Genomic DNA, 57,671 nt, shown 5'->3' with positions numbered 1-57,671 from the left:
AGCCACGAACTGCTGCGCCTCGTGGATCCACGACTCGCCGTCGTAGACGGACGCGCGCGAGCCCGTGCACAACCAGCCGTCGCACTCGTCGGGGCGAGCGGGGTGGTCGCCGTTGACCACGTCGAAGGGCACCAACTCGAGGTCGTCGGTGTGCGGCACCAACCACTGGCGGAACAAGTGCGCGTAGTCGCCGCCGGTGGCACGCCGGAACCTGTCATCGACGTGGTCACACTCCAACAGCCCGATCCGCAACCGCCCCGACATCACGCCCACCTCCCACACCCACACCCACACCCACCCACCACCGTTCCCACCACCGTTCTGGGCTGAAAATTACGCGTCCCAGCGCGTAGAAAGCAGCCCAGAAGGGTCATTGGGGCAGCCTCAGGTGGAAGGACTTGGGCCGGGTGAGTGCTTCGTAGCCGAGCGTCGACAGGGTGCAGCCGCGGCCGGAGTCCTTCACGCCCGTCCACGCCAGCGCCGGGTCGAGGTAGTCGCAGCGGTTGAGGTACCAGGTGCCCGTGTCGACCCGGTCGCCGATGGCGATGGCGGCTTCGACGTCGGCCGTCCAGACCGACGCCGTGAGGCCGTATCGGCTGTCGTTCATCAGCGCCACTGCTTCGTCGTCGCCGCCCACCGCCATGATGCCGATCGCCGGGCCGAAGGTCTCCTCGGTCATCAACGCCATGGTGTGGTCGACGTCGACGAGCACTTGGGGCGCCAGGTACGCACCACCGCGGGCGGCCTCGGCGAACGGCGAGGGGTCGAGAAGCGGACGTGCGCCGCGCAACTCGGCGTCGGCGAGCTGCTCGCGCACCGCGTCGGCCGCGCTCGGCCGCACCAACGGACCCAACGTGGTGCTCGGGTCGGTGGGATCGCCCAGGCGAAGGCCTCGTGCCTCGGCCACGAAGGCCTCGACGAACTCGTCGTAGCGATCGCGGTGGACGTAGATCCGCTCGACGGCGCAGCACGACTGGCCCGAGTTGAAGAACGCACCGTCGACGAGGCCCGCGGCAGTTGCGGCGATGGGCGCGTCGGCTCGGACGTAAGCCGGGTCCTTACCGCCGAGCTCGAGGCCGAGCCCGACGAACCGGTTGGCGGCCGCTTCGACGACGGCGTGCCCGCCACCGACCGATCCCGTGAACGCCACGAAGTCGACGCGGGCGTCGCCCACCATCGACGCCACCGCGGCGTGGTCGGCGTGCACGAACTGGAACACACCGTCGGGCAGCCCGGCCGCCACGAACGCATCGGCGTAGTGCTCGGCCACCAAAGGGGTCTGCGCGGCGACTTTCAGCACGACCGAGTTGCCGGCGGCGAGCGCCGGCAGCACCGCGTTGACCGAGCAGAGGTAGGGGTAGTTCCACGGCGCCAGCACCAACACGGTGCCGAGCGGCTCGCGGCGGATGAAGCGGGTGAACCCCGCCTTGTCGCCCACGTCGAGATCGGCGAGCGAAGCCTCGGCCTCATCGAGCATGTACGCCGCTCGCTCGCGGAACCCACCGCTGATCTCCTTGGGCGAGTACGCGATCGGGCGGCCCATCTGCCACGTGAGCGCCTCACCCACCTCGTCGGCACGGGCTTCGAGGTGCGCCGCGGCGGCACGGCACACGGCCACTCGCTCCGCCACCGGGGTTGCCTTCCACCCGGCGTGCGCCGAAGCGGCAGCGCCGAGTACGCCATCGATCTCGGCGCCGCTGGCCAGTGGCCGGGTGACGTACACCGAGCCGTCGACTGGGCTGATCGTCTCTTGCTCCACCGTCACCTCGTGCTCACTCGGGCGTGACGTACGCGGCGGTGATGCCGCCGTCGACGACGAGCTCGGCGCCCGTCATGAACGACGCGTCGTCCGACGCGAGGAACAGCGCGGCCTTGGCGATCTCGGCGGCTTCGCCGAAGCGTCCCATCGGGATGTGCACCAGACGGCGTTGCTGCTTCGCCTCGGTGTCGAGGAACTTCATCAACAGCTCGGTGCGCAGCGGGCCCGGGCACAGCGCGTTGACCCGGATGCCTTGGCGGGCGTGGATGACCGCCAGCTCCCTGGTGAACGCCAAGACCGCGCCCTTGCTGGCCGTGTACGCGACTTGGGAAGTGGCCGCGCCGACGAGCGCCACGAACGACGCAGTGTTGATCACCGACCCTCCGCCGGTGCGCTGCAGCGCGGGGATGCCGTACTTGCAGCCGAGGAACACGCCCTTGGCGTTGATGGCGAGGGTGCGGTCCCAGGTGTCTTCGCCGGTGGAGATGGCGTCGTCGTCGGCCGAGTCCATGATCCCGGCGTTGTTGAACAGCACGTCGAGCCGGCCGAACTCGGCCTCAGCCGCGGCGACCATCGCTTCGCAATCTGCCGCCGAGGCCACGTCGGCGGCGGTCCCGATCGCGCGGCCACCGGCGGCGGTGACCAGCTCGGCGGTCGCGTCGGCGCCGGCCTTGTCGATGTCGACCGCCACCACCGCCGCTCCTTCGCGGCCGAACAGCGTTGCGGCCTCCCGCCCGATGCCCGATGCCGCGCCCGTGATCAGCGCGACCTTGCCATCCAATCTCATTCCCAACCCTCTCTTGTCGATTCTGGGCACCTCACCGTGTGCCCCGGGGACCACCCTGCCGCGCCCAGAACGGTCGTTTCCTGGGGTTCGTCGGGAGTGCGGACCCCTGGTCAGATCCGCTCGAAGTAGCGGGCTCGTTCCCAGTCGGTGACCGACGCGGCGAACGCGGCGGATTCGGTTCGGAAGAAGTGCGTGTAGTGCTCGACCACGTCGGCACCGAACGCCGCGGCCGCGAACGAGCTCGCCGCGAAGGCATCGGTGGCTGCGTCCAGCGACCGGGGCACGCCGGGCAGCTCGGCGGCACCGTAGATGTCGCCGTCGAACGCGGCGGGCGGGTCGACCTGATCCGCGATCCCCGCCAACCCCGTGGCGAGCAGCCCGGCCAGCGCGAGATACGGGTTGCAGTCCGCGCCCGGCACGCGGCACTCGATACGCAAACTGGGCCCTTGGCCCACGACGCGCACCCCGGCCGTGCGGTTGTCGTAGCTCCATGCCACGCGGGTGGGCGCCCACGAGCCGTCGACATAGCGCTTGTAGCTGTTGACGGTCGGCGCGTAGAAGACCATCACCTCAGGCAGGTGGGCGAGCACGCCGCCGAGGAACCAGCGGAACTCGTCGGAGCACGACAAGCGGCCGACCTGCTGGTCGCCGTCGAACGCGTTGACGCCGTCGCGCCACAAGCTGAGGTGCACGTGGCAGCTCGACCCGGCCCAGTCGGTGACCGGCTTGGCCATGAACGTCGCGCTCATCCCGAAACGGTCGGCGGTCTCCTTCACGCACTGCTTCAGCAGCACGTGGCGGTCGGCCATCTCGACGACTTCGGCGTAGCGCACGTTGAGCTCGTGCTGGCCGGTCCCCCACTCGCCTTTGGAGCTCTCCACGGGAACGCCCGAGCGCGACAAGTGCCGTCGGGCGGCGCCGTTGACGTCCTCGGTCCGGCTGCCGGCGAGCAGCTGGTAGTCCTCGATGTAGTGGTTGGCCGGATCGAGCCGCACATGCCCCTGCTCGTGGGCGTCGCGGTAGCTGGTGCGGAACAGGTAGTACTCGAGCTCGGTGGCCGCCATGACCTGGTGACCGGTGGCGCTCGCCGCGTCGACTTGGCGCCGCAGGATCGAGCGGGGCGCGACCGTGACCGGTTGGTGGGTGGCGGGATCGGCCACGTCGCACAGCACGATCGCGGTGCGGTCGAGCCAGTCGGCGACGCGGAGCGTGGCGAGGTCGGGCGCCAGGTGGACGTCGCCGTAGCCGGCGGCCCAGTTGGCGAACTGGTAGCCCGGCACCGGCTCCATCTCCATGTCGGCGGTGAGGAGGTAGTCGCACGCGTGGGTGCCGGCGCCGACGACGTCGTCGAGGAAGAACGATACGTCGCACCGCTTGCCGGCCAAGCGACCGTACGGATCGGTGAACCCGACGATCACCGTGTCGACGTCGCCCCGATCGGCCGCCGCAGCGAGCGTCTCGGTGGTCAACCGTCCGTCGTCGGCACGGCCCACGGCGCTCACCTCCCTGCCCGGTTGAGCCGGGCGAACATGGCCTTTTGCGCCTTGTACAGGCCCGGGAACTCGGCGAACAGCCGGTCGTAGACCGCGCGGTTGGCGGGGTCGGGCTTGAACGTGGCGTCGACCGGGATCAGCGACCGCACTTCGTCGCGCCGCACGGCACCGAGGCCCATGGCCGCGAACACCGCGGCGCCCCGGAGGCCACCGTGGAGCGGTTCGGCCACGCGCTCGATGGTGTGGTCGGTGACGTCGGCCATGATCTGGCACCACAAGTCGGCCTGGGCGCCGCCGCCGATGATGCGGATCGGGTCGAGCCGCCGTTTGGCGAACTTCTCCACGCCGTGCAACAACCAGCGCGAGTTGTACGCGACCCCTTCGAGCACTGCCCGCGCGAGATGGGCCTGGGTGGTCGAGAGTCCGACGTTGTGGAAGCCGCCTCGGGCGTTGCGATCGTCGATCGGTGAGCGCTCGCCGGTGAGCCACGGCGTGAAGATCACGTCGCCCGACCCGGCGGGCACTGCCGCCGCCAGCTCGCAGAGCCGGTCGTAGCCGGGAGCCGCCACGCCCGCGCCATCGCCCGCGCCGGAAGCTGCCACGTTGTCGCGGAACCACTCGAAACACCGGCCGGCGGTGTCCTGGTTGTTGGCGATCAGGTAGCGGTCATTGGTGATGCCGGGCACGGTGGCCATCTGGCGCACCACGTCGGTCTTCTTGGCGTCGAAAGGGCAGCTGATCCACGACGTGGTGCTGATGGTCATGTGCGCTTCCCAGTCGCCCACGCACCCCGAGCCGATCACGGCCGAGTGGAGGTCGGGGGTGCCGGTGACGACTGCGGCGTCGGGTGAGATGCCGAGGTCGGCGGCCACCGCCGCGGTCACGTTCCCGATGATCGAGCCGGTCGGCACCAGCGGGGGCAGCTTGGCGCGGTCGATGCCGGCCATGCGCACCAGCGTGTCGTCGTAGTCGAGCACGTCGAGACGGCGGTTGTCGGTGAGCCACGCGCCGGTCATCGAGGCGTGACTCGCGGCCGGGATGCCGGTGAAGCGCATCGACAAGTAGTCGACCGGTTCGAGATACCAGCGGGCGGCGCGGGCCACGTCGGGCCGGTCGTGTTGCAGGAACAGCATGTGGCCCACCGGGTCGTCGCCGGTGGCGGCCGGCACGCCGCCGGTGTGGCGCACCCACGTGGCGAGCGCACGGGCGCCGTACCCCTGCACCGCGCCGCCCACGACTTTCGCCGAGTACGGCCCGCCCTGGGTGTCCATCCACATCACGCAGTCGCCCACCGGCTCGCCCGACGCGTCGACCGGCACGGTGCTGGCCCACTGGCCCGTGATGCTCACGGCCTGGACCTGCTCGCCGCGCACCGGGCCTTCGGCGAGGCCTCGCTTGGCGGTCTCGCACACGACGCGCCACCACTCCCCGGCGTCTTGGGTGGCCGCGCCGCCGGGACCGTGGCGGGTCTCCACCAGCACGTGGTCCTTCCACGCGACCTCGCCGGTGAACGACACGAAACCGACTTTCGGTCCGCCGGTGCCGAGGTCGACCGCCAGCACGTAGCGGTTCGACCGGTCGGCCGGCGCGCCGACCCCGCCCGCCGCGCCCGATGCCCTGGTCGCCGGTGGGGAGGCGTCGGCCCGCCCTTGTCGCACCGTCTCGTCGCTCACCCGATCTCCCCGTTCAACCGATGTCCCCGCTCAGCCGACCGGTGGGACCGACTGCTGGGTGTCGAGCATGTCGGCCATGATCCCGGTTATGAACTCCTCGGTCTCCGACGTGAGGCCGCCGGCGACGCCGCCGTAGATCGCCGCGGAGAACGCCTGCTCGCCGGCCGCGTCCTTCGCCTTGGCGGTCTCGACCGCCGCGGCGAGGTCGTCTGCGAACGCCTCGGCCACACCTGGCTGCGTCTGCGGGCGGGTCACCGCCATGTGGATCGAGTTGGGGTACTGCTGGCCGTTGAAGCGCCAGCCGTTGGGTCGCATGGCGTCGACCACGTGGTAGATGTCGAACACGTCGGAGGTGAAGCTGAAGCAGAACGTGGGGTCGCCCATGATCCGCAACTCTGGGTGCGACCGCACGGCGGCTTTCATCTTGTCCGCAGTCGAGAAGATCTGCCGGGCGTACTCGAGGTAGCCCTCGCGGCCGAGCTGCACCATCGAGGCCCATGTCGCGGCCAGCAAGCCACCGGACCGTGAGCCTTCGATGCCGGGCGACATGTACTTTCCGCCGCTCCAGTCGAGCAAGAAGAAGTACTGCGCGTTGCGCAATGCCTTGTCGCGGAACAACAAGGTGGACGTGCCCTTGAACGCGTAGCCGTACTTGTGGGTGTCAGCCGAGATGCTGGTGACGCCGGGGACCCGGAAGTCGAACAGGGGGATCGGGCTGTAGCCGAGCTCCTGGCCGAACGGGAGGATGAACCCACCGAGGCAGCCGTCGACGTGGAGGCCGATGCCCCGCTCGAGCGCCAGCGCGCCGAGCTCGGGGATCGGGTCGATCGTGCCGTACCCGTAGTTGCAGGCCGACCCCATCATGGCGATGGTGTTCTCGTCGATGTGGTCGGCCACCCAGTCAACGTCGACTTGGGTCGTCGTGGGGTCGATCGGTGCCTTGCGCAGCTCGATGCCGAACAAGTGGCACGCCTTGTCGAACGCCGGGTGGCCGGTCTCGGGCTTGATGAAGTTCGGTTGGGTGATGCCCCGGCGCTCGCGGCCGTGTTCCCGGTAGGCGAGCACGGCGTGGAGGATGCTGCCGGTGCCGCCGGTGGTCACCATGCCGACTGCCTCGCTGTCGGTGACCGCCTCTGCGTGCAGGAGGTCGAGGGCCATGGCGATGACCTCGCCCTCCATCTTCGTGGCGCTGGGGCACATGTCTCGCTGGAGGATGTTGACGTGTGCGTACAGCCCGAACGCCTCGTCGAGGAACGCGTAATGGTCGTGGTCGCCGCAGTACATGGTTCCCGAGCACTTGCCGGTCTCCCAGAACTGGTCCTCCTCGGTGGCCATCGTGCGGAGCTCGGCGAGCACGTCCTCGCGTGGACGGCCCTTCTCGGGCAAGGTGCGGTTCACGGTGAACCGGTCGGTGTAAGGGAAATCAGGCATCGGTTGGGTCCTCCTCGGACAACAGCGCTCCACCGAGTCGACGCTCGAAGGTTTGCACTTCTTCGTCGGTGAGGAGCTGGAAGATCGACAAGGCGAGCAGCGCACGGCGCAACTGGGCCGCGTCGTCGGGGCGGGGGTCGGCGAGGTGCCGCACCAGGAAGCCGTCCGACAGCGCCACGAAGGCCCGCGCACCTGCGGTGGCCCGCGCCGCGCCGGCGGCCCGGAGCGCGGCGACCGTGGCCCGCTCGAAGGTGGCCATCGCCTCGGCCACCGCCGGTCGCAGCGCAGGGTCGCGCGCCGCGGCCAGGTACGTCTCGATCTCGGCCAGCGCGTCGGACGTGGGTGTGGCGGTGAGCCGGGCTGCGGCGGCGTCGGCCACGTCGGCGGGGCTCGACCCGTCGGGCAGCTCCACTGCGAGGTCGGCGATGCGCTGGCTGGACTCGGCCGCGAAGACCACGAGCGCCTCGGACACGAGATCGTCGATCGAGTCGAAGAAGTAGCTGGTGGTCGACGGCGGGAGTCCGGCACGCTTGGCGACCGCCCGGTGGGTCACCGCGCCAGCGCCCCGCTCGGCCGCCAGCTCGCGGGTGGCCTGCAACAGCGCTTCGCGCCGCCGGGTTGCGGACGGCCCGTGGACGCGGGGGCGGGTGGTCGGCACGTCGGCCACCCTAGGGCCAGTGTGGACATCTGTCCAGAGACTTCTGGACGGTCGTTCAGATCAGATGGCCGCCGGCGGGCCCACGCCGTCAGGCGCCCACCGTTGACAGACCGAGCGAACGGCGCTCGTGACCACATGCGCCGCCGCCGGCCTGCACCTCGACCTGGCCTGAGCCGCCTCCTGCGTTCAGCCGGCGCCGCGCCGTTCGTAGGTGACGAACCGGTACGGCAGCGCGTCGGCTCCCCCATTGCCGGGCTCGCCGGCCTCCGTCGAGGTGGCCTGCCACTCGCGCGCATCGAGGGGCGGGAAGTACGTGTCGCCGTCGACGTCGGCGTCGACCTCGGTGAGCACCAGCCGGTCCGCGACCGGCAACGCCGCGGCGTACAGCTCGGCGCCGCCGATCACGAACACCTCGGGCACATCGCCGCACACCGCCAGGGCCGCGTCGAGCGACGGCACCACTTCCGCCCCGTCGACCGCGAGTTCGGGGTTGCGGCTCACCACCACGTTGCGCCGGCCGGGCAACGGTCGGCCGATCGACTCCCACGTGCGGCGGCCCATCACGATGGGCGCGCCCATGGTCGTGGCCTTGAAATGGGCCAAGTCGGCCGGGATGCGCCACGGCAAGCCGCCGTCGCGGCCGATCACGCCGTTGCGGGCGCGGGCGGCGACGAGGGTGAGGCGGGTCACACCGCCACGGGTGCGCTGATGGCCGGGTGCGACTGGTAACCGACGAGGTCGACGTCCTCGAACCGGTAGTCGAACACGCTGGCGGGGCGGCGGGCGAGCACCAGGCGGGGAAGCTCGAGCGGCTCCCGGACGAGCTGGGTCTCGACCTGGCTGAAGTGGTTGACGTAGATGTGGCAGTCGCCGCCGGTCCAGATCAGCTCACCGACGTCGAGGCCGGTCTGCGCGGCGATGAGGTGCACGAGCAGCGCGTAGCTGGCGATGTTGAACGGCACCCCGAGGAACAGGTCGGCGCTGCGCTGGTAGAGCTGGCACGACAGCCGCCCGTCGGTGACCGAGAACTGGAAGAACGCGTGGCACGGCGGCAGCCGCATCTCGGCCAGCGCGCCCACGTTCCACGCCGACACCACCATCCGGCGCGAGTCGGGGTCGGTGCGGATCAGGTCGATGACCCGCGCGATCTGGTCGATGTGGCCACCGTCGGCCGTCGGCCACGAGCGCCACTGGTAGCCGTAGATCGGGCCGAGCTCGCCGTCGGGGTCGGCCCACTCGTCCCAGATCGTGACGCCGCGCTCTTGGAGCCAGCGCACGTTGGTCGACCCTTGCAGGAACCACAGCAGCTCGTTGACGATCGAGCGGAGGTGCACCTTCTTGGTGGTGACGATCGGGAACCCGGCTTGCAGGTCGAAGCGCATCTGGTGCCCGAACACCGACCGCGTGCCCGTGCCGGTGCGGTCACCTTTGTCGGCGCCGTGCTCATAGACGTGGCGAAGGAGATCGAGGTACGGCCGCAAGGTCACCAGCGTGCCACGCGCCGCCCACCGTCGCGGCCATCCACCCCACCATGCGCCCTACCCCCCATCCTGCTGTGAGCGCTCAGCCACCCACCAGGTGGCCAAGTGCTCACAGCTGCGTTCGGGCTACTTGAAGCGGTAGCGCACGGGGAGGTGCTTCACGCCGCTCACGAAGTGCGACAGTGACCAGCTGGGGTCGCCGGCGGGCTCGATGTGATCGAGCTGTTGCGACAGCTTGGCCAACATGGTGCGCACCTCGCGGCGGGCGAACTGCGAGCCGAGGCAGAAGTGGGCGCCCATGCCGAACGACATGAGCTTGTCGGCGTCGGTGCGTCGCACGTCGAAGGTCATCGAGTTCTCGAACACGTCTTCGTCACGGTTGGCCGAGGGGTACGACAGCAGCACCCGGCCGCCTTCGGGGATCGTCACCCCGCCGACTTCCATGTCCTCGGTGGCGTAGCGCATGAAGTGCCGCACGGGGGCCGTCCAGCGGATCACCTCGTCGGTGGCGCCGACCAGCAGGTCCGGGTCGTCGCGCAGCGCCCAGATCTGGTCGGGGTCGCGCAGCATGGCCTCGAGGCCGCCCGACAGGGCGTACGAGGTGGTGTCGTGGCCGGCGGTGGCCACGATGATGTAGTACCAGAGCCGCTCTTCGTCGCCCATGGGGCAGCCGTCGATCTGGCCGTTCGCGATCACGGTGGCGAGGTCGTCGACCGGGCAGGCCCGGCGGTTCTCGGTGACCTCGTTGAAGTACTGGATGTACCGCATCACGGTGGCCACGAGCTTGACCTGCGGGTCTTCCGCGTCGCCGAGGTACTCGGGGTCGGCGGCGCCGAAGATGCCCTGGGTGAGCTCCATCATCAGCGGCTCGTCCTCTTCGGGCACGCCGTAGATGTCCATGATCACGTGCAGCGTGTACGGCTTGGCGATGTCCTCTGCGAAGTCGCACTCGCCCCCCAAGTCGCGCATCTTTTGCACGAAGTGGTCGGCGATCTCGTCGATGCGAGGCTGGCGTCCCTTCACCGCGGCGGGCTTGAACCAGTCGTTGGTGACCCGCCGGTGGTCGCGGTGCGTGGTGCCGTCGAGGTGCACGAGCGACTTGGGCAGCGGCATGCCCGACGCCATGACTTCGTCCATCTGCGCGTCGGGGCCGAGCACCGACCACGACGTGTTGAGCCAGTGCTGGTTGTCGCGTGACACGGCGAACACGTCTTCGTGGCGCGTGAGCACGTAGAAGCGCGAGAACTCGTCGAACTCCACCTCGAGCACGGGCGCGGTGCGGCGGATCTCGGCGACCCGCTCGTGCCAGGAGTCCATGTCGGCCCACTCGTTGGGGTCGATGAACAACAGGCCTCGGGTGTCGACGGCTTCGGCGATGCTGACCATGACTCCTCCTTCTTCGATGCTGCTTGGTCGGATCGTCGGTGACGCGATGGTCAGCCGACGACCAGCACGGGCTTGATGACCTTGCCGCTGATCGAGGCCTGCTCGGCTTCGTTGATCTGCGACAGCGGGAACGTCTCGATGAGGCGGTCGAACGGGAACTTGCCGTCCTGCCACAACTCGATCATGCGGGGGATGAACTCCTGCGGGACGACGCTGCCCTCGAACACGCCGACCAACGTCTTGCCGAGCAGGACGGCCCCGTCGAGCACGAGGTCGCCTTGTTGCACGGCCACCAGCGCGCACGCGCCGGTCATCCGCAGGCCTTGGAGCGCGGCGGTGATCACGGCGGGCACGCCGGTCGTGTCGAGCGCGTAGTGGGCCCCGCCGCCGGTGATGCCGAGGATCTGACCGACGAGGTCGCTGGCGTTGCCGTCGATGGTGTGGGTGGCGCCGAGCTCCTTGGCGAGCTGGAGCCGGTGCTCGTGGAGGTCGACGACCACGATCGTGGTGGCGCCGGCGACCTTGGCGGCCATCACGGCCGCGAGGCCGACGGCTCCGGCGCCGAACACGGCGACCGACGTGCCGGGCTGCACGTCGAGCGCGCTCAGCATCGTGCCGGCGCCGGTCTGGATGCCGCACGCCAACGGGGCGAGCTGCTCGAGTGGGAGTGACTTGTCGACCACCACCACGTTGCGGCTCGTGGCCACGGCGTGGGTGGCGAACGACGACTGGCCGAACCAGCGGGCCGAGATCTCCGCGCCCGATTCGTCGGTCACAGTGGTGCTGCCGTCGAGCCGCCGGCCGAACAAGTTGCGGATCACGAACGTGTCGCAATAGGCGGGCTGGCCCTTGGTGCAGTTCTCGCACTGGCCGCACGAGTCGAACGACACCACGACGTGGTCCCCGACCTCGATGCCTTCCACGCCCTCGCCGAGCGCCTCGACCACGCCCGACGCCTCGTGCCCGGTGATCAACGGCAGCGGCAGCGGGATGGCCTCGGACCTCGGGATCATGTCGGTGTGGCACATCCCGGCCGACACGACCCGCACGAGCACTTCGCCCGGGCCCGGGTCGGCGAGCTCGACGGTCTCGAGCTGGTACGGCTCCTCGCGGGCACGGAGCACGGCCGCGGTGATCTGCATGTGGATTCCCCCTGAAACCGGCGGACCGCCCGCCGTCAGAACATACCTTGAGGTATGGTCGCTGACTCTAGGGTCGCTCGTACGGTCGTGCAAGCGGCCCGACGCGGCGGTCGACCGGTGAGGGCGAGACAGGATCGAGGCATCGTGGACGCACGAACCCCCAACGACTACTTCGAGACGGCGCTCGACCTGCTGGCGGAAGACGGCCCGAAAGGCATCACGATCGCCAGCCTGTGCCGCCGACTCGAGGTCACGAAGGGCAGCTTCTACCACCACTTCGCCAGCGTCCCGGCGTTCCTGGATCGCCTCTACGAGTACTGGGAGCACCGCGGCGAGGAGGCCACGCTGCGGAGCCTGGCCGAGACCGACCCGGTCGGTCGGCTCGAAGTCGCCAAGCTCGAAGGCACGTGGGGACTGCACCACGAAGCCGAGACCGCCATCCGGGCGCTCGCCCGCGACGACCCGCGGGCGGCAGACGTCCTCGCCCGCGTCGACCAGCTCCGCGAAGACGGCCTCCAGTTGGCGTTCGAGCTGGCCGGCATCGAGCCCGACCGTGCCCGCGTGCTGGCACGCATCGGCATCGCCATCCTCATCGGCACCCAGCAGCGCGAGCATCCCGTCGACCGCCGCCAGCTCCAGACCACCTTCGACGAGTATCAACGCTGGCTCGAAGCCGCCATCACGTTGCCGGCCGCGTCCCCCGCGCCCTGAGGACCCCTGTCCACCCCCTGCACCGAACCCAATCCGTTCCGGGCACCTGACCGTGCCCTGGGGGGCTGGGGTGCCCGGACTGGGGTTGGTCGTAATCTCCGGGCATGAGCGACGGCGACCTGATCGTGCGCGGGTACCGGCCTGAGGACCGGCCCGCCGTGCGGCGCATCTGCCACGTCACCGGCTACATGGGCGACCCCGCCGACTGGTACTGGGCCGACGAGGACAGCTTCGCCGACACGTGGACCGGCTACTACACCGACAAGGAGCCAGAGTCGTGTGGCGTGGTCGAGCTCGACGGCGAGGTCGTCGGCTACTTGATGGGCTGCCGCGACACCCGCCAGGCCGACCCGCCCGAGAACATCATCGGGCGACACCTGATCGGGGGGCGCCACCTCCTGGTCCGCAGAGGCACGGCCGGGTTCATCTGGAGGGCGGTCGGCGACATCGCGGTCGACGCAGCCCGGCGGCGGCTCCCGGCCCGCGACACGTATGACCCACGCTGGCCGGCGCACCTGCACATCGACCTGCTCCCCGTGGCCCGCGGCCGCGGCGCCGGACGCCTGCTGATGCAACGCTGGCTCGACCGGTTGCGCGCCGACGGGATCGCCGGCTGCCACCTCGGCACGTTGGCCGAGAACACCGCGGGGATCGCCTTCTTCGAGGCGATGGGTTTCCGCCGCCACGGCGGCACCCCACCCGTGCCCGGCATGCGCTCCCCCACCGGGGCCCGCCACCACGAGCAGCTGATGGTCCAAGAGCTCACCTGAGCTCTACTCCCCGAGCGCCCGTCCCCACGCCGTCCCCACCCGGACCCCGCCCCCTTCCACCTTCACAACCCGGGTGGGATCTGGTCGTCAGGGCAACCACTTCCCCACCACCACGGGGTTTGGGAGGCCGGATCGGGGGAGGGCAGGCCGGGGCGGGTTCCCGGGGTGGAACGGCTCAGCGGAACTCGAGGCCTTCGAAGTCGCCCTTGTCGCGCCAGGCCTGGAGGTACTCGAAGAACGCCGACGCGCCGAGGGGGTAACCGACGAACAGCTCGCTGCCGGTACGCGACGGTTGGCCCTCGTTGTTGTAGTAGCCGGGCGTGCAATCGGGGCTGCCGATCACGCGGGGCAACGTCGGGCCCGACAGGAGCAAGTCGATCCAGGCGTCCTCGGCCTCTTGCGTGACCTCGACCTCGCGGTGCCCACCGTCGAGCGCGTGGCGCACGATCTTGGCGACCGTCAAACCGGTCTCGGTGAAGTTGTGCGGCACGTTCGAGATCAAGTTGGCGCCCTGGGTGAGCTGCACGATGAACAAGTTGGGGAACCCGTGCACGTGCGTGCCGTGCATCGTCCGCATCCCCCCGGCCCACTTCTCCGACAGCTTCAGCCCGTCGCGGCCGGTGGCGTCGTAGCCGGCCCGCCGTGTGAACGGGGTGCCGACCTCGAAGCCCGACGCGTAGATGATGCAGTCGACCTCGTACGCCTTGCCGCCGGCGACCACCGCCGTCTCGGTGATGCGCTCGACGCCCTTGCCGTCGGTGTGCACCAGGTGGACGTTCGGCCGGTTGTACGACTGGAGGTACTCGTCGTGGAAGCAGGGTCGCTTGCACAGCTGGCGGTACCAGGCCTTGAGCCCCTCGGCCGTCGCGGGGTCGTGCACGACCGAGTCGACGCGGGCCCGGATCTCCGACATCTTCTCGAAGTCGGAGTCCTCGAAGGCGCGGAGCATGCCCTGCGGCGTCAGCTCGTCGGCCGGCAGCTCCATCACCTTCGAGCGGATCCGGCGCGACAGGTCGGTCCAGCCGTCCATCACGAGGTCTTCGTCGGCGCTGCCACCCGCCTGGTTGGCGGTGAAGTTCTCCAGCCACCGTCGCTGCCAGCCGGGCGTGGCGATCGACGCGAACCACTCGGGGTCGATCGGCTGGTTGGCGCGCACGTCGACCGATGACGGGGTGCGCTGGAAGACGAAGAGCTCGCCCGCCGCGGCGGCGAGGTGCGGGATGCACTGCACGGCGGTGGCACCGGTGCCGATGATCGCCACCCGCTTGCCGGCGAGCCCGTCGAGCGGCGCGCCGGACGGGTCACCGCCCGTGTAGTCGTAGTCCCAGCGGCTCGTGTGGAACGAGTGGCCGGCGAACTCGTCGATGCCCGCGATGCCCGGCAGCTTCGGCACGTGCAGGGGGCCGGTGCCCATGGCGAGGAACCGGGCCCGGAACTGGTCGCCGCGGTTGGTCCGCACGATCCAGCTCGACGCGACCGCGTCCCACTCGAGGTCGGTGACCTCGGTGTGGAACAGCGCGTGGTCGTACAGGCCGAACTGCTTGGCGATGCGCTGGCAGTGTTCGAGGATCTCCGGTGCGTGGGCGTACTTCTCGGAGGGCATGTGGCCGGTCTCTTCGAGCAACGGCATGTAGACCATGCTCGCCGTGTCGCACTGGGCGCCCGGGTAGCGGTTCCAGTACCAGGTGCCGCCGAAGTCGCCACCCTTTTCGACGATGCGGACGTCGTCGATGCCGGCCTCTTTGAGCCGTGCGCCGGTGACGAGCCCCGCGAAGCCGCCGCCGATGAAGGCGACCGTCACCGTGTCGGTGACCGGGTCGCGCGGCTCGACTTCGCGGTACGGGTCGACGGCGTACCGCGCGAAGCGGCCGGTGAGTGGCTGGTATTGGTCATTGCCGTCGGGACGCAACCGCTTGTCTCGCTCCTCGCGGTACTTGCGCTTCAGCGCTTCCTTGTCGATCGTGCTCGTGGCGGCGCGGTCGGCAGGTCGAGCGGTCGGCTGGTCAGCGGTCGTGCGGTCCCCCGTCGTCCCCATGCGGACCAGTCAAGGCAAATCTTGACCCGCGGGTCAAGCCCTTCGACGTGTGACCGTCGACGCCCCGCGCCCCCACCCGCGACGCACTAAGAAGGGTTGGGATGTTCGACGACCTGTCGCACTGGGCCCGGGGAGACGGTCTCCAGATCGTGCTGATCGCGGTGGGTGCCGTGCTCCTCGCCCGCCTCGGCCAGTGGGTCGCCGGCAAGGTCATGACCGACCTCCATGCCCGCACCGACTCGCAACAAGCGGCCGGCGAGCTGCCCGACGACCGGGTCAAGCACATGTACGCGGTCACCCAAGTGCTGTCGTGGGTGTTCGTCGGGCTGACGTACTTCGTGGCGTTCATGTTGATCATCGCCCGGTTCGGCCTGCCGCTCACCAGCCTCGTCGCCCCTGCCGCCGTGGCCGGTGTGGCCATCGGCTTCGGTGCCCAACGAGTGGTGCAGGACCTGCTGTCGGGGTTCTTCGTGCTGGTCGAACGCCAATACGGGTTCGGCGACGTCATCCGCATCTCGCCGCCCGGCACGACCACCGGGATCACCGGAACCGTCGAGGAAGTGACGCTGCGGGCCACGAAGCTGCGGACGTACACCGGTGAGCTGGTCATCATCCCCAACGGAGAGATCCGACAGGTCACCAACACCTCGCGGGACTGGGCGCGCACAGTGATCGACGTGCCCGTGGCCGTCGGCACCGACATCGCCGTGCTCACCGACGTGCTGCGCCGGGTGTGCGAGGAGGCCTTCGCCGACGCGACCCTGCGGCCGCTGCTGCTCGACCGCCCGTCGGTGATGGGCGTGGAACACCTCGACGTCGAATCGCTGCAGCTGCGGGTGGTGGCGCGGACCCAGCCCGGCAAGCAGAACATGGTGGGACGCGACCTGCGGTCGCGGATCGCGTCGGCCATGCGCCAAGCGGGGATCGTGGCCGCGATCCCGACGCTGAGCACCGACGACGCCACGAGCGACACGCTCGACCACACCGGCGCCGACGCGGGGTCGTCGAGGGACGGCGGATCCCCCACGGGCGGGAGCGGCGGTACGCCGGACGCCGGCAGGGGCGAGGGCGGCGCATGAGGATCGCTCGCACGATCGGGCCGCGGGGGCTGCGGACTTCGACAGTGGTGCTCGCCGTCGTGTTCCTGGGCACGCTCACGCTGTGGCTGTTCGTCCGCCCGGACTCACCGTCCAAGGCGACGTACGTCCCGTTCGTCCCGGCCACCACCACCAAGCCAGCCACGCCGACCACCCGACCGTCGTCGCGCACGACCACCACGCGCCCGGGCACCGCCACGAGCACCACGCGGGCACCGGCGTCGACCACGACATCGAAGGCAACCGCGACGACCGCAAGCGGTCCGGCGTCCACGTCCACCACTGCGAACGCCACCTCGACGTCGACCACCACCGCGGCGACCCAGGCCACGTCGAGCACCTCGACGTCCGTTCCCTGACCGATCGGTCAGCTCGCGACACCGCCGGCTCGGCGATCAGCGGCCGGCAGCGGTGGGCGCGCCGGCCAGCTGGTGCAGCCGTGCGCGGCCGTCGGCCGTCGCGGGTGACGCGGCGGGCGACCCGGTCAGCTGGTGCAGCCGTGCGCGGCGGTCGGCCGTCGCGGGTGACGCGGTGGGCGACCCGGTCAGCTGCTGTCGCCGCGGTAGATGCTGCGCTTGGGCGCGGCCATCAGCTCGCGCACGAGCGGCTCGAAGTGCTCGAGCGGGTAGCTGTCGTACGACGGGTCGAAGGCCACTTGGTCGTACTCGGCGCAGAACTCGGCGGTGTAGTCGAACCACTCATGGCCGCGGTGCTGCTCTCGCAGGTCGCGGTCGAGGCCGAGGTGGTGGAAGAAGTAGTAGCCCTGGAAGATCCCGTGCTTTTCGAGCATCCAGTGGTTCTGCTCGCTGACGAACGGCTTGAGGATCGCCGCGCCGATGTCGGCGTGGTTGAAGCTGCCGAGCGTGTCGCCGATGTCGTGGATCAGCGCGCACAGCACGTACTCGTCGTCGCGGTTGTCGCGGGCTGCCCGGCTGGCGGTCTGCAACGAGTGCTCGAGCCGGTCGACGGCGAAGCCGCCCTGGTCACCGTCGAGCACCCGCAAGTGAGCGAGCACCCGGTCGGGCAGTCCGACCGCGAGGTTGATGGTCTCGACCGCGATGATGTCCCAGTCGGCCTTGGTGCCCTCGGTCATGGCGTGGAACTGGGCGCGTGGCTTGGCCTCGGGATGAGCTTGCGTGTCCGTCATCTCGCGGTCTCCCTTCTGGCGGTTCGGATCCACGCTACCCGTCGCACCCCCGGGCCGCCCCACCCGCCCCTCCCGTCGCACCCCCGGCCCGCCCCACCCGTCCCACCCCTCGCACCCCCGGCCCGCGCCACCCGTCCCTCCCGTCGCACCCCCGGGCCGCGCCGGCACGGCGGCTTCGGGCCCGCCAACCATTGCGCGGTGAGCACGTGGAGCGGGCGGAGCGCTCTGGGCGCGTGCCGCTGCGCTTCGGACCAGGCAGGAGGGCGACGCCCGTGTCGAGGGCTACCCAGGCGTCCGCCGAGCACGGCGAGCGGTACCGGCAGATCGCGCTCGAGGTCGCGCTCGAACGGGTGGCGGCCGTCGACCCGCAGCCCTGAGACCTTGCGGGTGCGAGGATGCCGGGATGCGATTCGATCTGATGACCGGCGCCAACACATGGGACCGCACGGCTGAGCTCGCACGCTCGATCGAAGGGGCCGGGTTCTCCGGGATGTTGTTCACCGAGCAGACGCAGACGCCGTGGATGTCGATCGCCGCAGCGGCGACCGCGGCGCCCACCCTCGAGTTCTCGACCGGCATCGCCGTGGCGTTCCCGCGCAGCCCGATGGTGGCGGCGGGGCTGGCGTGGGAGCTGGCCGAGAACACCGGTGGGCGGTTCCGGCTCGGGCTCGGCAGCCAGGTGCGGGCCCACATCGAGCGCCGCTACAGCGCCGAGTTCGACCCGCCCGGCCCCCGGATGCGTGACTACCTCGAAGCCGTCAAAGCGTGCTTCCGTGCCTTCCGCGGCGAGGAGCCGCTGCACCACGCAGGGCCGTATTACAACCTGTCGCTGCTGCCGGCGATGTGGGCGCCGCGCCGCCACGGGCACGGCGACGTGAAGGTCGACGTGTCGGCCGTCGGGCCGTGGATGTGCCGCATGGCGGGCGAAGTGGCCGACGGGATCCACGTCCACCCCTTCCACTCCGTCCCCTACCTCCATGACCGGCTGCTGCCCGGCGTGGCTGAAGGCGCGGCCGAGGCCGGGCGCGACCCGTCCGAAGTCGACCTGACCATCCCGGTGTTCGCGATTCCCGGCGACAGCCCCGAGGAGCGGGCGCCGTTGCTGGAGCGGGCGCGGGCGCAGATCGCGTTCTACGGGTCGACCAAGAACTACGGCTTCCAGTTCGACGACCTCGGCTTCGAGGGCACGTCGGCCAAACTGAACGAGCGGCTCAAGGCAGGCGACATCGCCGGCATGGCGGCCCTGATCACCGACGAGATGCTCGAGCACTTCGCCGTCGTGGCCACCTGGGACGACCTTGCCGGCGCGCTGGTCGACCGTTACCGGGGAGTCGCCACCCGGTTGGTGATGTACCTCGGTGAACCGTCGATCGCCGCCGACCCGTCCAACCTCGGCCGGTGGGGCGAAGTCGCCCGAGCCGTGACCGCCGCCTGACGTATCGGAGGACCGCCATGCCCACCTGGGACGACGTCGTGCGCATCGGCACCGCACTGCCCGAAGTGGAGGAGTCGACGTGGTTCCGGACGCCCTCGCTCAAGGTGGCCGGCAAGGGCTTCGCCCGGTTGCGCAGCGAGCAGGAGGGCGGGCTGGTGCTGATGTGCGAGCTCGACGAGAAGGAGGCGCTGCTCGCTTCGGGCGACCCGGCCTTCTACACGACCCCGCACTACGACGGCTACGGGGCGATCCTCGTCGACCTCGACAGGGTCGACCCTGGCGAGCTGGCCGAGTTGGTCGACGCGGCATGGTGGATCAAAGCGCCGCCGAAGGTCCGCAAGGCCCGCCAGACCCGCGACGCCGGCGACGTCGGCGACGACAGACAAGGCTGACGGCGCCCGCGCGCCGGCGACGCCGGCGACGCCGGCGACGGCTGACGGTGCCCGCGCGCACGCCTCTGGCGCGCGAGGCACGCCACGTCACCGCGCCACCACGGAGGGCCGACCGCCCGAGCCGGGCAGGGCCGGTACGCAAACCGGCCGACCCGAGGGCCGGCCGGGGCACGCGCTGGCGCGGTGGATTTGGCGGAGAGGGTGGGATTCGAACCCACGGACAGGGTTGCCCCCGCCACCTCCTTAGCAGGGAGGCCCGATCGACCAGACTCCGGCACCTCTCCGAATGGGCCACGAGACTATCTCGCCGACTGAGGCGCCCCGACCTTCGTGCACAAGTGGCGACAGAGCAGCCATTTCCGCACGAAGAACGAGCCGGGCGCGGGCCTCGCCGAACTCGTTGCATCGACCGGTTGAGCCAGCCAACCACTTCTGCACGAATCGCAAGATTCTGGCGATTTCGGTGCCGGTCGGCGGGGGTGGGGGGTGGGCGCGGGCGCGAGGGTCGGCGGGCGTCAGGTGGGGCGGACGTGGCGACGGAGTTCGGTGAGCCAGTCGTCGGCGCGGCGGTAGGCCTCGGCCACGCCGGCACGGACCGCGGGGCCGTGGTCGCCGGCGGCGGGATAGGAGCCGAGGAACTTCACGTCAGCCTGCTCGGCCTTCAGGCTGCGGAGGCAGTCGGCCACGACCTCGTCCGCGATGTGGCCTTCGAAGTCGCACAAGAAGCAGTAGTCGCCGAGCCCCCGCTTGGTGGGCCGGGACTCCAGCCACGTCAGGTTGATCGACCGGGCCGCGAACTCCTGGAGGATGGCGAGCAGCGAACCGGGCCGGTCGGCATGCTGGAAGATGACCAACGTGGTCTTGTCGTGACCTGTGGGCGCCGGCACCACCTGGCGTTGCACGGCGACGAACCGGGTGGCGTTGTCGGGATGGTCCTCGACGCCCTCCGCAAGCACGTCGAGCCCGAAGTTCTCGGCGGCCAAGCCGTTGGCGAGGGCGGCGATGGAGGGATCGCCGCCCTCGGCCACTCGGCGGGCGGCCTCTGCGGTGGAGTCAACCGGCACGAGCGGCACGTCGCCACCCAGCTTCTCGTGCAGGAAGCGCCGGCACTGGGCGGCAGCCACCGGGATCGAACGGACTTCGCGCACCTGGTCGAGCGTCGCGCCGGGCACGCCGAGCAGGTGCATGTGGACCGGGAGCACGACTTCCCGCTGGATCAGGAGGTCGACGTCGAACGCCAGCGTGTCGACCGCGATGCTGACCGACCCCTCGATCGCGTTCTCGATGGCGACGAACCCCGCTTCGACCTTGCCGTCGTCGACCGCGTGGAGCACGTCGAGCATCGACGGGAGCACGACCAGCTCGGCAGCGGCCAAGTCGGGCTGCGTGCGCAGCGCCTGCTCGGTGAACGTGCCCGGCGGGCCGAGGAACGCCACTTGGCGGGGCGGCGGCGAGGCCGCCGCGGGCGGGTTTCCGGACGGGGATGCGGCGGCGGGTGGCACGGGCCGACAGGATAGTGACGTGGACGAACGGGCCATCCGGCAGTTGCTCGACGACGTGCGGACCGGCCGTTGCACCGCCGACGACGCCGTCGCTGAGCTGCGGCGCCTGCCGTTCGCCGACTTGGGCTTCGCCCGCGTCGACCACCACCGGACGCTCCGCCACGGCACGGCTGAAACCGTGTACGGCCCGGGCAAGACGCCGGCCCAATGCGTGGCGATCGTCGACGAGCTGCTGCGCGGCGGCACCGGACCGGTGGTGGTCAGCCGCGCCGACGCGACGCAGGCCGCCGCGCTCGCCGCCGCACACCCTGGTGCCGCGGCGACCGCAGGACCGTCGGGCACGGCGACCCTGGTCTGGCGTGCGCGGGAGACCTGGACCGCTCGAACCGGTTCGGACGCCGCAAGGGGCGACCACGGTGGCGAGGCGGCACCCGTCGAGATTGCGGGATCGCCCGGCGCCAAGCACACCCACGGCGACAGCCCGGGCCCGGCGGTCGACGCCAGCCCGATCGACGCCCATGCCGGGCCGCAGGTCGTCATCGTCGCCGCCGGCACGGCCGACCTCCCGGTGGCCGACGAGTGCGCCGCCGTGCTGTCCGCACACGGCGTCGCGCCAAGGCGACTCACCGACGTCGGCGTAGCGGGGCTGCACCGACTGATCGACTCGGTCGAGGCCCTCCAATCGGCCGACATCGTGATCGTGGTGGCCGGGATGGAAGGTGCGCTGGCGAGCGTGGTCGGCGGCCTCACCGGTGCACCGGTGGTGGCGGTCCCGACCAGCGTCGGCTACGGCGCGGGGCTCGAGGGGGTCACGGCGTTGTTGGCCATGTTGTCGTCGTGCGCGGCGGGCATCACCGTCGTCGGCATCGACAACGGCTACGGCGCGGCCAGCGCCACGCTGCGCTTGTTGCACACCGCCGGCGCCACCACCCCCCTTCCCGAACTGGGGGGAGAAACGGTCGACCCGACAACCACCTCCCCGCCCACGACCGAATGCGCACCCGGACTGGGGGGAGAACCGATCGACCCGGCGACCGCTTCCCCGCCCACGTCGGTGGCGGGGCCGGCGGCGGGCGCGGGGAAGCGGGCGGCGTCGTGACCACGGCCTGGTTCCACTGCTTTTCGGGGATCGCCGGCGACATGGCCCTCGGCGCCCTCGTCGACGCCGGCGCCGACCTCGACGAAGTGCGTGCGCTGTGCGAGCGGCTGCCGGTGCCCGGCTGGGAGCTGACCGCGGAGCCCGTGCTGCGGTGCGGCATCGCCGGCACGAAGGTCCACGTGCAGGCCGAGGAGACGTCGGTCGTGCGCACGGCCGGCCACATCACCGCGCTGGTCGAAGAAGCACGCCTGCCCGACCGGGTCCGCACGCGGGCGCTGGCGGTGTTCCACCGGCTGGCCGAAGCCGAAGGCCGGCTCCACCGCAAGCCCGCCAGCCAAGTCCACTTCCACGAAGTCGGCGGGATCGACGCGATCGTCGACGTGGTCGGCACTTGCGCAGCGCTGGAGCTGCTCGACATCGACGAGGTGTGGTCGAGCCCGGTGACCCACGGCATCGGGATGGTCCGGGCGGCGCACGGCCTCCTTCCGAACCCGGCCCCGGCCGTCGTCGAGCTGCTGCGCGACGCACCGGTCCGCGGCATCGAAGTCCCCTTCGAGCTCACGACGCCGACCGGAGCCGCGCTGGTCGCCACGCTCGCCACCGGATGGGGCCCGCTGCCGCCGCTGACGATCCGAGCCACGGGGTTCGGCGCCGGTAGCCGCGAGATCGACGGACGACCCAACCTCTTGCAGGTCGTGATCGGCGATCCGGCGGGCGACGGGGCGCTGGTCGACGGCCAGCCGGTGGTCCTGCTCGAGGCCAACGTCGACGACGCCACGGGCGAAGTCCTCGCCCACGCCGTCGCTGCGCTCCTCGAAGCCGGCGCGCACGACGCGTGGATCACCCCGATCCTCATGAAGAAGGGCCGGCCCGCCCACACCGTCAGCGCGTTGGCCGACGTTGCGCTGGCCCGCCAGATCTCGTCCGTGCTGACCGCCGAGACCGGGAGCCTGGGCGTGCGGGGCCAGCGACTCGAGCGCTGGCCCGAGACGCGTGCCATCGACGAAGTCGACGTCGACGGCGCGCCGATCCGGGTGAAGGTGTCGCCGGGTCGGGTGAAAGCCGAGTTCGACGACGCGGCGCGGGCTGCGACCCGGTCCGGGCGCCCCGTGCGCGAGGTGCTGTCCGACGCCGAGTCCGCCTGGCGGGCCCGCACCCACACCCACGGCCACGACCACTCTCACGACGAAGGGCCCGCCGACCCCGCGTCCTGACCAACCCCAACAACCCCGAGCTGTGAGCACTTGGCCACCTGGGAGGTGGCCAAGTGCTCACAGCAGGGATTGACGACGGGGGACACTCGTCAGTGGGTTGCGACGACGGCGGCGGCTTCGACCACCAGGGCTGCCAGGGTCAGCAGGCCCAGCAGACCACGCAGACCATCGGCTGCACGGGCGCCGCGGGCAACGGCCTCGGCGCCTTCGCCGGACTCGGCGAGCCGTCGACGGAGGCCCGTCATGCGATGAGCCTGGCGCATGGCGACGACGGCCACCACGATCGTGGCGGCGCCGAGGGCGCCCGCCGCCCACACCGTCGGGCGCCACTCGGAGGGCACGCCGGCCATGATCAGGCCCGTCGCGAGCGACACCGCCAGCGCCACCGGACCGACCACCGCGAAGGTTCGCCCGACCGAGGCGAACAGCGCCACCCGTGACCGGTCGTCGAGCAGCTTGCGGCTGGCCCGGGCGAACACGGCGATCGTGACCATGCTCCCGACCCACGTGCTCACCGCGAGCAGGTGGACCGCCACCACGACCGTGCCCACGCCCGCCTCCAACCGCCCTCTACAGCAGGCCGAGCTCGAGGCGGACCTCTTCGGTCATGCGGTCGAGGCCCCAGGGCGGATCGAAGACGAGGTTGATGACCACGTCGTCGACGCCGGGGACGGCCCGCACCACCCGCGCCGCGTCGTCGCACAAGATGTCGCCCATGCCGCAGCCGGGCGAGGTCATGGTCATGTCGATCTCGATGCGGCGCTTGCCGTCGCCGTCGACGATCTCGTCGCACCGGTAGATCAGACCGAGGTCCACGATGCTCACGGGGATCTCGGGGTCGTACACGGTGTGCAGCGCGGCGGTGACGGCGTCCATCTCGAACGGCCCGGACGACGCGCCGGAGATCATCACCGCCCGCTCGGAGGCTTCGAGCCCGATCGCATCGAAGTCCGCTCCGCCCACGCGCAGCAGGTGGCCGTACTCGTTGCGGACCGTGCAGCTGTCGCCCATACGTTGGAGCACCTCGACTTTGGTGCCGGGCACCAACACGATGCGGTCGCCGTCGGGGACCGTGACCGCGACGCAGTGGCGGATGACCTCGGTCCAGCCGTCGTCGGACGGGCCGGGCAGGTCGTGGCCGGCGGGGCTCACTCGCCGACCTCGCGGTCGACCTCGCCGTGGACCTCGAGCGGGATGTGACCTGCGGCGGCGATCTCGTGCGCGAGCTGGTTCCGCAGCGACTCGACGGCGATGGTGTCGAGCACCTCGCCGGCGAAGGCGCCGACCAGGACGGCGCGGGCGGTGGCCTCGGGGATGCCGCGAGCGCGCAGGTAGAACAACGACTCTTCGTCGAGCCGGCCGACGGTCGCCCCGTGGGAGCAGCGAACGTCGTCGGCGAGGATCTCGAGCCAGGGGCGCGTGTCGGTCTGGGCGGTGCGGCTGAGCAGCAAGCTGCGGTTGGTCTGCGCGGCGTCGACTGCGGCGGTGCCGGCCTGCACGATCACGTGGCCCGTGAAGCAGCCGTGGCCGGCGTCGTCGATCACGCCCTTGTACAGCTGGCGGCTGGTGGTGCGCGACGCGGCGTGGTCGACCGTGACCACGTTGTCGAGGTGCTGCACGCCGTCGGGCAGGTACAGCCCGGAGAGATCGGCGTGGGCACCCTCGCCGGCGAGCACCACGTCGAGCGCGGCGCGGGCGAGGTCGCCACCGAGCTGCAGGGAGCTCGTGCGCAAGTTGGCGTCGCGTGCGAGCACGGCGCCGGTGTGCCCGACGTGGACGGTGTCGGCAGCCTCCGACTGCACCCGCTCGTACGTGACGTTCGCACCCGACGACACCGCGAGCGACGTGCGGGCGTTGACCAGCCCGAAGCCCGGCAGGCCGGCGTACGTCTCGACGACCTGCAGGGTGCTCCGCGGTGCCGCGCACACGAACGTGAGGGGGTGCGAGGCGCTCGGCGCCGAGCCCGGGAGCGACAAGTGGACGATGTGGACGGGACCCTCGAGCGTGGCGCCTTCGGCCAGCCACACGACCGCCGCGTCGGGGCTGTACAGGGTGTTGAGGGCCTGGTAGCCGTCGAAGCGGGACGACCGGCGGGCCGCCACCTGCTGTTCGACCGAGCGCGCGGCCGGTGACCCGTCGGCAGCCAGCGTGGACAAGGCGCCGACCACCACACCCGACGATGGTTCGGCTGCGACGTCGGAGGCGGCGGCGGAAAAGCGCCCGTTGACGAACACCAGCCGGACGCTGCCGTGCGAGCCGGCCAGCTCGTCGATCACGCCGCGGTCGGGCGCTGCGACCGGGTCGGCCTGCTGCTCGGCGTCGTGCTCCTCGAGCCGCTTCAACGGCGTGTACTTCCACGCTTCGTCGTGGCGGGTGGGCATCGAGTTGACGCCCAACCAGGCGCGCACTTCTGCACGGGCCTGTTGGCGCCAACCAGCGGCGGCCAACGTGCCGGCGGGCGCGTCGGGTGCCGGGTCGGCCGAACCCGTGGTCGCAGCCGGCGCCGGCTTGGTCATGGACCGACCGGGACGCGGTCGCCGTACCCGTGCGCCTCCAACTCGTGAGCGAGCTCCGGACCGCCGCTGCGCACGATGCGGCCCTGATCGAGGACGTGCACGTGGTCGGGCACGACGTACTCGAGCAGGCGCGGGTAGTGGGTGATGACGAGCATGGACCGTTCGGGCGTCCGCAGCCGTTGGATCCCTTCGGCCACCACGCGCAGCGAGTCGATGTCGAGGCCGGAGTCGGTCTCGTCGCAGATGGCGAACTTCGGCTCCATGAGCGCCATCTGGAGGACCTCGTTGCGCTTCTTCTCCCCGCCGGAGAAGCCGGCGTTGACCGACCGCCGCAGGAACTCGTCGCCGATGCCGAGCGCAGCCATCTGCTCGCGCACGGCCTTCAGGAACCCGCGGGCGTCATACGTCTCCTGGCCGCGGGCTTCGCGCACCGCGTTCACGGCGGTGCGCAAGAAGTACGTGTTGCCCACGCCGGGGATCTCGACCGGGTACTGGAACGCGAGGAAGACGCCGGCGGCGGCCCGCTCCTCGGGGAGCTGCGCCAGCAGGTCGGCCCCCTCGAACGTGACGGTGCCGCTGACGTCGTAACCGTCGCGCCCGGCCAGCACCGCCGCGAGCGTGCTCTTGCCGGCACCATTGGGGCCCATCACTGCGTGGACTTCGCCCGCGGCGATGTCGAGGTCGAGGCCTTGCAGGATCTTGCGGCCGGCGATCGACGCGGTGAGACCTTCGATGTGCAGCATCAGCCGACGCTCCCTTCGAGCGTCACGCGCATCAACGCCTGCGCCTCGACGGCGAACTCCATCGGCAACTCGTCGAAGACCTCACGGCAGAACCCGTTGACGATCATCGACGTGGCGTCCTCCTCGGTGAGACCCCGCTGGCGGCAGTAGAAGAGCTGGTCGTCGCCGATCTTCGACGTGGTGGCCTCGTGCTCCACCTGCGCAGAGTCGTTCTTGACCTCGATGTACGGGAACGTGTGCGCGCCGCAGTCGGACCCGATCAGCAGCGAGTCGCACTGGGTGTGGTTGCGGGCGCCTTCGGCGGACCGCAGCACCTTGACCAACCCGCGGTAGGAGTTCTGGGCCTTGCCGGCGGAGATCCCCTTGGAGATGATCGTGCTCGACGTGTTGCGCCCGATGTGGGTCATCTTGGTGCCGGTGTCGGCCTGCTGGCGGCCGGTGGTGACGGCCACCGAGTAGAACTCGCCGATCGAGTCGTCGCCCTGGAGCACCACGCTCGGGTACTTCCACGTGATGGCCGAGCCGGTCTCGACCTGCGTCCACGAGATCTTCGAGCGGGCGCCGGCGCACTTCCCCCGCTTGGTCACGAAGTTGTAGATGCCACCAACGCCGTTCTCGTCGCCGGGGTACCAGTTCTGCACGGTGGAGTACTTGATCGACGCGTCGTCGAGCGCGACCAGCTCGACCACCGCGGCGTGCAGCTGGTTCTCGTCGCGCTGGGGCGCGGTGCAGCCCTCGAGGTAGCTGACCGACGCGCCTTCCTCGGCGACGATCAGCGTGCGCTCGAACTGGCCGGTCTCGGCCGCGTTCATGCGGAAGTACGTGGACAGCTCCATCGGGCACTTCACGCCGGCCGGCACGAAGCAGAACGAACCGTCGGAGAACACAGCCGAGTTCAAGGTCGCGAAGAAGTTGTCGCGGTACGGCACCACCGACCCGAGGTACTTGCGCACGAGGTCGGGGTGCTCACGGACGGCTTCGGAGAACGAGCAGAAGATGACGCCGACCTCGGCCAGGCGGTCCTTGAACGTGGTGGCCACCGAGACGGAGTCGACGATCGCGTCGACCGCCACGCCCGACAGCCGCTCCTGCTCGGCCAACGAGATGCCGAGCTTGTCGAACATCTCGCGGATCTCGGGGTCGACCTCGTCGAGGCTCTTGGGCGCCGGTCCCTTCGGCTTCGGGGCGGCCCAGTAGTACATGTCCTGGTAGTCGATCGGGTCGTAGTGGACGTGCGGCCAGTGCGGCTCGGTCTGCGTGAGGAAGTGTTCCAGCGCCTTCAGGCGCCACTCGAGCAGCCACTCCGGCTCGTCCTTCTTGGCCGAGATGAACCGGATCACGTCCTCGTTCAGCCCCTTGGGGGCGAGCTCGGTCTCGAAGTCGCTGACGAAGCCGTGCTGGTACTCGCGCTGGACGAGCTCCTGGATCCCGGAGTTCACGGCGCCATTTCTAACAGCACGCGACAGAGATTTACAACGCCGGGACGTTGCTTATTTCTCCGCTGTTCGCTACAAATATGGCGGTGCACGCACAGCCTCCCGTTCCTTGCCGAGACCTCGACGACCCCGGCCAGATCGCGGAGATGGTCACTCGATTCTACGGGGACGTCGATCTCGACCCGATTCTGGGCCCGTTGTTCAACGACGTGGCCCAAGTCGACTGGCCCGAGCACCTCGAGAAGTTGACCGCGTTCTGGTGCCGAGCCCTGCTCGGGATCCAAGGCTACGCGGGCAACCCGTTCCGCGCCCACAAGGAAGTCCACCAGCAGCGCTCGTTCACCGACGCGCACTTCTTGCGGTGGCTCACGCTGTTCGAACAGACCGTGCGCGGCGGGTGGTCCGGACCCAACGCCGAGCGCGCTGTCGCGCTGGCGTGCAATGTTGCGAGGGTGCACAGCAACCAGTTCCTCGACGCGCCGGTCGCGATCCCGGAGTCGATCGAGTACGGCGCCTCGGCCGGCGGCGGACCAGCGAACGGCATGCCGGTGTCGGCACCGACCAGGGCGGTAGGGCGGTGACCGCACCGGCGGCCGGCGCGGCCGCGCTGCAACGCCAGGCCAAGGCGCTCGGCGACCCCACGCGCTACGCGATCTTCTGCTACCTCCGTGACACCGATCGGCCGGTCGACATCGCGGAGCTCACCGAGCATCTCGAGGTCCACCACAACGCGATCCGCCAGCACTTGGCCAAGCTGGTCGAAGCCGACCTGGTCGTCGAAGGCAAAGCGCCATCGACCGGGCGGGGGCGCCCCCGGCTGCGCTACTCGGTGGGCCCCGCCGCCGACGCCCGATGGGGCGCGGGTGGACCCTATGAACGCCTGTCGCTGTTGCTCACCGAGATCATCCGCAGCGGCGACTCCCCCATCGAGGTCGGCCGACGGGCAGTCCGACCGCGCCGGCTCGGCGCGCCGCCGTCGACGGCGGCCACCGCGGTCGACGACCTCGTTGAAGAGATGGCCCGGCAGGGCTTCGAACCGCAGATCCGCCATCGAGGCGAACGGTTCGAGGTCGAGCTGCAGGCCTGTCCCTTCGCGTCGAGCGCGGCCGCCGATCCCGACACGGTGTGCAACCTCCACCTCGGGATGGCCTACGGGGTGGCCGACGAAGTCGGCGGTCTCCAAGTCGACGAGTTGGTACCCCACGACCCGATGCGGGGCCACTGCCAGCTGCACGGCCACATGGCACCGCCGAAACCGGTCGAGTTGGAAGCGTCGCCCGAACCGGCCACGTCCTGAAGCCACGTCCGGAGCCGGGCGCGTCCGGAGCCGGCCACGTCCGGAGCCGCCCACGTCCGGAACCGGCCCGGCGGCGCCGCCCACGTCCTGAACCGCCACGTCCGGCGCCGGGCGCGTCCTGAACCGGCCACGTCCGGGGCGGGGCGCGTTCCGACCCGGCGGCGCCGTCGTGTCAGAAGCTGTTGGGCACCACGGCTTCCAACAAGGTGGGTCCCGGTTCGGCCAGCGCGCGCTCGAGCGCGGAGGTGAACTCCTCCGCGGTGGTGGCCCGGGTCGCGCGCACCCCCATGCCGGCGGCCAGTTCCACGAAGTCGAGCTCGGGCTTGGTCAAGTCGAGCATCGCGGTGGCGGCTGGTCCGCCCGCTTCGGCACCGACCCGCGACAGCTCGAGGTTCAGCACGGCGTAGGAACGGTTCGAGAACACGATGGTCGTGACGTCGAGACCTTCGCGGGCCTGTGTCCACAACGCTTGGAGCGTGTACATCGCGCTGCCGTCGGCTTCGAAGCACACCACTTTGCGATCGGGACAGGCGACCGCCGCCCCCGTCGCCAACGGCAGGCCCATGCCGATGGCACCGCCGGTGAGCGTCAGCCAGTCGTGGCGCGGCGCGCCCGCGGTGGCCATGGGTGCCCACAATCCCGAGGTGTTGGCTTCGTCAGCCACGATCGCGCCTTCCGGCAACAGCGCACCCACCGCAGCGGCAACCGTCTCGCCGTTGAGCGCGCCGGTGGGTCGGTCGGGGCGCGACGAAGGCTGCACCCGCGGTTCGACGCCTGGCGCCACGACATCGGCGAGGCGTTCCAGCGCGTCGGCCCGGTCGGTGCCGGGTCCGCCCAGCGCGAGCACCTCGCAACCGGGCGGCACCAGACGGCTGGGCTTGCCGGGGTACGCGAAGAACGAGACGGGTTCGGGCGCGTCGACGAGGATCACGTGCCGGGCGTCGCCGATCTGCGCGGTCGCGAACTCGGCCAGGTATCCGAGCCGGTCGATCGCCGGCAGCCCGGCGCCGCGCTCGAGCCGGGTGGGGAAGACCTCGGCGAACAACGCGGCGCCGGTGGCCTGCACGATGCGGTCGACCGCCCGCAACGACCGCTCGCGCAACGCCGTGCCACCGAGCAGCACCACGCAGCGCTCGCCGCCGGTGAGCGCCTTCGCCGCCGCTTCGAGCGTGTCAGCGGGGACCAGCGGCGGCGCAGGGAGCACCGGTGGCGGCGCCACGACGCCGCCGTCGAGCCAGCACACGTCGGCGGGCAACACGAGCGTGGCGACTTGCCCGGGCGGGCCGACCGCCGCGGCCACCGCGGCCGCCCCGTCGGCACCCACGTCGTCGGGACGGGTGGCGTGGCGAACCCACCCCGACACGTTGCGCGCCAACCCGTCGATGTCGGACTCGAGCGGCGCGTCATAGCGGTGGTGGTACGTGGCGTGGTCGCCCACGAGGTTCACGACCGGCACGTGCGCGCGGCGGGCGTTGTGCAAGTTGGCCAGGCCATTGCCCAGGCCGGGCCCGAGGTGCAACAAGGTGGCCGCGGGCTTGTCGGCCATGCGGGCGTAGCCGTCGGCGGCACCGGTGGCCACGCCCTCGAACAGCGCCAGCACGCCGCGCATCTCGGGCACGTCGTCGAGCGCCGCCACGAAGTGCATCTCCGACGTGCCGGGATTGGCGAAGCACGTGTCGACGCCGGCGCCGACCAGGGTGCGGATGAGCGCCTGCGCGCCGTTCATGATCGGGGTCGAATCGGTCACGGGGCGGTCACTCCATCAGTGGGGTCGAACAAATTGCCGGGGTTGAGGATGCCGTGCGGGTCGAACGCGGCTTTGATGCGGCGTTGCAACTCGACCTTCACCGGGTCTTCCAAGGCCAGGTAGTACGCCTTCTTGGCCAGACCGATGCCGTGCTCGCCGGAGATCACACCGCCGGCACCGACGCCGATCTCGAACAAGGCGCGGAGCAGGCGACTGCGCCGCTCGGAATCGGCTTGGAAGACGGCGAGGTGCACGTTGCCGTCGCCGGCGTGGCCACACCCGGCGATCCACGCCCCTTCGGCCGCGGCCAAGTCGGCCACTTTCCCCATGAAGTCCGCGATCGAGGCCCGCGGCACGACGACGTCGACGATGTCGTCGGCGCCGTTGGCCTTGGCCACGAAGAAGGCCTTCTCGCGCGCCTCGATCAGCCCGACGGCCGCGTGGTCGGGCAGCACGTACACGTCGAGCGCGCCGAGCCCGTCGAGCAAGGCGCCGAGGGCCTCGACGTCGTCGTCGAGCCAGGCCTGCTGACGGCCTTCGAGGCTGACGACCAGATAGGCGAGGGCTTGTTGGCGGATGTCGTCGGGGATCCCGAGGTCGAGACCGACGTGGTCGAGCGTGGCGCTCAACGTGAGCAGGTCGATGTACTCGAGGATGGTGGGGTCGAGCCCGCTGGCCACCACTCTCGGCACTGCGGCGGTGACCTGGTCGAGCGTCGCGAACGGCGCCATCACGGTGGCGCGGCACGGCAGGCGCGGCTGCAACCGCAAGGTGACCTCGGTCGTCAGCCCGAGCGTGCCCTCTGACCCCGTGAACAGCTGCGTCAAGTCGTAGCCGGTCGACGACTTCATCACCTTGCCGCCGGTGCGGATCACTTCGCCGCCGGCGAGGACCACTTCGAGACCGAGCACGTGCTGGCGGGTCACGCCGTACTTCACCGCCCGCATGCCGCCCGCGTTGGTGGCGACGTTGCCGCCCAGGCTCGCGCTGTACTCGCCGGGATACACCGGATACAGCAGTCCTGCGGCGGCGGTGTGCTCGTCGAGCTCGGCCAGCGTGATGCCGGGTTGCACCACGGCCACCTGGTTGTCGACGTCGAGCTCGAGCAGCTGGTTCATCCGCTCGAAGCTCACGACCACCCCGCCCGTTCGGGGGACGGCGGATCCCGACAGCCCGGTGCCCGAGCCTCGGGCCGTGACCGGGATGCGGTGCTGGTCGGCCACGCGCAGGATCGCCGACACCTCTTCGGTGCAGGTCGGGAACAACACCGCAGCGGGAGCGACCGCGTCGACGGTGAGGCACTCGTCGTGGGCGTAGTCGTCCGACACCGCGTCGCCCGCGACCACGCAATCAGCGGGCAGCACCTCGGCGAACAGGCTCATGGTGGCAGGCATCGCTGGTCCCCCTCACGCCCGCCTGTCAGCCGGCGCGCATCGCGTCGCGCCGAGTCTCGCGGACCGTGCGGGGTGGCTGCTCGACGCCCCCGCATGAGATGCCGGTCGTGTGCTCCAAGTCGTCCCCGAGCAGCCTTCACCCACACCGTTCGGGCGCAGCCCCACGCGACGCCCTGCCCGCCGTGTGCTCCAAGTCGGCCCCGAGCAGCCTTCACGCACACCGTTCGGGCGCAAGCCACCCACGTGGACGGGCGACCCGCAGCCCAGATGCTGGCGAGGTCTGTCAGAGCCCGGCGAGCACGCCTTCTTCCTCGGCAGCAGCGGCCGCGTCGGGGGCGGTGTCGCGCCCGGCGCCCATGCGTCCCTCGGCGGTGCCCGACCCGAGCGCCTTCCACAGCTGCGGGTAGCTGCGGTACTCGAGCTGCGGCGTGACATAGCCCGCCGAGACCAGCTCACGGTGGTACTTCGGGAGGTTGCGCCACGGGATGCCCATGTCGACGTGGTGCGAGAGGTGCCAGCCGATGTTGTACGGCACCATGAAGAAGCGGGCGAGGAAGTGCTGGCGCACCGAGTGGGTGGCGTCGCGCCGGTCGTCGGAGCGAACCATGCCGCCGTGCTCGGCGATGGCCCGCAGCCGGTTGATCACCCGCCACTGGGTCATCCACGGCAGGAACCACATCGCCCAGTAGACCCACCAGTGGCCCGACGCGATCGACGCGGCGATGAACACGATCTGGAAGGCGATGATGCGCAGCGCGTGCTTGCGGGCGAAGTCGTTGCGCAAGCCGCGGAACAGGCCCTTGAGGTTCTTCCACCCGGAGATGCCCACGGCGTCGCGCACGAGCTTGCGGCGCAGCGACGCACGGCTCACCGGGTAGCCGACGTAGAGGTTCATGTCGGGCTCGTTGGGGCCGAACTCGTCCTTGTGGTGCGCCATGTGGCCGCGCCGGTACAGGTCGGTGACGGTGAACGCCGGGTAGCCGACCACCCACTTGCCCACGAAGTCGTTGACCTTCTTGTTGGAGAACAGCAGCCGGTGAGCCGACTCGTGCATGAGGCTGGCGAACATGGCGTGCGCTCGGCCCATGAGGCAGAAGCACAACAGGTACGACCACCAGGTGCCGATCCACACCGCGGCCACGATGAAGCCGAGCGACTGCACCCACACGCCGGCCACCGCGATGGCGTTGCGCCAGTCGGGGATGCGCCGCAGCTCGCTGCGCAGCTCGGGCACGGCTTTGCCGCTGACCAACAACCGGTCGGTGGGCAAGACGTCGGGGGTCGCCGCTGGGGGTGGGACCATGGTCGTCGCCATGGCCGCTATGTTACACCTATTGAACAGATGAGCAAGCTCCGTAATGTGGCGGCTGGCCGGGCTGCCCGGCCAGGCTTTGCGGTTGGGGCGCTCGACGGATCGGAACCGGCGAAAGGCGACAGGTGGCTGGCCGCGAGTCCGCCGGGCTCGGCGGTCGGGGCGTCCACCGCACCCCAACCGTCGGACACCGACAGGCACAGGGCTGCGGGTCAGACCGGTGGGGTTCGCGGCGCCGGCGCTTGCGCAGAGCGAAGGGCCCGACAGCAGTCCCGGTGGGCGAACACGCAGGGTCGAGAGGCGTGACGCCATCCGCGGTCGAGGCGGTGCTGGCCGACGAGCGTCCGTACACGGCCCGATCGGTGCTCGCGTCGACGCTGCTCGGCATCGACCCGCCACGCCTGCCCGCCCGCATGCTGGTGCGCACCGGGGAGCTGTTCGGCATCGCCGAGGGCACGGTGCGGGTGGCGGTGTCGCGCATGGTGAGCGCAGGCGAGCTCGTGGCCGACGACGGCCACTACCGACTGTCGGGCGCGCTCCTCGACCGCCAGGCGCGCCAGAGCCGCAGCCGCTCGGGGCGCACCGAACCGTGGCAGGGCCGCTGGCGCGTGGAGGTGGTGGTGGCCGACTCCGGCCGGTCGGCCAACGAGCGCGCCGAGCTGCGCGCCGCCATGGCTGCCCTGCGCCTGGCCGAGTGGCGCGAAGGCGTGTGGCTCCGCCCCGACAACCTCCGTGCAGCCGCCGCCGGGCCGCACCACATCCGTGCCGTCGTGCCCCCCGGACCCGCGCCGGAGTCGGATGCGGAGCCAGACGCGGGTGCCGAGCCAGACACGGGTGCCGAGCGCGCCGAGGCCGAGCCGAAGTCGGGTGCCGAGCCAGACGCGGGTGCCGACCCGAAGTCGGTTGCCGAGCCAAAGGCGGGTGCCGAGCCAAAGGCGGGTGCCGAGCCAGACGCGGGTGCCGAGCCAGACGCGGGTGCCGAGCCGAGGCCGGCTGTCGAGCCGCCCGACGCTCACGACGACCACGCGGCCGCCGAGGCGGAGCGGATCGTGCGTGCCCAGTGCCGGGAGCTGTCGGCCGACCCCGCCGACGACCCGGAGCGGATCGTGCGTGCCCAGTGCCGGGAGCTGTCGGCCGATCCCGCCGACGACCCGGCCGCGCTCGCCGCCGAGCTGTGGGACCTCGACGGGTGGTCCGAGCGGTGCCGGCTGTTGCAGGCCGCGCTCGGGGAGCTCGTCGACGCCCTCGAAGCCGGCGACCCCACGGCCCTGCCGCCGGGCTTCGTGGTGTCGGCTGCCGTTTTGCGCCACTTCCAGGCCGATCCCCTCTTGCCGCCCGCGCTGCTCGCGCCCGACTGGCCGGGCCCCGCCCTGCGCGCCGACTACGACCGCTACGACGCAGCGTTCAAGTCCACCTGGGCGACCAACTTCCGCGAACCCCCGCGAACCCCCGCGAACCCCCCGCCGCTGTGAGCACGTAGCCACCTCCCAGGTGGCCAACTGCTCACAGCAGGATGGGGGTGACCGCGAACCCCCGCGAACCCCCCGCCGCTGTGAGCACGTAGCCACCTCCCAGGTGGCCAAGTGCTCACAGCAGGGTGGGGGTCCGTACGATGCAGGGATGACCGGCACGACCGTGGACAACGACCGCTTCTACTTCCGGCAGCTGCTGTCGGGGCTCGACTTGGCCGTCGACGACATGATGGCGATGCAGATGGCCAACTTCGTGTATCTGCTCGGCGACCGCGAGACGGGCGAGGCGGTGGCCGTCGACTTGGCATACGACGTGCCCGGCGCACTCGACATGTTGGAAGCCGACGGCATGCGCCTCACCGGCGTGCTCGCAACCCACTACCACCCTGACCACGTGGGCGGTTCGCTGGCGGGCTACTCGATCGCGGGGATCACCGACATCGTGGAGCGGGTCGACGTGCCCATCCACGTGCAGGCCGACGAAGAGGAGTGGGTGCTGAAGGCCACGGGCATCGACCGCGGCGCGCTCGTCACCCACGACTCGGGCGACATCGTCACCGTCGGGGAGATCCCGATCACGCTGGTGCACACGCCTGGCCACACGCCAGGCAGCCAGTGCTTCTTGGTCGAGGGCCGGCTCGTCTCGGGCGACACGCTGTTCCTCGACGGCTGCGGCCGGACCGACCTGCCCGGCAGCGACCCGGAGCAGATGTGGTTCTCGCTCACCGAGCGGCTGGCGAAAGTGCCCGACGACACCATCTTGTTCCCCGGCCACCTCTACTCCGAGAAGCCCTCCGCGTCGATGGCCGAGACGCGCAGCCGCAACGTGGTGTTCCGCCCGAGCAGCAAGGACCAGTGGCTGATGATGTTCGGCAACGCCTGATCGGCGGGGTCAGCTCCCCGCCGGCCCCCCCCCGGCTCGCACACCGGGCCCACCGGGGTCGACCGGACCGCGGGGTCACCGGGTCCCCACCGGTCGACGGCTCCGCGGGGTCACCGGGTCCCCACCGGGGTCGACCGGACCGCGGGGTCACCGGGTCCCCACCGGTCGACGGCTCCGCGGGGTCACGGGGTCCCCACCAGTCGACGGCTCCGCGGGGTCACGGGGTCCCCACCAGTCGACGGCTCCGCGGGGGTCACCGGGTCCCCACCGGGGTCGACGGCTCCGCGGGGTCACCGGATCCCCACCGGGGTCGACGGCTCCGCGGGGGTCGACGGCGGAGCCGGATCAACGGGCGCGCCGGGGTCGGTCGACTCGGTGACCGGGGCCTTCGCCGCCGCGGCGGCGTCGCGCTCGTCTCTGGGTTGGAAGAAGCGGCCGAGCACCGGGATCTCCCACCAGGACTCGGCCTTCGCCAGCGCGAACGCCGAGGCGAGCATGTGCTCGGTGGACTCGTAGCACGCGTAGCGCGGCACCCAGTCGGGGTCGAACTTGGCGTTGTAGCGCCACAACGACTCGATCTGCATCGAGTCGCTCATCTTCGAGAAGAACCACTTCTCGATCCGCGGGGTGACCCCTTCGCCCCGCTCGCCGGCGAGCACGGCCCGCATGGTCGCGAAGTTGAGGCCGAGCCCGACCATCCCCTGCTCTCGCAAGTGCTCCATGGTGCGCACGACCACGAAATCGGTCAGGCCGTTGGGGTGCTCGGCCTCTGACCGGCGCATCAAGTCGAGCGAGTAGCCCTGCACACCGGGCGCCGGCACGTACTGGCAGAACGCCGCCGGGCTGCCGTCGGGCCCGAAGCACACCGCCAGCAGCAGGCCCTCGTCGCGGGGATCGAACACCCGGCCGAGCGTCATCGAGAACCCGCGCTCGACCTCGCCGCGGCGCGACCCCGCCATCAGGTTCCGCAGCCCCTGTTCGACGTCGGCCGGCACGTCGGTGGGGTCGAAGAAGTCCATCCGGTAGCCGTACTTGGCGATCCGGTTGACGGCTTGGCGCAAGCCCTTGTTCTTGCCGCCCTCGAGCGAGAAGCGCCGCACATCGGCCACGGCTTCGTCGCCGACGTACATGTCGCGCATCCCCGATGCGTGGTAGATGGGCAGCCAGTCGTGCGACGCGCCCATGACCGCAACCGGCCAGCCGTGCTCGTCGGCGAACTCGCGGAAGGCGAACCAGGCGCGCCGCTGCTCCCACACCGGGCCGATCGGGTCGGGTGACACGAGCGCCACCCCGTTGGTGACCGCGTACGCCACGACCGTGTCGCCCCAGAAGAACCAGCGCTTGTCGTCGCGGAGGGCGAAGTAGGCCAGCGTGTCGGCGCCGTACAGCCCGACGATGCGCCGGGCGTTCTCCTCGGCCTCGGGTGCGGGGGCGGCGAGCCGTTGGCCGACCACCGGCCGGAACGCGATCCACCCCGCGGCGATGACCAGCCCGATCGACGCGGCGAGCAGGCTGGGCGACAGGAAGTCGTCGATCCGCTCCGGCAGGTGCCGGCTGGTGTCGCCGATCAGTCGCTCGACCACCGCGAGAAACGAGTGCGGCAACGACGGCCGGGGATCGTGGCCGTGGAACAACATCACCGCGGCGACGCCGGCCGCCACGGCGATGCCGACCCCGCCGAGGATCGTGGCGCTCGCCCGCTGGCGCGAGAACTCGTCGGACTTCACCCGGAAGAAGCGCTGGTTGAACAACAGGAACAGGCCGGCGACGAGCGCGACCAGTCCCTCCTCGAAGTCGAGCCCCTTCACCACGTGGAGCAGGAACGACGACCACAGCAAGACGATCGCCGCCACCCACGCGGTGCGGTGGCCGCGGCGCAGCCCACGGGCCAGCAGCAACAGCGCGAGGCCGGCCAGGACGACCAGGGCGGCGGCCGTCTGGGAGACCACGAGGGGGAGCAGGTCGTCGACCGCCCGCAGCCGGGCCCGCACCGGTGGCGTGACGGCGGAGACGAGGTCGACGAGGCCGACGACCGCCGCGACGAGGGCGCCGACCCGGCGGGCGCGGGTGCGAACCAGCCCTGGCGCTTCCTGGTCGGGCCACGGCGGGCTGCCCGGCCACGTGGCGACCCGCCCGGCGTCGCCCGGCTGCACGTTGGGACTGGCGCCGGCGCAGGTACGGGTGCAGAGCCGCTCGATGGTGGTCGTCGACGACACGATCGGCTGGCGCTGGTGATGGAGCGAGACGCGAAGGTCGGGCCCGGCTTCGAGCACGAGGTATGAGGTCTGGCGCACGGCGCCGAACGCGTCGAGCAGGCCGAAGCGACCGGGTCGACGCTCGACGACGACGGTGGCGCAACCGGCGTTGGCGTAGAACCCGCCGCCGAGGTCGGCGAGCTCGGCGCTGCGGGTGTGGCCGGTGATGAAGCCGGTGTGGCCCTCAGCGACCAGGCGGTGTCCGGCGGCCCGCGGCGGGTCGTTCGGGTGGTGCTCGTCGCCCGAGATCGACTCGAGCGTGAACAGCGACAACGGGTCGCGGACCGACCACCACCACAGCGCGCTGACCAGCCCGACGACCGCCAACAACACAGCGGACGACAAACCGACACCCGCGGCCCAGGCCCGCAACGTGCGGCCCACCCCGTGGTGCCCGCCGGCCGCGTGGGCGATCACGCTGGCGATCATCAGGCCGACCGCCACGAGCAACGGCACGGCCAACCACCCGAAGCGGCGCAAGACCCGCCGGTACGTGAGGCGCGACCCGACGAACGCCGAGACGTCGTCGGCGTTGGCCAAGTGCTCGATGCCGTCGAGCCACGCGGCGCCGGGGCGACGCAGGATCGGCAGGAAGTCGCTCACCAGGTGTTGGCCGAGCGGCGACTCGCCCGGGTTGCGCGGGTCGTCGAACGCGTAGGCCGGATCGAAGCGGCTGCCGTGCTCGACCCGCACGGCCTTGGTGCCCTGGCCAGTCGCAATCGACAGCTCGACCGCCAGCGCGACTTCCGCGGTCATGCGGCGTTGCACGTTGCGGACCGCCGGTGTGTGCCAAGCCAGGCAGTGGTCGCGGCTGCCGGGGATGACCACCAGGCGCCGGTCGGGGCCCTCCGCGAACGCTGCGAGCGCCTTGGTGAGGCGGCCGTGTGCGCCGAGCACCGCCATCGGGTCGAGGTGCCCTTCGCCGAGCAGGTCGAACGTGTCGCCGTTGAGGATCAGCACCGCCGGGCCGGTGATGGCGTCGATCGAGCGGGCCATCTCGGTGGAGGCGGCCTCGGCGGCGTCGTCGGGGGCCTGGCGGAGCAAGAGGTCGCTCACCACGTAGACCCGGCCGCCCGCGGGGACGTCGATGGTCACCTCGTCGGCGACGAGTGGGGACCCGGTCTGGTCGCCGGACGCCCCAGCGTTCTCGGTCACGAGCTCCTCCTGCCGCGACCCGTTCGGGCCGCGTTCAGCAACTCGCCAGGCTACGTGCTCCGGAGACCTTCCTTTCGGTCGCGTACGCGACGAAGGGGCCGGCGGTCAGCCCGCCGGCCCCCGGTGTCCGCCCACCGGCGCGTCGCCTACTGGGCGACCGCGGCGACGTCGTCGATCTGCAGCCAGGTGTCGCCGTTCGCCCACAGCCCGCCGTAGAGCACGACGCTGGTGTTGGCGCCGGTGTTCACGTTGACGGTGAGCTTGGTGTAGTCGCCGAGGTTGGCGAACTGCGTCTCGCCGAGCACTTGGCCGCCGAGCGTGCGCAGGCCGAAGTAGCCGTCGGTGTTGTTGGCCGACGTTCGCACCCACGCCGTGACGGTGTAGGTGTGGTTGGCCTGCACGGCGATGGTCTGGTGGATGTCGTTCCAGCCGGTGTCGTTGCGCACCCAGCCGTTGCCAGCGCCGCTGTGGGCGAGGCCTGCGCCGTGGTCGGCGCCGCAGTTGGTGGTGCACGCCCAGGCGCCGAGCCCGGCGTCTTCGAAGCCGCCGTCGGCGACCGGCTGCGCTGGCGGCGGGGTGCCTCCACCGGCGCCGGGGTGCGACAGCACGGTCATCATGCGTGGCACGGCGTCGCTGAGCGCCAAGTTCCAGCAGCCGAAGTTGTGGCCGCCGTCGCAGCCCCACGGCAGCGACGCACCGGGGCGACCGTACATCCAGTAGAAGGCCGGCACGCCCGCCGCGTCGAGGGCGGCCTTGAAGCGATCGGCCGAGGCGCGCATGGTGCCTTCGAGCACGTCCTGGTCGTTGCTGCCGCCGCCCGCGTAGAGCGCCACCGACACGCCTTGCAGGCGCGACGCCCGGTTCAGCGGGTTCAGCGCGTTCCACGTGCCGTCGAAGGGCCAGAACGGGTTGCCGAACGGGCCGTAGGCGTTGAAGCCGTATTGCACGGCTTGTTCGGTGACGACGGTGCGGGTGCCGGAGTCGCCGAGGTCGACGGCGCCGGAGAAGCTGCCGACGAAGGCGAACAGGTCGGGGCGGTCCTGCGCGAACCGCACGGCGCCGAAGCCGCCCATCGACAGGCCGGCGATGGCCCGGCCCTGCTTGGTGGCGATGGTGCGCAAGTTGCCGTCGACCCACGGGATCAGCTGGTTGAGGTAGAAGTCGGCCCAGTTCTGGGCGCCCTGGCTCTGGTTGACCCAGTTGGTGAACCAGCCGACCTTGCCGCCGTCGGGCATCACGGTGATGAGCGGCTGGCCGTTGGTGATGGCTTCCTCGGCGCCGCCGCCGGTGGTCCACTGGGCGCTGTTGCCGCCCGCGCCGCCGTGCAGCAGGTACAGCACCGGGTAGCGGGTGGTGCCGGAGGAGAAGTAGTCGTTCGGCAGGGTGACCCGCACGCGGTTGGGCCCGTTCACCGCCACGGGCGCGATGTCGGCGGTGCTGATGTCGACCTCGAACGTGCGGGCGCTGATCCAGCGCCACCCGGTGACGGTGATGCCGTGGCCCGAGCTCATCGTCGGCGCGTCGGCGGCCGCCGGTGGCGCGGTCGCCAGGGGTAACACCCCGACCGCCATGGCCATGAGCAGCGCCAAACCCAACCAAGCCGTGCGTCGCATCGCGACCTCCCCCACGGCCGACCCCCGGCCGCGCGCTTGTCGATTGGGAGGCACCCTACAAGAGATAAACACTCATGTCTATGACTTTGTGATCTGGCGGGCCAGCTTCATGAGCGGCGCGTGGAGATCGAGCAGCCGGTCGGTCTCGCCGACGCCGACCGCGTTGGTCACGAGTGAGCTCACCGCACCGACAAAGGCCTGGGCGGCGAACCGCTGGTCGGCGCGTGTGCCGAGCACGCCCTTCTCGCCGCGGTGGGTCTCGGCCACCAGGTCGACGAACCGGTCGAGCGACTGGCGACGCTGCTCGATGGCGGCCGGGCCACCCGCGTACACCTCGACGAGGAACACCCGCGCGAGCGTGGGCGCGCTGCGCAAGGCGTCGAGGTACACGTACAGCAACCGGCTCAACCGGTCGAGGGGGGTGCGGTCGCGATCGGCGCGCACTTTGCGCAACTCTGCTTCCATCACCTCGGCCACCATCTCTGCGTTGGCCGCGTACGCCGCGTGAAAGCAGGCCTCGCGGTCGGCGAACAACGCGTAGAACGTCGCCCGGGACACACCGGCGGCTTCGAGGATGTGCGCAACGGTGGTCTTCACGTAGCCGCGCTCGGACACGACATCGGTGGTGGCCTGCAAGAGCCGGCGTCGCTGCGAGCGCTCGACCTCCTCGCGCGACAGCCCGTGCGGGCCGCGTGGCAGCGCCCGTCGGGGCTCGCTCGCAGACATCGCGAGCGGGAGCGTACTGCGCACCGGCGCGCGCCTCGGAGCGGTCCAGCCTGACGGCGGCGCCCGCCTCGCAGAACGGGCCTGGCGGGTCCTCCAACGCGGCACCCCCTACGTGATCTGCGACATCGACGGCCGACCGGTTACGCCCGCCGAAGCGAAGCAGATCATCGCCGAACAGTTCACCGTCACCGCCGACCAACGCGCCCGCCACCGAATGGGGAAGGCCCCCCAACAAGTGCTCAAGGCACAGGTGAGGTCACACACCAACGGCATGGACAGACGGGGCGACCTTCCCCACCACCAATCGTCCCCGCCACGCCACGATCACGTCAACAGACGAACCGCTTGACACCCCATCCCCCTTAGGGAATCAGCCGAGGAACATCGGTCGCAGCGCGGCCACCAGGGTCGCCCACGGCGCGCCGCGCGGCACAACCGTCTCGTTGTGGTCGACGCCGGGGAGCAGCGCGAGCTGCACCCGGTCACCGCTCGCCGCAGCCCGAGCGGCATACCGTCGCGCCGTGTCGGGCGAGACGGTGGCGTCGGCGAGGCCGTTGAGCACCAGCTGCGGCACGTGCAACGGCACGAGCTGCATCGGGTCGGCGAGGGCGAAGCGGCGCGGCGCCGTCTGCGGGGTGCCGCCCAACAGCCGCCGGCACGCGCCGTCTCCCGCGTCGCTGTCCGCGCAGGCGCCGAGATCGTCGACCCCTGACAGCGAGGCCACCCCCCGCACCGTCACCTTCGGGTTGGCGCCCGGCGCGCCCGCAGGCAGCTTCGGACGCGCTGCCGCCCACAGCGCGAGCGGCCCGCCTGCCGAATGGCCGACGGCCGCCACGCGGCTCAGGTCGAGCTGCGGGTACTCGGTGACCAGCGACGCGAGCTCGTCGACACCCGCCGCCACGTCGTCGAACGTGCCCGGCCAGCCGCCCCCCTGGCCCAGCGAGCGGTAGTCGACGTTCCACGCCGCCCACCCCCGTCCCGCCAGCGCCGACGCGAGGGCCGCGGTGATGGCACGGTTCCACGGCGGTGACCAGTATCCGCCGTGGATGACCACCACGACGGGCAGCGACGCCGCGGGCAGCGAGGCGTTGGTGAGCGGGAGGTAGAGGTCGGCTGCCTGCAACGGCGACGGGCCCCACGCCCGCGTCGCTGCCGGCACATCAGGACCCGCGGCGCGGAGCAAGCCGCAACCTCCGAGCAGCCCCCATGACAACGCCCCGAGGCCCACCGAACCCGCCGCCCTCAGCACCTGGCGGCGCGTGGCGCGCGGCGCGGTCATGGGGTCATCTTGGCCGCGATCACCGTTCGTGGGCCGTAGGGGGTCGCGCTAACCTGACCCGGCTACACCACTCGGGCGAGTGGCGGAATTGGCAGACGCGCAGGCTTCAGGTGCCTGTGTCCGCAAGGACGTGGGGGTTCAAGTCCCCCCTCGCCCACTCGATGGGGTACCGACGTATCTGATCGCCCCATGCCGACACAACCCGCCGCGATCGGATCTGGTGTCGGCTCGCAGCGCTGGATCGCCCTTCGACGGCCTGTTTGGCCGGTCTTAGACGGCGATCGTGGGTCGAGGTGACGGGATGGGGCCCACCAGCGCCCGTGCTCGGGCGCGACAAAGCCGCGGCGTGAGCCGCGTGGTCACTGCGAGTCGGGCGTGGCTGGGGTCAGCTCGTGTTTGGCAGGCCGCTCTTGGCCCCGCTCGGGAGATGGTCGCGCAGGACTGGGCCGAGGCGTCGCTTGCGCCGAGGTTTGCGCAACGTGCCGCTGCCGTCGTCTTCGGCGAGTCGGAGGAACGAGCGGAGCTTGCGCAGGTTCACACCGCAGATCGTGAATGCGACGAGCACGGATTGTGCCGCCCTGCCGTGCACCCGCCGACGTCCAGCGGACGCGAGCGCGTCGCTCGCGGTGTCTTTGGCATAGCCGTTGAAGCCCTCGATGGCGTTGCGCAGGGTGCTGTAGGTGTACTGCCACGATCGCGACGCGTATTGGAGCGGCTGGGCGAACTTGGCCCCGGCGATCGGCGGGAAGCTCACCGTTGCCTGCTTGCAGACCTTCGGCGGATGTGCCTGCACGTCGTCGACGAGGGTGATGTGGGTCTTGCCGCCGGTCTTATCGGTGAGCGACCGTGGCTTGAGGTCGCACCGTGCGGCCGGTGACGGTCCTGCTGCGGGGCAGGTCAGCCGGGTGAAACCGTCCGCGTCCGGGCGTGCTTTCTGGCGCATGAGGTAATCGCGGCGCGCGGCGATGCGCTTGTAGTACACGTCGGACGTGATGCGACCTGCCCGGTAGTCGGCCGTGGCGTTCACGAGGGCTCGGGGCATTGACGGGCAGTACCAACCGCCTTCTACTTGGAGTGCGCCCTCGTGTGTTGCTTGTACCCCGAGCTGGTCGTCGCGGTAGTCGAACACAGGCTCGTAGCCGAGTGCCCGCGCGGGCAGCTGGAAGGTCCCGGGCTTGGCGTTGGAGTATGCCCGGTCCCCAGCCACGTACCGTGCGGGGTGGCCTCGGTCTCGTATCGAGGTCAGCGCACGTAGCGCATTCGGGCCGGGCTCAGAGCCCGGCTTGTGCAGTGGCGCCATCCCAACGACGAGGTAGGGGAAGGTGCCGTCAGCTTCCGCTTCGGCTGCGCCCGAGACGACAAGCGTTGCCTCGTAGGTCCATAGCGACTTGCGGAGCACCTTCGTGCCCGCGTTTGGCGGCGGCGCAGGTCCGTCGTCTGCTCCGTCGCGCCGGTCACGGTGACGCATGTACCACCCTGCCTCGGGCTCAGCCGAGCACTGCTCGATCCGTGCCTTGGCGTTGGTCTTCTTGCTGGCGTATCGAGGTGGCCGCGCCCACACCGGCACGGGCGTGGCATCCACCGCAACCGAGCCTTCCCAACGACGGCGCAGTTCGGGCGGCACCTGCTGGACGCTCGCTTCCAGTACCGCGTTGACGAGGCGGTGGAGCCGCTCCTCGCACCGTTCGATCCGCTCCGGGTCCCCGTCTTTGGTCCTCGCCGCGAGTTCGTCGGGGGTAAGGCGAGTGCCATTGGGGATCTGGCGGCCACCGACCAGCGCAACCAGAGTCTGGAATCGCGTCCGGACTGTGCGGTACTGCGCTTCGCGCTGAAGGCGACGGCCCCGACGCCCCGCCACATGGGCAGGTTCCGGGACTCCGAGGCTGGCCCGGGCCGTCGGGGAGATCCGCTCGAACAGGATGTCGCGAAAGTTGGTGAGCAGTTGAGGCTCACCGAACCGAGCAGCCAACGTCATCGCCACCAGCAACGCCCGGATCGGGTAGCGGCGCGGTGCACCGCCGGGCGCAACCCGGTCCTCGTGTTCCCACTCAGCCATGATGTCCGGCAGCCCCGAGTTGTCGACCAGTGCGCTGGCCCAGTGGACGTCGTTGTCGACGATCGCCGCGCGGTTCGTGGTGTTGGCGTTGAACGCTTCGTCGACTGCTCGCTGTGCGGGCTCGCGAGCCGACTCCGCGATGCTGTCCACGATCAAGCGTCCCGCAACAGCTCACATGACAGCGTGAGGGCAACCCCTTTCACAGGTTGTTCCGGCCCGGGACTGGTTGCGCATTCCGCCCGCCCGTCAGACCCCGCAGGGACCTACCGTGCCCGGTTCGCGACGCGACCTACCCCAGCGGCCAGACGCATCGGGTCGAGGTCGGGCGGGCGGCGGGCGGCGGCCTTTGCGTACCGTGTCGGTCGGGGTGTTAGCGAAGTACCCGTTTGCCCTGGTCAGGCGCCCGAGCCGGGTTTGGGCGTCATTAGGGTTTCATAGCAACTGCCGAGAGGTTCCAGAGCGCCGTGGCCGACTCTCTCGGAGGGCCGCACTGGGGCTAATGCCGTGGCGTGGTCAGCCGACTGGAACCCGATGAATGGCGGCAAGGGAGACTGGGGGGCGTCTCAGCGCGAGCGCGCTCGGGAGAGGCGCCGCGCCGAACTCGGCGTGATCGCGTCGGCTCCCGAGCATCACAGTTGGCCAGATGCCTATCTCGCTCAGGGCCGACTCATCCAGGGCACGCGAGGTGTGCCACTGAAGGCGGTGGCGGAAGCACTCGGGTGCCACTATCAAACGGTTCGGCCGTTGCTTGGGGAAGAGATCGGCAGGACCACGTTCTCGACGCGTCCTGTGCCGAACTACGATCCAGCGCTCCTTTGGCCGTTGCGCACTCACCCGAAGGTTCTTGCGAGTCGTGAACAACGCGCTCGTGCCTTGCAGGATCATGAGCGTCGCGCCGAGATCCAGGCGTACTTCAGCACGGTAGGGAACTACCAGGTGACCCGCGCCAACGTCGAGGGTTTCCGTTGCATCTACGAGGCGGTCGTCCCCGTCAGTCCGTTGACCGTACTTGCGGGGCGTAACGGAGCGGGCAAGACGTCGCTTCTGAACGCGCTCGCGCTGAGTCCGGCGACGGACGGCCTTTATGGCGACGACCGGCACCCAAGCGACGTGATCTTCGAGGTTCAGGGAACAGCGCTCCCGACCGCGCCGGACCCGGACCTGGTGGGCTGGTATCTGGCGATCGGGCTCGACGACGCCGTCGCTGAGGTCTTCGTGCCGCTGGCGGCCAAGGTGCTGAGAGAGGCGACCTTGGTTGGCTGGGGCGAGGTGTGGCGCATCGCCGTACCGCCGCGCGTCATTCGCGAGAGCCGACAAATCATTTGTCAGTACCTCAGCGATCATCCGAAGAGCGGCAGCTCGCTGGTGGACGAGTGGTTCGAAACAGTCGTCGAGTCGGATGAGGAGTCTGCGGAGATACTCAGCCGCTTCCAGGTGAACGGGCCTTCGGTAACCACGTCGAGCCTCACCCCCGACACGGAGACGATTGGGCAGCGCTTGCTTGAGGTGCTGCCAAGCTTGGCCAGGCCGCTGGTCGGTGACCTCCAATCGACCGTCACGACGATCGCCCTCGGTGAATGCGACGAGCGCCCGGGTTTCTGGGAAGACCACGCCAGGTCGGCCATCGGTTGGGAGGACCGGTACGGCGTCGCCGTGTGCCCAGGACGTGCGACCCACGTGCGCGTGCGCGGCATTGACTCCCAAGGGGACGATGCCTGGGCGGCGGTGGGTGATCGGCAGAGTCTCATAACCCTCACCGATCGGGTGCTCGACCTGGCCGAGCGCAACGAGCGTGACGATCTCCACGAGGTCGCGGCGTTCCTGCGTCTGCTCGCTCATGACATTGGCACGGGCGGTCCGACGAACCAGTGGTTTGCTGAGTCCATGGAAGCGCAGGCCGCGGTCCGTGCCAGTCTGCTAGCGGTGGAGGCGGTCGCCAATGAGCTCGCACCGGACTTCTTGGCGGAAGCAGGGAGGATCGTGATCCTTCCACCGGAACACCTTGCGGTGACGCAACTCGCTGTTGGATTGGTCGACGTGCGTGGCGAGTTCACAATGCTCCACGCCCTCTCGTCGGGACTCGCGCGATGGGTCTGCCTGGTCACCGATCTTGCCATTTCTGATGTTCGGTCGAGGTTCCGCTCGGTCGCTGCCGATGCACCGTGCAGCGTGGACTCCGAAGATCTGTCCGCTGTCATCAGGGACCGCGTGCTGGCCGTGCGACCAACAGTGGACATGACACATCTGTTGTTGGCCGACGAGCCCGAACTGCACCTGCACCCTCGTGCGCAACAGGACGTAGTGCGGTGGTGCATTGAGATGTCGCGTCGATGGACCACGATCGTGGCGACGCACGCCCAGCCGTTCTTGCGGCTGGCGCCAGGCCAAGGCCAGGTGCTACGGGTCGTGCGGGACCCCGAGTGGGGAACCCAGGTGCGGTCGATGCAACTGTCGATCATGGAGAGCATGAACGATGTGGCCGATGACCTTGGGTTGGGGTGGACGCGCGTGGCTGAGTTGGTGAAGGGCGTGGTTGTCGTGGAGGGCGAGGCCGACAAATGCGTGCTTGAGGCATTCGGTGCAAAGACGCTCACGGATAATCGGCTCGTGGTCATCCCGATCGGTGGTCATTCGAAGGCGAGGGCACTAGTAGAGGGCCAGCTCGCCGCGGCCCTCAGACTGCCGATAGCGGTGTTGTTCGACGATGTCACTCGCGAGCAGCTCAAAGTCATCGCGGGCGATCCGCACGCGAACGTGACTGACGAGGTACGGAGTGTGCACCGGGTACTCGGATTGCGCGAAAGGGGCGTGCCGTGCGCGTCGATACCGTTCGACGAGCCCGATGTCATTGCCGCGCTGCCAGAAGCGTGCATGCGCGCACAATTCGCGGGCTTTGAGTCGTGGGCTGTGATGCGCGAAACCTGGGATCCCGCGTGGGGCTCGTTCAAGAACCACGTACTCCACCGACTTGGCGTGGCCCGGCGTGACGACTTCAGCACAATCCAGGCGGTAGTGGCGGATTGGGACGGCGAAGCTCTCCCACCGAGCTATCAACGCGTTCTGAAGGCCTTGAGCGCGTGGGGCGAGAACCTTGGCGTGCACGAACCGCACGCACTGGCGTAGTCCGCGCGCCAAGCGCCATGACGGCCGTCTTCGGGTAGCCGCCGAATTCCCACAAAAACCAAGCCCGCGCGTGGTTCTCCCGCGCCCTGCTCGCGTCAGCGCGGACGCCGTACGTCGTGAAGTGAAGCTGACTCGGCATCACCGAAGATCCGTTCGTACTCCTCGTCACCGAGTTCGTCGCGGAACATCTCGTTGAGCTGCTCGGTCGTGAAGTCGGTCTCGGGATAGTCGGGGTATTCGCTTCGGATCACAGCCATGAGTAACTCGTTTCCTTCGAAGCCCCGAGCCTCACAGCCCCGTCGTGCTTCGGCAAGGGCATTCGCCCGTTGGCCCACGTCCAGGCCGGGCGCCTCATCGCCCGCGTCGGCCCGGATCGAGCCTGGTCGGGCCGTGGCCTGTGAGCCATGGACTGACCGAACTCGTGGGAAAGTCAGTTCCTTAGAGTGGGAACCGCCTCGTCCAGGCGGCACGTAGCGGCAGGTCAGCGGGGTTGTGTCGGCACCCCACTCGATCACCAAGGTGTTTCCCCAGGTCACGGTGCCGCACCGGGAGGTGGTCAGGGTTCGACGCAGGCCCGTGGTCACAGATTGGTCACGGAACGCTGGCGGCGTGAGGTGCGCCGCGAGTGCGCCGACATGGCTGAGGGGCGCTGTCGGTGGGTTCTTGGTGACTCCGACGGAGGAGCGCTACCGGTGCCGCCAGCCCCGTCACGAACGGACGGATGCCTACAAAGTGGTCGTTGGGATGTCTACAATCTGGTCTCTGGATTGACCGCGAGTTGGAGCCTGCACGTGCCCTACCTGCCCAGAGTCGTCGACGCCGAGCTGGATGCCCGCCTCGCCGCTGCCGGTGCCGTCGTCCTCGAGGGACCCAAGGCGACTGGCAAGACGGAGACGGCCCGTCAACGAGTAGCGAGCTCGGTCCTGCTGGACGTCGACGACAACGCGCGGCGAGCGGCTGCGGTTGACCCAGGACTCGTGCTGGATGGCCCGGTCCCGCGGCTGATCGACGAATGGCAGGTCGCGCCGGGCCTGTGGAACCACGTGCGTCGGGCCGTCGACGACCGAGGCCTTCCCGGCCAGTTCGTGCTGACCGGCTCGTCCGTACCGGCCGACGACGTCGCGAGGCACACCGGCGCCGGCCGGTTCTCCTTCCTGCGGATGCGCCCCATGACCCTCTTCGAGAGCGGGCACACGAACGGCGCCGTGTCCCTCGCAGCCCTGCTGGCGGGCGAGCCTCCCCGTTCCGATGATCCCGGTCTGTCGGTGCGCGACCTCGCGGATCGCATCACCGCCGGTGGGTGGCCGGCCCAGGTGGGTCGTCGCGTGGTCGACGCTTCCCGCGCCGCACGGGACTACCTCGCGCAGATCCGGGAGGTCGACGTGTCGCGCGTCGCCGGCACGAGACGGGATCCGGCACGCATCGAGCGACTCTTCCGCGCCCTCGCGCGCAACGCCGCGACCGAGGTCGCGACCACCGTCCTCGCGACCGATGCCGGAGGCGCGGACGGCCCGCTCGGCCGGCACACCGTCGCCGAGTACCTCACGATCCTCGAACGACTGATGGTCATCGAGGACCAGCCGGCCTGGGCGCCGCACCTACGCTCGCGAGCCAACCTTCGCACGTCACCCAAGCGGCACTTCGTCGACCCGTCGCTCGCGGTCGCTGCGCTCGGCGCAGGACCGGATCGCCTGCTCGCCGATCTCAACTTCCTCGGGCTCCTGTTCGAGTCCCTCGTCATCCGCGACCTCCGCGTACTGGCGCAACCGCTCGAAGGACAGGTCCTCCACTACCGCGACAACTACGGCGTCGAGGCAGACGCTGTCGTGCAACTCGCCGACGGGCGGTGGGGTGCGTTCGAGGTCAAGCTGGGCGCCGGTCTCGTCGACGAGGGTGCCGAGGCCCTCCTGCGGTTCCGGGAGTCGATCGACACACGCAAGAGCGGGGAGCCGTCAGTTCTCGCGGTCATCGCCGGGACAGGCTTCGGCTACGTCCGCCCCGACGGCATCGCCGTGGTTCCGGTCGGCTCCCTCGCGCCCTGACTGCCCCGTACGCGTGCTCCGCACGCGACCACCGGTCCCCAGCACTGCTCTTCGAAGTCGCCAGCGAGAGGCGCCGCGGACGCCGGGTGTCGAAGAGGGCTCGGCATCTCCAAAGAGCGCTTGCCGGGTTTGCCGCTGCACCCTCATCAGGTTCGGGTGTGGGCTGCCAGTCCGCTCCGCCCGGTCTGGTACGTAACAGCCCACACCCGCTACCTACGGCCTCCCGGTTCAGAGGCCGAGGCCGCCGAGCCACGAGCTCAGCGACGTTCCACACCACGGCAGCGTCGGGACCAACAGGCACGCCGCATCGTTCGAGGGGCCCGCGACAACGACCGTGGCGGTGTTGCCTGCGCGGTCGGTCGCGGTGCCGGTCACCTGGCCACCGGGCGCCACCCTCGTCGGCGCGGTGCACGACGAGATCCCCGACAGGCCGTCCGCACAGCGGAACGTGACCGTCGTGTTGTTCCCCGAGCCCGTCTTCGTGGCGGTGATGGTCGGTGCGGTGGTGTCCAAGCTGACCGTGGCCGTGCCGGTCGCGCACTTGCCCGCAGGGTCACACGACTCGCCGCTCGTGTACACGACCGCGTCACCTTCGGTGTCGGCGGTGAGCGGCGACGGCGTGGTCGGGGTGCCCGACGACGGCGCCGGGTCGGTCGCGACCCACGTGATCGTGGGAGCGGTCGAGTACCAGCCCTCGCTGTTCGGAGCCGGTGACACCACTGCGGTGACCGTCGGGGGCGTCGTGTCGTCAAAGCCCGACACCGCAACGGGCGTCAACCGGTTCGTGGTCGTCCCGTCGCCCAACTCGCCGAAGCTGTTGCGGCCCCAGCACTTCACCGACCCGCCCGACAACAGCGCACACGAGTGGTACTGGCCGGTGGTGACCGCGGTCGCGTCGGTGATCCCCGACACCGCAACCGGCTTCAGGCGCGCCGTGGTCGACCCGTCGCCGAGCTCACCGAGGTAGTTGTGGCCCCAGCACTTCACCGAACCGCCCGACAGCAACGCACACGAGTGGTCGCCGCCGGCGGTGACCGCGGTCGCGTCGGTGATCCCCGACACCGCAACCGGGGTCTGGTGCGCCGTGGTCGACCCGTCACCCAGCTCGCCGAAGCTGTTGCGACCCCAGCACTTCACCGAACCGCCCGACAACAACGCACACGAGTGGGCGCTGCCGCTCGCCATGGCAACCGCATCCGCGATGCCCGACACCGCGACCGGTGTCGTCCGGACGGCGGTCGTGCCGTCGCCCAGCTGGCCTTCGCCGTTGGACCCCCAGCACGTCACCGAACCGCCCGACAGCAACGCACACGAGTGGAGGCCGCCGCCCGTGAGCGCAACCGCATCCGTGACCCCGGACACCGCGACCGGCGCCTCCTGGGAGACGGTCGTGCCGTCACCGAGCTCGCCGTCGAGGTTGTACCCCCAGCACTTCACCGAACCGCCCGACAACAACGCACACGAGTGGTACCAACCAACGGCGACCGCGGTCGCATCCGAGATCCCCGACACGGTCACCGGGAGGTTGCTGTCGTTGGTCGACCCGTCACCCAACCCGCCGGCGCCGTTGTAGCCCCAGCACTTCACCGACCCGCCCGACAACAACGCACACGAGCGATACCCGCCGACCGCGACCGCGGTCGCGTCCGAGATCCCCGACACCGCAACCGGCGTGTGCCGGTCCTCTCTCGTCCCGTCACCCAACTCGCCGTAGTAGTTGTAGCCCCAGCACTTCACCGACCCGCCCGACATCAGCACACACGAGTGGTATGCCGCGCCGGTTGCGAGCTCGATCGGGTACTCCACCGCGCTGGCCGCCGCGCCCGGCGCGACCGCACGCGGTGCCGACGCCACGGCGAACGAGGGCGTAGCCGTCGCCACTCCGCCGACCAGAACAGCCATCGCGGCCGCGCCCGCCACGCGCAACGCTCGCCGACGACCGGGGCGGAACCTCTCCCGCGCCCAGAGACCTGCCGCACCGACCATGGCCAGGACAACCGCCACGACCGGTGCGCCACCCTCCTTCCGAACACCCTTGCCATTGCCGAGAACTCGCATCTCGCATCTCCTGCACTCGATTGCCGGCGAGCCCGACTCGAGCCCGCCCACCTCTGAACCTCTTGACCACCCGGAATGCACGAACACCCCACGTAGGTGCCGGCACGGACCACCTCGAGAACCGCTCACGGGCGAAGGTGCGACTCGCCCGAACCGGTGACGCAATCGGCGCGGCGCGCGCCAGATCCGTCACCAGAACGGGCCGCCGCACGCCCGACTTGCCGGTCTCGCCACCGCTCGAAGCGGCGCTGTTCACCGATCAAGTCCGCCCGCGACGGCCACCACCCACCACCAGCCGCGAGCCACCAGCCATCAGCACCACCGTCGGTGGCTGCGATGGCGGTGCCCAACCTCGCGTCGTGCCCGGGCGAGCCCGACGACTCCCGGCCCGCCGAACGAGTTGGTGCTCCGTGGCGCGCCGGATCCAGATCGACCTGACAGCGGTCATCGTCTGCACCCCCTACGGCCGGAAGCCGAGCAGGGCGAGCACCTGGTCGCTCGGCGGCGCCGCCGCGTCGACCTCGACCTCGACGCCGAACGCCCCGTGGGCACGGAACTCGTCGAGCGGGATGCTCCGGTAGAACCCGAGGAGGAGCTCTGCCACATCCGGATCGATGGTGGCGTCCTGGCCCGTCGCCTTCGCCAGGTCCCAGGTGTGGACCGCGATCTCGCCCACGTTGATGTGCAAGGCCATCGGCGCCGGAAAGGTGCCGAACGGGTAGCTCCGGTCGCCTTCCAGCGCGTCGGGGGCCCGCCACGACGCCTGGTTCGCGGCGACCATCTCGACGCACGAGTTGACGTGGTCGTCGCCCACGAGGTCACCGCCATCCTCGCCGGCGGACTCGCCTCGGTTCACGAGGGTGAACATCCAGCCGCCGCCGAGGACGTGGTTCAGCAGAGCTCGAAGGTCCCACTCGGCGCATGCCGACGGGAGGGCGAGGTCGTCAGCGGTGACGTTCCTCGCCACCGCGAGCAGGTTGTCGTGCGCGCGCTCGAGCGCGTCGGTGGCGTTCATCGTCAGACCGCCGGGAGCGCGACGTCGAGCCCGTGGGCGCTGGCGATCGCCACGAGAGCGCCCAGGTCGGGGGCATCCGGGGCGATCTGCTGGTCGATGGCGCCGAACATGGCCGAGGCTCCCTGGCGCGACGTGATGCTGAGCGCCTCGGCGCCGCCGGCGCCGAGCTGGAAGCAGTGCACGCTCCCGGCCGGGACGAAGACCGTGGCCCCGGGCCCGGCGGTCCGCTCGACGCCGCCGACCTGGAAGTGGATCTCGCCGCGCAGCACGTAGAACGCTTCGTCCCACTGGTGGCTGTGGGGAGGCGGGCCGGAGCCTTCCGGTCCGGCTTGGAAGAAGATCTCGAAGCTCCCCGTCCGCTCACCCGAGGCGAGGACGGTCACCTGCTCGCCGAGGACGTTGAGGGATCGGGGGCGGTCCTCGGGGGCGAGGACGATGGGCTCGATGGGCATCAGATGCTCCTGTGTTCGCTGGAGGACGTGTCTCGTCCGACACGATGCGCCTCCTGCCCGCCCGCGCACATCGGGGCCACCCCCATACGAACCCCCATGCACCCCCATCTAGGACCTGCACGGCGGGTTTCCGGCCAGACCCAGCCTGGTCGGCAGCTCGCGACCCGACGACGGTGTACCTCTTGGCCCGCGTTCTTCGGCCGCGTTCACCCCGTGGGGGTTGCGAACCGGGCTGCTGCGAAGGCCACGACGCCAGCCCGCCCGGCGACGCCGACCTTGACCGCGAGGTTCGAGATGTGGCGCTCCACGGTCCGCGGCGACAAGAACAGCCGCTCGGCCACCTCCCGCGTCGGCGTGGCCACTGCCAGCAGCTCCAGGACCTCGACCTCACGAGCGGTGATGCCCATCGCCTGCAGGTCCTCCGGCACGGCGCTGGTCTTCGACACCCGCCGCGGAACCGGCGCACCGGCCCGGGACAACAGCCGCCGACACGACGCAGCAAGCTCGTCTTGGCCTCGTCGCTCGAACTCGGCGAGCGCCTGTCGGAGCCACTCGACCGGCTCACCCCAGCCGTCGGCGAGCGCAGCCTCGGCCACCAGGCGCCGGGCGTAGTGCTGGAACCAGCCCAGCGGGGAGGCGACCGCGTCGCCCGCCGCCACCTCGCGCGCCGCTTGCGCGCCATCCCCGGCCCGGCCGACGACGATGGCATGCGCATAGCGCCAGTGCGCGGCGCTCATCACGTGCACCATCGTCGAATCGGCCGCCAACTCGGCGAGCGCGGCTTCGGCGTCGCGGTCGAGGTAGGCCCGGACGAGCGCCCACGGCCCGAGCACCGGGATCGGGAAGTCGGACAGCTGGCGGCGCAGGTCCATCGTGGCGTCGAGCTCGGCGGCGAGGCGCCCGAGGTCGTCGCGGGGCACGCACAGCTCCACGCGGGCCCACGCCTCGATCAGCGCGAGGTCGCGGTCGTCGCCAGGCACCTGGCGTGCCTCGCTCGCACGCAAGGCCACCTGCTCGCGGTCGCCCCGCTGCGCGGCGGCCACGATCGCGCAGCCCAGCAACATCTTGTGGATCCCATGCAGGTGCAGCTTCTGGGCCAGCGCCACGCCCCGTTCGACTGCGGTGTCGGCCTGCTCGGGCTCACGGTGGTCGATCGCCAACCAGCCGAGCATGTTGTCGAGCTGCGCGGCGACACCCAGTGCTCCCGCTGCGGCCACCTCGTCGCGCGCCGCCCCGAGCCGTGTCCCGTCGCCGAAAACCCACAGCTCGAGCGAGGCCCGCTCCATCAGCGCCCGCAACCGCCACGATCCCAGCCCGTGCTCGTCGGCGATCGCGATCGCCCGATCGAACATCTCGGTCGCCTCCGCGACGTTGCGATACCGCACGCATCGTCCGAGCACCACGAGCGCATGGCACCCCCGCGCGGGATCGGCTGCCGGGTCGGTGGCGCCGAGCGCCCGGGCCGCGAGGGCCTCGGCCTCGTCGTAGCTGCGGTTCTCGGTCGCGATGTCCGCCGCGATCACGTCGGCATCGGCTGCGACGGCCGCGACACGGTCAGGGCCCGCGGTGTCACGAGCACGTTCGAGCGACTGCAACGCGCTGGCACGGCGGCCGGCGACGACCGCCGCTCGGGCCATGGCCAAGTGGATCACCGCTGCGTCAGCGGACGCCGGAAGGTCGGCCAGAAGGCGCCCGCCGACCTCGATCGCCCGGTCGACGTCGCCGATCTCCGTCAGGACGGCCATGAGGACCGAGCCGATCTCCGCCCACTCGGGGTTGTTGCGACTCGCGAGCCGCCAGGCCCGATCCACCTTGGGCTCGGCGCTCGACAGTGCCCCTCGCGCCGAAGCCCGACGGGCCCCCACCAACAGCAGGTGGGCGGCGCGATCGCGCTCCCCGATCTCCTCGGCGAGCGACGCCGCCACCTCGATGGCGTCGCCCGCCAGCTCGGGATCGTGCCGCTCCAACGCCGCGAGGACCTGGCCCGCCAACGCGCTCCGCTCGAGCGGCAGCAGCTGGGCGAGGAGAGCATCCCGTGTGAGGGCATGGCGAAACTGGAACGAGCGCGGGTCGGAGGAATCGGTGACGACCAGCTGAGCCGCAACCCCGCTGCGCAAGGCGGCGGTCACGTCCGGCAGCGACCGACCGGTGATCTCAGGGAGAACCCCGGCGTCGAAGCGGGAACCGAGCAGCGCAGCGGCGGAGAGCACACCCGCCTCCCACTCGTCGAGGCCGGCCACGCGACGCCGGACGAGCTCCTCGAAGCCATGCGGGAGCACGGGACCGGCGTCACCTTGCACCTGCCATCCGTCGGGCCCGTCGACGAGCGATCCGCCGGCGACGGAAGACGCGAGGAGCTCCTCGACGAGGAAGGGCAGACCGTCGGAGAACCGCCGGGCGACTGCGTCGACCTCGCCCGACAGCACCTCGGAACGGAGACAGCGCCGAACCATCTCGGCGATCTCCGGCTCGGCGAGCCGCCGGAGCTCGAGCACGGTGACCGCCCGGCGCGAGGCCAGGGTGCGTAGCACCCGCAGCCCGGGGCCGGATCCTTCCGATCGCGCGGTCATCACGCACAGCACCCCGCTGCCCGCAACGTTGTCGACGACGTACTCGACCACCGCCGCGGTGTCGGCGTCGGCCCAGTGCAAGTCCTCGAGGACCAAAACGCAGCCGCGGTCATCGGCGATGGCGCCCAGGAGTTGCAGCAGCGCCTCACCGAGCTCCATCGCGGAGACCGGGAACGACGGTTCGTCGGCCGCCCGCCACCCGGGGACGATGGGCGCGAGCAGCTCCTTGGTCCGGCGGAGCTCCGGGACCGCGTCGGATGCGCCACGAGACCATCCGGCGAGCGCCTCGAACAGCGGGCGATACGGCGCGGGCGCGCCGGCATCGACGGCGCGGCCGACGAGCACCGGGATCTCTCGCTCCGACGCCAGGCGACCGAGGTCCGCCGCGAGACGGGACTTGCCGATCCCCGCTTCCCCCACCAGGGCCACCGCTGCGCCGACGCCCGCACCCACGCCGTCGAGGGCGGCCTGCAACCGCGCCCACTCCGCGTCGCGCCCGACGAGGGTGGGACACAGCAGGTCTGGCATCACCAACGCAGTCTCGCCGGACCGGGAGCCGCCGCCGGGATTCCTCGCAGCGAGGTGCGCCATCCGTGCCCGTGAACGCCGTGCAGATCGCCAGCACATTGGCTCGTTTCTGTCGGATTCCGACACAAATCGGCCAAACAATGGGCGACCAACCGGGACGCTGACGACCCACGGCCCACGAGACGGCTGGTACGGTCGACACAGCGGAGCGGGCCAAGCGGGTTGCGTCGGGGCCCCACCAGAACCAGACCACCAGCATCAGCAGAGACCGGGCGGATCTCGACCTCGAGTTGCGCGTCGGCGACGCTGCACATCAGATCGAGGAACCGCCATGCATGTTCGGCCACAGGGCAGCCAACATCGCCAGCCCAGCTCTCCCGAGCGCACCGTGCGCGCACGTCGCCGGCGTTCGAAGATCCGGAACCTCGCGGCGTCCGGCATGGCGGCGGCGCTGATCGGCGTGGTGCCGATCGCTTCCTCGGCGCCGGCCCAGGCCGATCCACTGCCCACCGGTTGCCTGGCCGTCGGGACGACGGTCACGTGCACGTACGCATCCACCGGCGCGGCCCAGACGTTCACCCCGCCGGCGGGCGTCATGACGATCACGGTCACCGCGAGCGGCGGGTCGGGCGGCAAGGGCGGCGGCGGCACGTTCACGACCGGCGCCGCAGGAGGGCTGGGCGGCACCGTCACCGGCACGATCTCGGTGACGCCGAGCCAGCCGTTGACGGTCGACGTCGGCGCGGCCGGGGCTGACGGCACGGACGGCGGGAGTGGCGTGCCGCCG

Annotated in this window: 47 protein-coding genes and 2 tRNA genes (1 of these 49 running past the window's edge); 16 read left to right on the top strand and 33 right to left on the bottom strand. The window is 70.6% G+C overall.

Features of this window, described 5'->3' with window-relative positions:
* The 11 genes from VHA73_09015 to VHA73_08965 all read right to left on the bottom strand — a co-directional run.
* Positions 1 to 264, bottom strand: the start of a protein-coding gene (locus VHA73_09015) for a hypothetical protein (protein ID HVX18160.1). 450 nt of this gene lie to the left of the window's left edge; 264 of the gene's 714 nt are visible here — the first part of the coding sequence; its start codon is at positions 262 to 264; its stop codon lies beyond the left edge, outside the window.
* Positions 265 to 370: 106 nt separating this feature from the next.
* A complete protein-coding gene (locus VHA73_09010; protein HVX18159.1) occupies positions 371 to 1,765 on the bottom strand; it encodes an aldehyde dehydrogenase family protein in 1,395 nt (464 codons plus the stop codon).
* A 7-nt stretch (positions 1,766 to 1,772) separates the two neighbouring features.
* Entirely contained in the window at positions 1,773 to 2,546 is a 774-nt protein-coding gene (locus tag VHA73_09005) for a glucose 1-dehydrogenase (GenBank protein ID HVX18158.1), read from the bottom strand.
* Between the two features lie 110 nt (positions 2,547 to 2,656).
* A complete protein-coding gene (locus tag VHA73_09000) occupies positions 2,657 to 4,039 on the bottom strand; it encodes a glutamine synthetase family protein (GenBank protein ID HVX18157.1) in 1,383 nt (460 codons plus the stop codon).
* A gap of 5 nt (positions 4,040 to 4,044) precedes the next feature.
* Complete coding sequence (locus VHA73_08995; protein ID HVX18156.1) at positions 4,045 to 5,712, bottom strand: FGGY-family carbohydrate kinase; 1,668 nt, start codon at positions 5,710 to 5,712, stop codon at positions 4,045 to 4,047.
* A 30-nt stretch (positions 5,713 to 5,742) separates the two neighbouring features.
* Complete coding sequence (locus VHA73_08990; protein HVX18155.1) at positions 5,743 to 7,143, bottom strand: aspartate aminotransferase family protein; 1,401 nt, start codon at positions 7,141 to 7,143, stop codon at positions 5,743 to 5,745.
* Complete coding sequence (locus tag VHA73_08985) at positions 7,136 to 7,801, bottom strand: TetR family transcriptional regulator (protein HVX18154.1); 666 nt, start codon at positions 7,799 to 7,801, stop codon at positions 7,136 to 7,138. Before VHA73_08985 ends, VHA73_08990 begins: the two co-directional genes overlap by 8 nt.
* A 186-nt stretch (positions 7,802 to 7,987) precedes the next feature.
* Positions 7,988 to 8,491, bottom strand: a complete 504-nt coding sequence (locus VHA73_08980; protein HVX18153.1) for a dihydrofolate reductase — start codon at positions 8,489 to 8,491, stop codon at positions 7,988 to 7,990.
* Complete coding sequence (locus VHA73_08975; GenBank protein HVX18152.1) at positions 8,488 to 9,282, bottom strand: thymidylate synthase; 795 nt, start codon at positions 9,280 to 9,282, stop codon at positions 8,488 to 8,490. The genes VHA73_08980 and VHA73_08975 overlap by 4 nt, the downstream gene beginning before the upstream one ends.
* 126 nt (positions 9,283 to 9,408) lie before the next feature.
* Entirely contained in the window at positions 9,409 to 10,668 is a 1,260-nt protein-coding gene (locus tag VHA73_08970; protein HVX18151.1) for a cytochrome P450, read from the bottom strand.
* A gap of 50 nt (positions 10,669 to 10,718) precedes the next feature.
* Positions 10,719 to 11,810, bottom strand: coding sequence for an NAD(P)-dependent alcohol dehydrogenase (locus VHA73_08965; GenBank protein ID HVX18150.1), 1,092 nt, complete (start codon positions 11,808 to 11,810; stop codon positions 10,719 to 10,721).
* A 144-nt stretch (positions 11,811 to 11,954) separates the two neighbouring features.
* Between VHA73_08965 and VHA73_08960 the strand changes: the two genes are divergently transcribed.
* Both VHA73_08960 and VHA73_08955 read left to right on the top strand, forming a co-directional pair.
* Positions 11,955 to 12,521, top strand: a complete 567-nt coding sequence (locus VHA73_08960) for a TetR/AcrR family transcriptional regulator (protein HVX18149.1) — start codon at positions 11,955 to 11,957, stop codon at positions 12,519 to 12,521.
* 104 nt (positions 12,522 to 12,625) lie between these two features.
* Positions 12,626 to 13,291 (top strand): GNAT family N-acetyltransferase, encoded by a 666-nt coding sequence (locus VHA73_08955; GenBank protein ID HVX18148.1) that lies wholly within the window; start codon positions 12,626 to 12,628, stop codon positions 13,289 to 13,291.
* Positions 13,292 to 13,466: 175 nt separating this feature from the next.
* Here VHA73_08955 and VHA73_08950 read toward each other — a convergent pair whose 3' ends face one another.
* Positions 13,467 to 15,326 carry an NAD(P)/FAD-dependent oxidoreductase gene (locus tag VHA73_08950; GenBank protein ID HVX18147.1) on the bottom strand — a complete coding sequence of 620 codons (1,860 nt, stop codon included), beginning with the start codon at positions 15,324 to 15,326 and terminating at the stop codon, positions 13,467 to 13,469.
* 101 nt (positions 15,327 to 15,427) lie between these two features.
* On the opposite strand from VHA73_08950, the gene VHA73_08945 reads away from it, so the two are divergent.
* A complete protein-coding gene (locus VHA73_08945) occupies positions 15,428 to 16,405 on the top strand; it encodes a mechanosensitive ion channel family protein (GenBank protein HVX18146.1) in 978 nt (325 codons plus the stop codon).
* Positions 16,402 to 16,782, top strand: a complete 381-nt coding sequence (locus VHA73_08940) for a hypothetical protein (GenBank protein ID HVX18145.1) — start codon at positions 16,402 to 16,404, stop codon at positions 16,780 to 16,782. The genes VHA73_08945 and VHA73_08940 overlap by 4 nt, the downstream gene beginning before the upstream one ends.
* Before the next feature lie 185 nt (positions 16,783 to 16,967).
* On the opposite strand, the gene VHA73_08935 is transcribed toward VHA73_08940, so the two are convergent.
* The gene (locus VHA73_08935) at positions 16,968 to 17,570 is read right to left on the bottom strand and encodes an HD domain-containing protein (protein ID HVX18144.1); all 603 of its coding nucleotides are present in this window, start codon (positions 17,568 to 17,570) and stop codon (positions 16,968 to 16,970) included.
* Positions 17,571 to 17,973: 403 nt separating this feature from the next.
* Between VHA73_08935 and VHA73_08930 the strand changes: the two genes are divergently transcribed.
* Together VHA73_08930 and VHA73_08925 are read left to right on the top strand one after the other, a co-directional pair.
* Positions 17,974 to 19,005, top strand: coding sequence for a TIGR03617 family F420-dependent LLM class oxidoreductase (locus VHA73_08930; GenBank protein HVX18143.1), 1,032 nt, complete (start codon positions 17,974 to 17,976; stop codon positions 19,003 to 19,005).
* Positions 19,006 to 19,022: 17 nt separating this feature from the next.
* The gene (locus tag VHA73_08925) at positions 19,023 to 19,397 is read left to right on the top strand and encodes an MmcQ/YjbR family DNA-binding protein (protein ID HVX18142.1); all 375 of its coding nucleotides are present in this window, start codon (positions 19,023 to 19,025) and stop codon (positions 19,395 to 19,397) included.
* Between the two features lie 190 nt (positions 19,398 to 19,587).
* Here the strand turns inward: VHA73_08925 and VHA73_08920 are convergent.
* Both VHA73_08920 and pheA read right to left on the bottom strand, forming a co-directional pair.
* Positions 19,588 to 19,681: transfer RNA gene (locus tag VHA73_08920), tRNA-Ser, on the bottom strand.
* 231 nt (positions 19,682 to 19,912) lie between these two features.
* On the bottom strand, positions 19,913 to 20,899 hold the full coding sequence (pheA, locus tag VHA73_08915; GenBank protein ID HVX18141.1) for a prephenate dehydratase: 987 nt from the start codon (positions 20,897 to 20,899) through the stop codon (positions 19,913 to 19,915).
* 19 nt (positions 20,900 to 20,918) lie between these two features.
* Between pheA and larB the strand changes: the two genes are divergently transcribed.
* Together larB and larC are read left to right on the top strand one after the other, a co-directional pair.
* On the top strand, positions 20,919 to 21,998 hold the full coding sequence (gene larB, locus VHA73_08910; protein ID HVX18140.1) for a nickel pincer cofactor biosynthesis protein LarB: 1,080 nt from the start codon (positions 20,919 to 20,921) through the stop codon (positions 21,996 to 21,998).
* Complete coding sequence (gene larC, locus VHA73_08905; GenBank protein HVX18139.1) at positions 21,995 to 23,212, top strand: nickel pincer cofactor biosynthesis protein LarC; 1,218 nt, start codon at positions 21,995 to 21,997, stop codon at positions 23,210 to 23,212. Before larB ends, larC begins: the two co-directional genes overlap by 4 nt.
* A gap of 89 nt (positions 23,213 to 23,301) precedes the next feature.
* On the opposite strand, the gene VHA73_08900 is transcribed toward larC, so the two are convergent.
* The 5 genes from VHA73_08900 to sufB are packed head-to-tail and all read right to left on the bottom strand — an operon-like array spanning position 23,302 to position 27,910.
* Entirely contained in the window at positions 23,302 to 23,763 is a 462-nt protein-coding gene (locus tag VHA73_08900) for a hypothetical protein (protein HVX18138.1), read from the bottom strand.
* Between the two features lie 19 nt (positions 23,764 to 23,782).
* Positions 23,783 to 24,364 carry an iron-sulfur cluster assembly protein gene (locus VHA73_08895; protein HVX18137.1) on the bottom strand — a complete coding sequence of 194 codons (582 nt, stop codon included), beginning with the start codon at positions 24,362 to 24,364 and terminating at the stop codon, positions 23,783 to 23,785.
* A complete protein-coding gene (gene sufD, locus VHA73_08890; GenBank protein HVX18136.1) occupies positions 24,361 to 25,728 on the bottom strand; it encodes a Fe-S cluster assembly protein SufD in 1,368 nt (455 codons plus the stop codon). The genes VHA73_08895 and sufD overlap by 4 nt, the downstream gene beginning before the upstream one ends.
* Entirely contained in the window at positions 25,725 to 26,471 is a 747-nt protein-coding gene (gene sufC, locus VHA73_08885; protein HVX18135.1) for a Fe-S cluster assembly ATPase SufC, read from the bottom strand. The genes sufD and sufC overlap by 4 nt, the downstream gene beginning before the upstream one ends.
* The gene (gene sufB / locus VHA73_08880; GenBank protein ID HVX18134.1) at positions 26,471 to 27,910 is read right to left on the bottom strand and encodes a Fe-S cluster assembly protein SufB; all 1,440 of its coding nucleotides are present in this window, start codon (positions 27,908 to 27,910) and stop codon (positions 26,471 to 26,473) included. Before sufB ends, sufC begins: the two co-directional genes overlap by 1 nt.
* Positions 27,911 to 27,993: 83 nt before the next feature.
* Here sufB and VHA73_08875 point away from each other — a divergent pair, with 83 nt between their 5' ends.
* Positions 27,994 to 28,488, top strand: a complete 495-nt coding sequence (locus tag VHA73_08875) for a group III truncated hemoglobin (protein HVX18133.1) — start codon at positions 27,994 to 27,996, stop codon at positions 28,486 to 28,488.
* Positions 28,485 to 29,204, top strand: coding sequence for a helix-turn-helix domain-containing protein (locus VHA73_08870; protein HVX18132.1), 720 nt, complete (start codon positions 28,485 to 28,487; stop codon positions 29,202 to 29,204). Before VHA73_08875 ends, VHA73_08870 begins: the two co-directional genes overlap by 4 nt.
* Positions 29,205 to 29,376: 172 nt before the next feature.
* Here VHA73_08870 and VHA73_08865 read toward each other — a convergent pair whose 3' ends face one another.
* From VHA73_08865 to VHA73_08855, 3 genes are all read right to left on the bottom strand, one after another.
* The gene (locus tag VHA73_08865; GenBank protein ID HVX18131.1) at positions 29,377 to 30,951 is read right to left on the bottom strand and encodes an acetolactate synthase large subunit; all 1,575 of its coding nucleotides are present in this window, start codon (positions 30,949 to 30,951) and stop codon (positions 29,377 to 29,379) included.
* Complete coding sequence (locus VHA73_08860; GenBank protein HVX18130.1) at positions 30,948 to 32,345, bottom strand: FAD-linked oxidase C-terminal domain-containing protein; 1,398 nt, start codon at positions 32,343 to 32,345, stop codon at positions 30,948 to 30,950. Before VHA73_08860 ends, VHA73_08865 begins: the two co-directional genes overlap by 4 nt.
* Before the next feature lie 283 nt (positions 32,346 to 32,628).
* On the bottom strand, positions 32,629 to 33,660 hold the full coding sequence (locus tag VHA73_08855; GenBank protein HVX18129.1) for a fatty acid desaturase family protein: 1,032 nt from the start codon (positions 33,658 to 33,660) through the stop codon (positions 32,629 to 32,631).
* A 299-nt stretch (positions 33,661 to 33,959) separates the two neighbouring features.
* On the opposite strand from VHA73_08855, the gene VHA73_08850 reads away from it, so the two are divergent.
* Both VHA73_08850 and VHA73_08845 read left to right on the top strand, forming a co-directional pair.
* Positions 33,960 to 35,129: a PaaX family transcriptional regulator C-terminal domain-containing protein gene (locus tag VHA73_08850; protein HVX18128.1), complete on the top strand. Its 1,170-nt coding sequence runs from the start codon at positions 33,960 to 33,962 to the stop codon at positions 35,127 to 35,129.
* A gap of 148 nt (positions 35,130 to 35,277) precedes the next feature.
* Complete coding sequence (locus VHA73_08845; GenBank protein HVX18127.1) at positions 35,278 to 36,012, top strand: MBL fold metallo-hydrolase; 735 nt, start codon at positions 35,278 to 35,280, stop codon at positions 36,010 to 36,012.
* Between the two features lie 290 nt (positions 36,013 to 36,302).
* On the opposite strand, the gene VHA73_08840 is transcribed toward VHA73_08845, so the two are convergent.
* The 4 genes from VHA73_08840 to VHA73_08825 all read right to left on the bottom strand — a co-directional run bounded on the left by VHA73_08840 (position 36,303) and on the right by VHA73_08825 (position 43,040).
* Positions 36,303 to 39,422, bottom strand: coding sequence for a phosphatidylglycerol lysyltransferase domain-containing protein (locus VHA73_08840; protein ID HVX18126.1), 3,120 nt, complete (start codon positions 39,420 to 39,422; stop codon positions 36,303 to 36,305).
* Positions 39,423 to 39,568: 146 nt separating this feature from the next.
* Positions 39,569 to 41,035 (bottom strand): alpha/beta hydrolase-fold protein, encoded by a 1,467-nt coding sequence (locus VHA73_08835; protein ID HVX18125.1) that lies wholly within the window; start codon positions 41,033 to 41,035, stop codon positions 39,569 to 39,571.
* 78 nt (positions 41,036 to 41,113) lie between these two features.
* Positions 41,114 to 41,761 carry a TetR/AcrR family transcriptional regulator gene (locus tag VHA73_08830; GenBank protein HVX18124.1) on the bottom strand — a complete coding sequence of 216 codons (648 nt, stop codon included), beginning with the start codon at positions 41,759 to 41,761 and terminating at the stop codon, positions 41,114 to 41,116.
* A gap of 370 nt (positions 41,762 to 42,131) precedes the next feature.
* Positions 42,132 to 43,040 carry an alpha/beta hydrolase gene (locus VHA73_08825; GenBank protein HVX18123.1) on the bottom strand — a complete coding sequence of 303 codons (909 nt, stop codon included), beginning with the start codon at positions 43,038 to 43,040 and terminating at the stop codon, positions 42,132 to 42,134.
* Between the two features lie 73 nt (positions 43,041 to 43,113).
* Here VHA73_08825 and VHA73_08820 point away from each other — a divergent pair.
* Positions 43,114 to 43,197, top strand: a tRNA-Leu gene (locus VHA73_08820).
* Positions 43,198 to 43,425: 228 nt separating this feature from the next.
* Here VHA73_08820 and VHA73_08815 read toward each other — a convergent pair.
* Complete coding sequence (locus VHA73_08815) at positions 43,426 to 45,246, bottom strand: hypothetical protein (GenBank protein ID HVX18122.1); 1,821 nt, start codon at positions 45,244 to 45,246, stop codon at positions 43,426 to 43,428.
* A gap of 381 nt (positions 45,247 to 45,627) precedes the next feature.
* Between VHA73_08815 and VHA73_08810 the strand changes: the two genes are divergently transcribed.
* On the top strand, positions 45,628 to 48,219 hold the full coding sequence (locus VHA73_08810; protein HVX18121.1) for a hypothetical protein: 2,592 nt from the start codon (positions 45,628 to 45,630) through the stop codon (positions 48,217 to 48,219).
* A gap of 95 nt (positions 48,220 to 48,314) precedes the next feature.
* Here VHA73_08810 and VHA73_08805 read toward each other — a convergent pair whose 3' ends face one another.
* Positions 48,315 to 48,476 (bottom strand): hypothetical protein, encoded by a 162-nt coding sequence (locus tag VHA73_08805; protein ID HVX18120.1) that lies wholly within the window; start codon positions 48,474 to 48,476, stop codon positions 48,315 to 48,317.
* A gap of 510 nt (positions 48,477 to 48,986) precedes the next feature.
* Here VHA73_08805 and VHA73_08800 point away from each other — a divergent pair.
* Positions 48,987 to 50,261 (top strand): DUF4143 domain-containing protein, encoded by a 1,275-nt coding sequence (locus VHA73_08800; GenBank protein ID HVX18119.1) that lies wholly within the window; start codon positions 48,987 to 48,989, stop codon positions 50,259 to 50,261.
* 228 nt (positions 50,262 to 50,489) lie between these two features.
* Here the strand turns inward: VHA73_08800 and VHA73_08795 are convergent, their stop codons facing one another.
* The 4 genes from VHA73_08795 to VHA73_08780 all read right to left on the bottom strand — a co-directional run bounded on the left by VHA73_08795 (position 50,490) and on the right by VHA73_08780 (position 56,884).
* Complete coding sequence (locus VHA73_08795) at positions 50,490 to 52,265, bottom strand: RCC1 repeat-containing protein (protein HVX18118.1); 1,776 nt, start codon at positions 52,263 to 52,265, stop codon at positions 50,490 to 50,492.
* A 514-nt stretch (positions 52,266 to 52,779) separates the two neighbouring features.
* Entirely contained in the window at positions 52,780 to 53,334 is a 555-nt protein-coding gene (locus tag VHA73_08790) for a TIGR03086 family metal-binding protein (GenBank protein HVX18117.1), read from the bottom strand.
* 2 nt (positions 53,335 to 53,336) lie between these two features.
* Positions 53,337 to 53,786, bottom strand: a complete 450-nt coding sequence (locus tag VHA73_08785; protein ID HVX18116.1) for a cupin domain-containing protein — start codon at positions 53,784 to 53,786, stop codon at positions 53,337 to 53,339.
* A gap of 206 nt (positions 53,787 to 53,992) precedes the next feature.
* Positions 53,993 to 56,884 carry an AAA family ATPase gene (locus VHA73_08780; GenBank protein ID HVX18115.1) on the bottom strand — a complete coding sequence of 964 codons (2,892 nt, stop codon included), beginning with the start codon at positions 56,882 to 56,884 and terminating at the stop codon, positions 53,993 to 53,995.
* Between the two features lie 388 nt (positions 56,885 to 57,272).
* Here VHA73_08780 and VHA73_08775 point away from each other — a divergent pair.
* The coding region (locus tag VHA73_08775; GenBank protein ID HVX18114.1) for a hypothetical protein at positions 57,273 to 57,671 on the top strand (399 nt) is incomplete at its 3' end.

The sequence above is a fragment of the Acidimicrobiales bacterium genome (assembly GCA_035547835.1).
Lineage (GTDB): Bacteria > Actinomycetota > Acidimicrobiia > Acidimicrobiales > Iamiaceae > DASZTW01.
The sequence above is the reverse complement of the archived record's forward strand: the minus strand, read 5'-3'. Positions and strand labels throughout refer to the sequence as shown.

Excerpts from the sequence above, each read along its gene's own strand:
- VHA73_08860 (HVX18130.1), bottom strand. The coding sequence starts at position 32,345 with ATGCCTGCCACCATGAGCCTGTTCGCCGAGGTGCTGCCCGCTGATTGC.
- VHA73_08945 (HVX18146.1), top strand. The coding sequence starts at position 15,428 with ATGTTCGACGACCTGTCGCACTGGGCCCGGGGAGACGGTCTCCAGATC.
- sufC (HVX18135.1), bottom strand. The coding sequence starts at position 26,471 with ATGCTGCACATCGAAGGTCTCACCGCGTCGATCGCCGGCCGCAAGATC.
- VHA73_08930 (HVX18143.1), top strand. The coding sequence starts at position 17,974 with ATGCGATTCGATCTGATGACCGGCGCCAACACATGGGACCGCACGGCT.
- VHA73_08940 (HVX18145.1), top strand. The coding sequence starts at position 16,402 with ATGAGGATCGCTCGCACGATCGGGCCGCGGGGGCTGCGGACTTCGACA.
- VHA73_08935 (HVX18144.1), bottom strand. The coding sequence starts at position 17,570 with ATGACGGACACGCAAGCTCATCCCGAGGCCAAGCCACGCGCCCAGTTC.
- sufD (HVX18136.1), bottom strand. The coding sequence starts at position 25,728 with ATGACCAAGCCGGCGCCGGCTGCGACCACGGGTTCGGCCGACCCGGCA.
- VHA73_08805 (HVX18120.1), bottom strand. The coding sequence starts at position 48,476 with ATGGCTGTGATCCGAAGCGAATACCCCGACTATCCCGAGACCGACTTC.
- VHA73_08950 (HVX18147.1), bottom strand. The coding sequence starts at position 15,326 with ATGGGGACGACGGGGGACCGCACGACCGCTGACCAGCCGACCGCTCGA.
- VHA73_08790 (HVX18117.1), bottom strand. The coding sequence starts at position 53,334 with ATGAACGCCACCGACGCGCTCGAGCGCGCGCACGACAACCTGCTCGCG.
- VHA73_08970 (HVX18151.1), bottom strand. The coding sequence starts at position 10,668 with ATGGTCAGCATCGCCGAAGCCGTCGACACCCGAGGCCTGTTGTTCATC.
- VHA73_08825 (HVX18123.1), bottom strand. The coding sequence starts at position 43,040 with ATGACCGCGCCGCGCGCCACGCGCCGCCAGGTGCTGAGGGCGGCGGGT.
- VHA73_08925 (HVX18142.1), top strand. The coding sequence starts at position 19,023 with ATGCCCACCTGGGACGACGTCGTGCGCATCGGCACCGCACTGCCCGAA.
- VHA73_08830 (HVX18124.1), bottom strand. The coding sequence starts at position 41,761 with ATGTCTGCGAGCGAGCCCCGACGGGCGCTGCCACGCGGCCCGCACGGG.
- VHA73_08780 (HVX18115.1), bottom strand. The coding sequence starts at position 56,884 with ATGCCAGACCTGCTGTGTCCCACCCTCGTCGGGCGCGACGCGGAGTGG.
- VHA73_08990 (HVX18155.1), bottom strand. The coding sequence starts at position 7,143 with ATGCCTGATTTCCCTTACACCGACCGGTTCACCGTGAACCGCACCTTG.
- VHA73_08835 (HVX18125.1), bottom strand. The coding sequence starts at position 41,035 with ATGCGACGCACGGCTTGGTTGGGTTTGGCGCTGCTCATGGCCATGGCG.
- VHA73_08845 (HVX18127.1), top strand. The coding sequence starts at position 35,278 with ATGACCGGCACGACCGTGGACAACGACCGCTTCTACTTCCGGCAGCTG.
- VHA73_08810 (HVX18121.1), top strand. The coding sequence starts at position 45,628 with ATGAATGGCGGCAAGGGAGACTGGGGGGCGTCTCAGCGCGAGCGCGCT.
- VHA73_08955 (HVX18148.1), top strand. The coding sequence starts at position 12,626 with ATGAGCGACGGCGACCTGATCGTGCGCGGGTACCGGCCTGAGGACCGG.
- VHA73_08965 (HVX18150.1), bottom strand. The coding sequence starts at position 11,810 with ATGCAGATCACCGCGGCCGTGCTCCGTGCCCGCGAGGAGCCGTACCAG.
- VHA73_08785 (HVX18116.1), bottom strand. The coding sequence starts at position 53,786 with ATGCCCATCGAGCCCATCGTCCTCGCCCCCGAGGACCGCCCCCGATCC.
- VHA73_09005 (HVX18158.1), bottom strand. The coding sequence starts at position 2,546 with ATGAGATTGGATGGCAAGGTCGCGCTGATCACGGGCGCGGCATCGGGC.
- VHA73_08855 (HVX18129.1), bottom strand. The coding sequence starts at position 33,660 with ATGGCGACGACCATGGTCCCACCCCCAGCGGCGACCCCCGACGTCTTG.